The following is a 56,897-nucleotide window of genomic DNA, read 5'->3' on the forward strand; positions in this document are numbered from 1 at the left end:
AGATGGGGCGTTATATCAACCGCCATCGCGCCCGGAACAAAGACATTCCCGGGGTCTTCCGCAGCCTCGGTCGATTGGCGAATCGGGTGTGCGCTCTATAGGGCAGATCGATAACCGGCCGTGCGGTTAATCGGTTTGAAGCAGCAGCTTGCTGAGCCATTGCTGCAACGCGTCGATCTCCTCGCGGCTCACCTCGTGGCCCATGGGGTAGGTCTGCCACTGGACCGGGTAGTTCAGCCGCTGCAGTTCGGCCAGGCTGGCCAAGGCACGCGCGGGCAGCACCACTGGGTCCTCATCACCATGGGCCAGGAAGATCGGCGTGGACGCGTTGGCGGGATGTCGCTCGGCCTCTGTGCTCTCCAGCAGCGGCAGATATCCGGACAGCCCCACCAGCCCGGCCAGCCGGCGTGAGTAGCGCAGCCCGGTGAGCAGCGTCATGGCGCAGCCCTGCGAGAAGCCCATCAGCACCACCCGGTGCGGCGGAATGCCGTGTTCCTGCTCTTCGCGCTCGATCAGCTCCTCGATCAGCGCCTGCGACTGCCGCAAGCCGTCCGCATCTTCCCGCTGACGCAGGTCGCCATGGCGGATGTCATACCAGGCCGGCATGCGCATGCCGCTGTTGATCGTCACCGGGATGACCGGCGCGTTGGGCAATACGAAGCGCAAGCCGCCGCGCGCCAGCACCGGGCTGAGATCCATCGCCTGGCATACCGGCGCCAGATCGTCACCGGACGATCCCAGCCCGTGCAGGACGATCACGCTGAACAGAGGGGTTTCTCGGGTTTGGAGTTCCAGGGTTTCGAGCGGCATGAGAGGCGTCCGGTGGAGAAGAGGGGAATGAATGCGCCCATGCTAGTCCAGTGCGAGGCGGGCGATTCGTTTCGGTCGGTCCCCGTTGCACTGTGTCGCGATGCGCTGCAGTTGATCGCAACGGGGTGGCTGAAATCGTGCCGGTCGGTAGGCTGCGAAGCATCAACGGAAATGAACGGAACGCAGCCCATCCCGGGCTCGCCGACAGACCCGAAGGAGCACACATCATGTCCGCCAGCGAAGAACTCCAACGTCTTGCCGACCTGCATCAGCGCGGTGTGCTGAGCGACGAGGAGTTTGCCCAGGCCAAGTCGCGGGTGTTGGGATCCATCGGCGGCGCCGCGAGCGCCGCCGCCCCTGCGCCGGCCGTGTCGTCCCTGAATGCGTTCCACCGCAGCCGCGACGATCGCTGGCTGGGCGGCGTATGCGGGGGCATTGCCCGCATGAGCGGACTGGCGGCCTGGTTCTGGCGCATCGTGTTTGTGTTGCTGGTGGGCTGTGCGGGGGGCGGATTCCTGCTGTACCTGCTGCTGTGGATCTTTGTGCCGCTTGAAGAGTGAGTCCCGGGCCTGGACTCCGGGAGCGCCCCCACTCAGCGAACGCCCCGGAGCAGATAGGCCGACTCCAGCCAGCGCCGTTCCACCTCGGCGCTGGCCAGGCGCGGTGCCAGATCGTGCCAGGGCACATCCAGCCGCTCCGGGCTAACGATGGAATGCAGCGCGGCGCCCCACACAAACAGATTGCTCAGCGGCCACCAGGGAGCGGCCCACACCAGCCCGGCGGCCACGACGCGGGCGCCCGGCTTGAGGGCCTGCAGCACACGCGTCAGGCCCAGCGGTTGCTGCAAGGCATCGTGGGTGAAGAAAAACAGGGCCGCGTCCGCACTGGCGGGCCGAAGCAGCGTCTCCAGCGGGGCGTCTTCCACGGTGCTGTCCACAAAATCCACCGTGGTGTGCCAGCCCGCAGCGACCGCCCGGCCACGCGCCTGCGCCATCATGGCGGCGCAGGGTTCAATGGCGACGACGCGGCCGGCTTCGCCTACGCCCGCGACCATGCCAGGCAGACTGAGGCCGGTTCCAGCACCCACATCCAGCACCGTCTGGCCCGGTTGCAGGGACAGGGCTCGGATCGCTTCCTGACGCAATGGCGCAACGGCCATCAGTTCGTAGTCATACACCGATGCGCGGCGCGTATACAGCGCTTGCAGTCGCTCCGTCGACAAACTCATGACGTGACCTTGGCGCTTGTGGCGCTTCATGACTGCGGGTGACCGCGCAGCCCCGGTGCCCGAGGGTTTTGTCCGTAAGACCCTAGCTTCGCGGTGCCCACCCCTGCCGTCAAGTGCCTTTGCCGAGCATGCTTCTTCAGAATTTCCCGGGGGCCGCTCATCCCCTGTCACGGATTCGTCACAGCCGGTCGCAAGAATCCCCGCCCATGTATGTCGACCGCATTCTGGGCATGACGCTTGCCCGCTCCCTCCGCCTGCCGCTGGCAGCCTCCGTGCTGGTGCTGACGGGCTTGGTCCATGCCGGATCGGTCGTAGCGGCTGCACCGGCTGCCGAGTCACCCGCTGCAGCCCCTCTGGAACTCAAGTTCTCCCAGTTTTTCCGTCAGCCCATTGGCGACCGTGGCCTGGCCCTGTCCGACACCCTGCTGGCCGCTGAGGGTCGCGAGGTGCGTCTGGTGGGCTACATGGTGGCCCAGGAACAGGCCCGCCCGGGCCGCTTCTGGCTGACTCCCCGGCCGGTGCGCATGAGTGAACATGCCGACGGCGAGGCGGACGACCTGCCGCCTTCCACCGTCACGGTGCAGCTCGCCCCCTCTCAACAGGACCGCCTGGTGGCTCACCAGGATGGACTGCTGGTGCTGACCGGACGCCTGCGCGTGGGCCGTTTCGAGGATGAGTCCGGCCGCGTGTCCTGGGTGCGGCTGGAGTTGCCGCCGGAGGCACTGGCCTCGGCGCCGGGGGGCCTGGCCCGTCCGGCGCAGGAACAGGCGCAGGCCCACGCGCACGCGCACTGAGCGCACCGCCAGTCCGGTTCCTCGGTCCCTCGGTCCCTGCGCTGCCTCACCCTTCGCACCCCGGTCGTTTCGCATCCCCGTCGTTTCGCACAGCGTCCTTTCCTCCCACTCGTCCAGGCCACCCACACCATGAACAAACACCTGCCCACGCTGCTGGCCGCTGCCAGCGCCCTTCTGGGGGCCACTGCGGCCCAGGCCGCCCCCACGGTCACCCGGCTGACCCCTCCGAGCGAGTTGTTTGCCAGTGGTCAGCCAGAGCCGGTGATTGCCCGATTCCTGCCGGGCCAGCGCTTTGACCTGCAAGCCACCATCAAGCCGGACGCTGGCCAGCGCATCACGGCGGCCCGCTTCTTCATTGACGGCAAGCCGGTGACCGCCACGGTGGCACTGCGTGATTGCGCCAGCGGCTGTGTGAAAGGGATCGCTGCGGAGAGCGCCATTGCCACGGTGCGTGCGGTCAGCCTGGACAAGCCCGGTCGCCATGAGCTTCGCATCGAGGCCACCCAGGCGGACGGCCAGGCCGCCACAGCCCGAGGCAATTTCGATGTGATGCCGTTCGCCACGGCCATGGGGCCGAAGGTGAAGAACGTGATCATCCTGCTGGGGGACGGCATGGGCGCCGCCCAGCGCACAGCGGCTCGCATCGTCAAGGGCGGTTATGCCCAGGGCAAGGTCATCACGCCCTTGGCCATGGACAGTTTCCCGGCCACGGCGCTGGTCAAGACGGCCTCGCTGAATTCGGTGGTCACCGATTCCTCCCCGGGCATGACCTCCTACGTGTCGGGCAACAAGAACAACAACAATGAAGAAGGTGTGTTCCCGGACGACACCATCGATGCCTTCGACAATCCGCGCATCGAATACCTGTCCGAATACCTGCATCGCACCGAAGGCAAGGCCCTGGGCATCGTGACCACGGCCGATGTCTTCGACGCCACGCCGGCCGGCAATGCCGTCCACACCAGCAACCGGGGCGCAGGCACCGGTATCGTGGACCAGTTCTTTGACGACCGTGAGCGCACCGGCCTGACGGTGCTGCTGGGCGGTGGCCGCAAGTGGTTCCTGCCGGCCGGCACACCCGGCTCGGAGCGCGCCGAATCCAACGACTACGCCTTCTCCAGCACCGATCCGCACACGGCAGAAATCGTCAAGCGCTGGGGTGTGGCCCCGGGTGCCAAGGACAAGGATCGTGACCTGATCAAGGCCTTCCAGTCGGCAGGCTACCGCTATGCCCCCACCCGCACCGAGCTGGCGGCTGCGGACGGCGCGGACAAGCTGCTGGGCCTGTTCTCCTTCTCCAACATGAATGTGGCGCTGGACAAGATCGACGGACGGCGTGGTGCCAAGAAGGGCATCACCGGCACGGTGGTGGACGACTACGGCTTCCCCGACCAGCCGATGCTCGATGAAATGGCCCGTGCCGCACTGAACACGCTGAAGAAGCAGCCCAAGGGCTTTGTGCTGATGATCGAAGGCGCGTCGATCGACAAGCAGGCGCACAACATGGACACCGAGCGCTGGATGCTGGACACGATCGAGTTCGATCGTGCCGTGCAGGTGGCACAGGACTTCGCCCGTGAGAACGGCGACACGCTGGTGATCGTCACCGCCGACCACGAATGCTCGGGGGCGGCGCTCATTGGCGGCTCGATGCTGAGCGACAAGGCGTTGCAGGAGGCCATCCAGAAAAAGGGCGTGGCCAATCTGCGCGACAAGGTGGTGGGTGTGTATGAAAAGGCCGGCTTCCCGCGTTATCGCCTGGCGGCGGACGGCTATCCGGAAGCCACCGACATCGACTACCGCCTGCTGGTCGGTTACGGTGCCAATGCAGACCGTTATGAAGACTGGCGCACCAACGCCACGCCGCTGCGCGACCCGCAGCAGCCGATGGCCAAGGCCGAGCCGCTGAAGTGGTATCCCCCGGTGCCGAGCGAGCGGGATGACGCCTTTGGGGAGTACCTGGTCACCGGCCAGGTGCCTGGTGAATCCGCCGTGCACACCGCGACCGACATTCCGCTGTCCGCGTTTGGCCCGGGCGCCCTGGCCTTCACCGGTGTGATCGACAACACGGACGTGTTCTTCAAGCTGGCACAGGCCGCCGTGAAGGGCACGACCGCACCCGCAGACACCACCGGCGCCAAGCGCCCCGCACGCGCGGCGCCGGCTGCCCGCTGAGCGGCACAAGCCTGGTAACCCAGGTCCATCCGGAGCGCGGCCTCTGGGCGTTCCGGGTGTCTGGGTGGGCTCAGGGCACGGGACCGCCCAGGGCTCGAATCAACGTAATCCGGTTCTCAATCTCCGACTGGCGGATGCGGATGAGTTCATTGTCCTGAGCAAAGAGGTTGCGCTGCGCATCCAGCTCTTCCAGATAACCCGCATAACCCGCCTCATAACGGTCGTGGGCATATGCCAGGGAGCGCGCCAGCACGTCGCGCCGCTCCATCGCGTAGCGGCGCTGCTCGGCCAACCGATCCAGACCGGCCAGCGCGTTCTCCACCTCGGACAAGGCATTCAGCACACGCGCACGGTAGTTGTAGGCTGCCTGATCCCGCTGGGCGGTGGCCACGTCAAATTGCGCCTGCAGCCGGCCGGCATCGAACAACGGCGCCAGGGCACTCGCCCCGATGGACCACACCCGAATCGGGTCATAGTCCAGCGCGTCGATGTAGAGCTTGCCCGCCGAGGCGCTGAGTGTCACCTGGGGCAGGAATGCACTGCGGCGTGCGGCCAGCGTGGCATCGGTGGCGGCGAGCTGCCGTGCGGCCTGGATGAGGTCCGGGCGACGCTCCAGCAGCGCGGACGGAACGCTGGCGGGCGGCGCTGGCAAGGTCAGCTGATCAAAACCCAGGCCCCGGGGCTGGGCGTGCGCGGTTGCTCCGGCGAGCAGGGCCAGGGCCTGTTCCTGCCGGCGAATGGCGAGCTCCTGCTGGGGAATGGTCTGAGCCACCGAGGCATATTCCGCCTGGGCCTGCGTGAGCTGCAGCTGAGAGATGTAGCCCACCCGTGCCTGGTCCTGCGCCAGTCGCAGCGCCTCCAGGCGTGAGGCCAGTGTGGCGCGGGACAAAGCCAACTGCGCATCCAGCGCCAGCAGCGCAATATAGGACTGCACCGTGGTGGCCGAGACGCTCAGGGCCGCCGCCTGACGTTCCGCCTCGCTGGCTTGCAGCCGCAGTTGCGCCGAGCGCGTCAGGTCGCGGCTGCGGCCCCAGAGGTCGACCTCCCAGCTCGCCGCCACCGTGGGCTGCACCAGATGGCTTTCGGAGATCCCGGTCGACTGCAGCGTGCGGCTGCCTTGAAAGGGCACTTGCAGATTCACGGCCGGGCCTTCGGCGGCGCGGCTGGCATTCAAGGTGGCCCGGGCCTCGTCGAGGCGGGCGCTGGCGAGCAGCAGGTCGCTGTTGTGAACCAGCGCGCGATCCACCAGCTCATCCAGCACCGGGTCCTGGAAGGATTTCCACCAGGGAGCCACCCATGAAGCGGATGGACCTGGTGAAGCTGCGGGCGCGCTCGCGCGAGGTGTTGAGAGAGCGGCGGGGGGTGAAGTTGCCGATGAAGTGGCTTCGGGGGGTGCACTCGGCGCCACCTCGGGCGCATTCCGCCAGGCCTGCGGTACCGCGACCTGTGCAGCACCGGGATGCGGAGGGATCACTGGCGCGCAACCGGTGAGGAATATCCACGGCGTCGCCACGAGGGCCAGCATCGCCGCGCGCGGGTGCGATGCCACGCGCCGCCTCATCGCGACACCTCCGATGCGGGACCCACCGGCGTTGTTGTTCCGCCCGCAGCCTCACTGGCTGCTCCAACCGAAGCTCCACTCGTCGCTCCACTTGCCGCTCCACTCGCAGCTGTATCCACACTCACCACCACCGACATGCCCGGCCGCAGCCGTGAGGCCATCGCCTGGCCCGGATCCAGGGCAATGCGCACCGGCAGCCGCTGCACCACTTTCGTGAAATTGCCCGTCGCGTTGTCCGCCTTGAGCACGCTGAACTCCGAGCCGGTCGCAGGGGCCAGCTGCTGGACATGCCCGGTGAAACGAACGCCCTTCAAGGCATCGGCGCGGAACTGCACCGGCTGCCCCACTTCCATCCTTCCGGTCTGGGTCTCCTTGAAATTCGCCACCACCCACAGCTGCCGAGGGACGAGGAACAACAACTGGGACCCTGCCGTGACGTACTGCCCCAAGCGCACCGACACCTCACTGACCTGCCCGGTCGCTGGCGCCCGCACCACCGTGTTGGACAGATTGATGCGGGCCTGCGCCAGTTGTGCGTCGGCGGCTTCCACTTGCGCCTTGAGACTGGAGCGGCTCACAGACGTTGCCTTGACCCGTTCCTCGCCAATGCGAATGTCCGCGCGGGCCTTCTCCACATTGGCTTGTGCCAGCCGATGGCTGCTGCGCACACGGTCGCGCTCGTTGAGTGACACGGAGCCCCGCTTCGCCAGATCTTCCACCCGCGCCAGCTCTGCGTCCGCCCGTGCGAGCTCGCCCTGGGCGGACGTCAGCGTGGCACGTGAAGCAGACAGGGTGGCCTGGTTCTGCGCCTGGGTCTGTGCAAAGTTTTCCAACTGCGCCGCTGCATTGGCTCGTTGGGCCTGGGCCAGGTCCACGGCGGCGACGTACAGCCGGTCGTCGATGCGCACCAGCGGCTGGCCGGCCCGCACCTCTTCAAAGTCCTTCACCAGCACCTCGACCACGTAGCCGTTCACCTGCGGCGACAGCACGGTCACGGCGCCCCGCACATAGGCGTTGTCGGTGGTTTCCACGCTGCTGTTGAACGGCCCGAGTTCCCAGGCCCGGAGGATGAGTGTGATGCCCACGGCCATCACCACCAGCATCAGCACGATGGCGGTGGTGGAGGCCTTCAGATACTTCGGTGGCGGAGTGGGCCCCGGCGCAGCGGGCGGGGGCGGAGATGCAGGTGCAGGTGCAGCGGCACCGGCAGAGGCTGCGGCATCGGTAGGGGCAGCGGTAGAGGGCGGGTATGCAGTGGGCATGGAGACAGGGGAAGAGAGCGGGGACGACGCCGGCGGAGGCAGTGGCGGCGATGGTGGCGATGGCGCCGGAGACGCAGGGGGCGCGCTGTCCGTGGGCAAGGGCAGCACCGCATTGGCGGTATCGGTCGAGGACGACGCCTGCGCCAATCGCTCGGGTGTTGGCGCGAGTGCTGGCGCGGGTGTTGGTACGGGCGTTGGCGCAGGCGGCCCCTGTTCGTCCGGACGGGGCGGGGAAGGCGGTGGCGTTGGGCTCATGCGGATCAGCTCTGGACAGTCACGGCGGAAGACGGTGGTGCGGTGGAGGATGGAGGCACCTCCACCGGCCCCGGCGGCGGCCGGGTCCCGCGGCCAGCGGCCGTCCGTGCGGCTTCGCGCCGTTGGGCCCAGGCGGTGCGGCCCAGCAAGGCCATCAGCCACAACAGGAAGGCAATGGCGGTCACTGCGCTGAACATGAACACATCGTTGTAGGCGCGGACATTCGACTCCCGCCGTGCCACCTGGGCCAACTGTGCGGCGCCTTGCGCGGCGCGCAGCGTCGGGTCGCCTATCACTCCGGAAAGCGCCGCTCCCTGGGCCGCGATGCGTTGTGACACCAGCGGGTCTGTGCGGTCCAGCGTGGCGACCAGCGAGGCTGAGAATTCATGTTCCCGATGCAGCTGATAGGTGTTCAGCAGCGCCGACCCCATCAACCCGCCCAGGGTCTGGGTGACCGAGAACATCACCGAGAAGGTCACCATGTACGCCGGCCCATTCTTGAGCGCCTGGCCAATGCCAATCAGCATCAACGGCCCCATGAACATCCCGGCCCCCACGGACAGCAGGAACTGGCTCAGATAGAAGTCCTGCGGCCGGTCCAGGCTGGTGCGGTGATGGTCCATCAGCCCAGCCACCGCAAACAGCACGATGGACACCAGGATCTGCGGGAGCAGCGTCTTGGGTGTGAAGGTGATGGAGCAGCCCAGCATGCCGATCACCATGCCGGCCAGCACCACGGCAAACAGCGGTTGCAACTGGTCCGGCCCCATGCCCTGTGCGCGCAGGAAGTTCACGGCGCCCACCGATTGTTCCGTCGTCAGAAAACGCAGGATGAGTGCGCCCAGCACAAAACGCAGCGTGGCGTCGTTGGCGAACCATCGGGTCTGGATCAATGGATTCAATCGGTGATGCTCGATCAGCACCGCCACCGTCACCAGCACCAGAGCCGCCACCAGCAACCAGGCCAGCCACGGCGTGTCCAGCCACCAGTGCAAATAACCTTGCACCAGCACCGCCACCACCATGGCCACGGCCGGGGCCATCAGGCCGAAGGTGAGGAAGTCGAGTTTCTCGAAGACCCGGGTTTGCATACCCGGTGGCAACTTGAGCATCACCACCGCTGCGAAGCTGCACAGCGCCAGCCCGGTTTCAAAGAGATAGAGGTTGTGCCACGAGCCGGCCCCCTGGTTCAGCAAGGCCGGCGACACCACCCAGGCCAACGGCGCTGCCAATTGCCCGATGCCGACGCCGATCACCAGCATCTTGCCGGTGTGGGTGCGTGGCATGCTTTGCAGCATGTAGAGCAGGCACAAGGTGCTGCAGGCAGCTCCGGCCAGGCCGCTGGCGGCGCGCACCATCAAAGTGGTGGCAAACCCTCCCACCGCCAGATGCAGCAGGGCCAGCATGGCGTAGATGCCCAGCCCCACCTCGGCGAACCAGCGCATGCCGAACTGCTGCCGACATTTGAAGACCAGCAGGTTGGCCGTCACGTTCACCATCACATACGCGGCGGACAGCCATGCGCCCTCGCTTGGGGTCAGCCCCAACTGTCCCTGCAGCAGCGGCAGGTTGGCGGTGACCAGGCCGCTGCCCAGTGCACCGGTGATGCCCACCAACACGGCCACCAGCGCATAGGCGGCCCGACGCCACGGCGGATGCCAGGGCATGGAAGGCGAGCCCGGCATGCTGGGTTTTTCATGCTCCTGCCAATCCGGAATCGGCTTGAGCAGCGGTGGCGCAGCCGGCAAGGGCTGCGGCTGCTGCTGCTGCTGCTGCTGCTGCTGCTGCTGCTGAGCGGAAGCCGAGAAGGGGGGCGCAGGTGACGGGGGCACGGATCCTCCCTGTGTGGAGTGCCAGGACTTGCGCCGGCACCAGGGCAAGCGATGGGCCCATTATTCGTAAGCCGGACACGCCTGCAAGCCCCAGGAAGGGTGAGGGATGGCCCGGCTGGCCTATGGGCTGTGTCCGCCAGCGGGTGGCAGCCATTGCGCCGCTGCACGGACCAGGCAGACCGCAGATGCCCCGGCGCGCCAGGCGGCCTGCACCTGCGCCTCCTCCAGAAGCCCGCCGATGCCCACCACCGGCCGGCCCGCCATGCGGGCCCACCAGGCCAACTGGGCCAGGCCCTGGGGTTGCCACGGCATGTCCTTGGTCGTTGTGGGCCACAGCGGACCACAGGCGATGTAGCTGGGGCGCAACGCCCGGGCACGGCACAGTTCCCACAGACTGTGGCTGGACAGGCCCAGCCTCAGTTGGTGATGGCGCAGAGCGGTCAGCAGTTGCAGACGTTCGCTCGATGTGAGCGCTGCCCAATCCTCCTGGCCCAGGTGCAAGGCGGTGGCGCCTTCCTCCAGCGCCAGGCGCCAGTGGTCGTTGATCCACAGCGTGGCCGAGGTGCCATGGACCGCGCTGATGGCCTGACGGATGCTTTGGCGAAGCTGAGCCTCATTGGTACTGCCGTCTCTGTCTCTGTCTCTGTCTCTGTCGTTGGCATTGGCATTGGCATTGGCATTGGCATCTCCATCCGCGTCTGCATCTACGTCTACGTCTACGTCTGCATCTGCATCTGCATCTGCATCGGAGAGACCGCCTGGCCCCTTGCGGCCACCGGCCACGCGCACCTGTTTGATGCGCAGCTGCACATGAGCAAATGCACCGGATTGGGCATAGACCGCGGTCTGGCCGGGATCGTCGGTGATGGCATACAGCCCGCGAGCGAAGCTGACGGCTGCAGCGTCCTCGGTTGCTTCCTCTGCAGCGTTTGGCCGCAACGCCCGGGCCCACTGTGCCAGCAGTGCTTCGGTCAGCACCGCTTCATCCGCCTGGGACATGACGGGCATCGCCGCCGCGTCCGACACAAATGACGCGCAAGGCCGCAGCGGGCCTGCACCTGCCCCGGCGGCATGGCCATGGCGCAGGGCGGTCCAGGTGAGCATCTTGGCCAGCACCACGGCATCCGGCAGCGGGAACCCCCGCGCCAGCGCAGCCGCAGCAGCCGTCGCGAAGGTACAGCCGGAGCCGTGGTGATGCAGCGGATGCCCTGGCACAGGCGCCAGACGCGGCAGTGCCATCCAGCCCGTGGCCAACGGCGAATCCAGCCAATCAAGGGCCAGCGCCGTTCCGGCGGACAGATCGTCGCCGCCGGTGATGCAGACCGCCTGAGCGCCCAAGCGGCGCAGCCGGCAGGCCAGCTCCGGCACGGTGCATTGCCCGGGATGAACGCCCAACAGTCGCTCTGCCTCCCGTCGGTTTGGTGTCACCAGCGTGGCTTGTGGCAGTACTTGATGGCGATAGGCCGCCAGCAAGGCGTCATCGCAAAAGGCGGCACCACCCGCCGTGGCGCCCAGCACCGGGTCCACCACCAGCAGCGCATCGCCCCGCTGCGCCAGCAGCACGTCCACCGCAGTGGCGCTGGCGAGCAAGCCGGTCTTGATCACCCGGGCGGGCAGGTCAGCGCGCAGGGCCTGCAACTGGCCGCGCAAGGTGGCGGCCTCCACGGGATACACCCCCTGCACCCCCAACGAGTTCTGCGCCGTGACGGCGGCCACCACCGTGCACAGATGCACACCCATCGCAGCGGCTGCGCGCGTGTCTGCGGCGAGCCCGGCGCCGCCGCCGCTATCGGTGCCGGCCACACTCCAGATCACCGGTGGCTCGGCCGCCTCCGTCCAGGCGGGCAACACCTCCTGCCAAGGGTCCACGGCGGGCGACCACGGGGAGGGCAGACAGGGATGAGGCACCCGGATCATCAGGCCTCCCCCAGCAGGAAGGCGTGGCCACTCACCGGTGTGCTGGCCACGGCCATGGATTGCGGCGCCATCAGACCCGCACACCAGGCGTTCCGGCCGGCCTGAACAGCGTCGCGGAACGCGCCGGCCATGGCGACCGGCTCCCGCGCCTGTGCCACCGCGCTGTTGAGCAGCACCGCGTCATATCCCAGCTCCATGGCCTGGGCGGCCTGGGACGGGGCGCCGATGCCGGCATCCACCACCAGCACGGTGTCGGGCAGGCGCTCGCGCAAGGTGCGCAGCCCTGCCAGATGCAGCAGGCCCTGGCCGGAACCGATGGGCGCCCCCCAGGGCATCAACAACGGGCAGCCGGCATCCAGCAACCGACGGCCCATCACCAGGTCTTCGGTGCAGTAGGGAAACACGACAAATCCGTCCCGCACCAGCTCGCGGGCAGCCACCAGCAGTTCAATGGGGTCGGGCTGCAGCGTGTGGTCATCACCGACCACTTCCAGCTTGATCCATGGTGTCTCGTACAGCTCGCGGGCCATGTGCGCCAGGGCCACGGCTTCCCGTGCACTGCGGCAGCCAGCGGTGTTGGGCAGCAACCGTGCGCCGCGTGCGCGGGCATCGGCCAGGGCGTGCGCCAAGGCGCCGTTGTCGCCTTGCAGTGTGCGCTTGAGGCCGACGGTGATCACCTCGCTCCCGGAAGCCTGGATCGCATCGCGCAGCACCTGCGGGCTGGGGTAGCCGGCCGTGCCCAGAAAAAAGCGGCTGTTCAGCGTGGTGTCACCGATCACCAGCGGGTCGGGTCGGGATGGATACATGTCAGCCTCCCACGATGGGTTGAAAGAGCAGCACCTGGTCACCGTCGCAGAGCGGTGTGTCGGCGCGCGCGGCGCGGGGCACAAAGCGGCCGTTGAGTGCGGTGGCCACGCTGGTCGGCGGCATGGCCTCCCGCGCGAGGACATCAAACAGGGTGCTGCCTGCGGGCAACTGCAAGGGCCGGTCGTCCAGGCGGATGGTGATGGTGGAAGAGGTCATGGGGAGGGTTCGGGAAAGAGAGGGGACGATGACGGTGAGCTGCCCAACGACTCAGTGGACTTGATGAGAGTGGCCAGGCCTGTGATCCCCCCAAGCCCAGCAAGCCCAGCAAATGGCGCGGCATTCGCCAAGTGCGCCGTATTCGCCACTTGCGCCCCGTGCGCCACCTGCGCCACCTGCGCCCCGTGCGCCACCTGCGCCACCTGCGCCACCTGCGCCAATCCGGCCTCATCGAGCAATTGCTCCACCAGCGCGGGCGCCAGCAGCCACCCATGGCGATACAGCCCATTGAGTCGCAGCAGACCCGGCTCGCATTCGGCGCGTGGCAGGTTGTCCGGCAAGGCCGGTCGCAGATGACGGTCCAGCCGCACGATGCGGGCTTCCGCCAGCGCCGGCAGCACGCTGTGTGCGGCAGCCATCAGCTCCACGGCGGATCGCAAGGACACGGGGCTGCGATCTTCACTCTCGATTTCGCTGGCGCCCACCGCCACCTCGTCCGGCGTGCGAGGCACGAGGTAGACCCGATGGCGCGGATGCAGCAGGCGCACGGGCCGCGCCAACCCATGCGACGGTAGCGACAGGGTGACGATTTCGCCCCGCACACCGCGCACCGGCAGCGCAGGGGCGGCGCCCAGCCCGCGGGTGTCGATGGCCCAGTCGGCATGCAGACAGGCTCCGTTTTCCAGCTCGACCACGCCAGGCCGTACGGCGGCAGCGGGGCTGTTCCAGCACCACACCACGGGCTGCGACAGGGGAGCCGTCGTCACGTTCACCGTCGCCTCATACAGCGCCTCCATCGCCGCCACCGGAGCAATCAGGCCCTCGTCCGCCAGCAACCAGCCCTGCAGGCCCGGCGCCAGTGCCGGTTCGAGCGCCTGCAACCGCGCCTCCTCCAGCCGTTGCGCCCCTGGAACCACCGCCAGCACGCGTTGCGCAGTGCCCAGGTCACCCCGATGTGCCAGCAGCAGGCTGCCTTCGCGCCGGAAGGGTACTGCAGCCGGCGCCAGCGCCGCGACGATCCCCTGCCACAGCTGCAGCGAGCGCCATCCCCAGGCGGCTACCTGCGGGCCGCCCTGTTCCTGCTCCGCCAGCGGGCTGAGCATGCCGGCCGCACTGAAGGCCGCCGGCCCGGTGGCGTCAAAGCGGGTGAACGGCCCGGCGGCCGCGTCCACCACCGTCACCGCATGACCGGCACGCGCCAGCGCCCAGGCGAAGAGGCGGCCGGCCAGGCCGGCCCCTGCGATCGCGATCCTGGCCATGGCTCAGGCCGGCTGGATGGGGATGTACAGCTCGCTGCCAGCGGCGCGGAATTCCGCGCTCTTGGCCTTCATGCCGTCTCTGGCCGCAGCCGCTGCATCGGTTGCATCGGATGCATTGGCAGCATCGGCGCCAGCGGGCCCCCGGTCAAGGTGGCCTGCCAGTTCCCCCTGCCCCGGTTCGTCGGCCGCCAGACGCGCGCTGTAATCCCGGACGTCCTGGGTGATCTTCATCGAGCAGAACTTCGGCCCGCACATCGAGCAGAAATGCGCCACCTTGGCACTGTCCTTCGGTAGCGTCTCGTCGTGGAATTCCCGCGCGGTTTCCGGGTCGAGTCCGAGGTTGAACTGGTCTTCCCAACGGAACTCGAACCGCGCTTTCGACAAGGCGTCATCGCGGGCGCGTGCCGCCGGGTGGCCCTTGGCAATGTCCGCCGCATGGGCCGCGATGCGATAGGCCATGAGGCCCTGCTTGACGTCGTCCCGGTCGGGCAGGCCCAGGTGTTCCTTGGGGGTCACGTAGCAGAGCATGGCGCAGCCGAACCAGCCGATCATGGCCGCACCGATGCCGCTGGTGATGTGGTCGTAGCCCGGGGCGATGTCGGTGGTCAGCGGGCCCAGGGTGTAGAACGGCGCTTCATCGCAGTGCTTGAGCTGCTCGGTCATGTTGGCCTGGATCATGTGCATCGGCACATGGCCGGGGCCTTCGATCATGGTCTGCACATCGTGCTTCCAGGCGATCTTGGTCAGCTCGCCCAAGGTGCGCAGCTCGGCAAACTGGGCTTCGTCATTGGCATCGGCGAGCGAGCCCGGACGCAGGCCGTCGCCCAGCGAGAAGCTGACGTCGTAGGCCTTCATGATCTCGCAGATGTCTTCGAAGTGCGTGTAGAGGAAGTTCTCGCGGTGATGCGCAATGCACCACTTGGCCAGGATGGAGCCGCCCCGGGAGACGATGCCGGTGCGGCGTTTCACCGTCATGGGCACAAACGGAAGCCGCACGCCGGCATGGATGGTGAAGTAGTCCACCCCTTGCTCCGCCTGCTCGATCAGCGTGTCCCGGAAGAGTTCCCAGGTCAGGTCCTCGGCGACGCCGCCCACCTTCTCCAGCGCCTGGTAGATGGGCACGGTGCCGATGGGAACGGGGCTGTTGCGGAGGATCCAGTCGCGGGTGGTGTGGATGTTGCGGCCGGTGGAGAGGTCCATGACGGTGTCCGCACCCCAGCGGGTGGCCCAGACCAGTTTTTCGACCTCTTCCTCAATGCCCGAGCTCACGGCCGAGTTGCCGATGTTGGCATTGACCTTCACCAGGAAGTTGCGGCCGATGATCATCGGCTCCAGCTCCGGATGGTTGATGTTGGCCGGCAGGATGGCGCGGCCCCGGGCAATTTCGTCGCGCACGAATTCCGGGGTGATGAAGCCCGGGATGCTGGCACCCAGGCCCTGACCGCGCAGGCGGTCTTCGCGCTCGGCGTCGGCGCGGTATTCCTTCATCCAGGCGCGGCGGCCGTTTTCGCGGAGGGCCACGTACTCCATCTCGGCGGTGATGATGCCGCGCCGCGCATAGTGCATCTGGGTGACGTTGCCACCGCTGCGAGCGCGCCGCGGCGTGCGGGTCAGCGCGTCGGTCTGCGCTCGCAACGCGTGCTGCTGCGCGGCTTCGCGCAGGCCGTCATCAAACAGTTGGATGGGCCGGCCGGTGTAGGGCTCGGTGTCTGCCCGAGCCTCGATCCAGGCCGTGCGTGGCGTCGGCAGGCCCTGGCGCACGTCGGTGGCCTGGGCCGGGTCGGTGTAGGGCCCCGAGGTGTCATAGACCGCGATGCGCTCGCCGTTGGTCAACTGAATGTCACGCAGTGGCACCCGCAGTTGCGGATGCAGCACACCCGGCTCATACGTCTTGCTGGACGCCGGCAGCGGCGCACGGCTGGCGGCCAGGCGCTGGTGGACATCCGGCAGGGACGGCTCTGCAGGCGGTTGTGGAGCGGGGTCGGACTGCGGGTGCAGCGCGGCCAGGGACGACGAGGACGGGGGGTGCGACATCAGGCTTCTCCGGTAGGGCACCGGAGGCTGGGCCTGAAGCGGGACGCGGGCGCGATCGAACAGGACCCGGCAGCGCATGGGCGCATGGGCGGGCGCCCGCTCCTGGGAAGGAGGGGGCCCTGCATGGCCACCACAAGGGCGCGAGGGGCAGGCTCTTCTTACGCCGGTACGAACCGGATCAAGTTCAGCGGGTCCATGGCTTCTTCGCCATGTCTCAGCCCGTGCCGCGATATGCGGCCCAGGGCTCCCCGGAGCAGGCTTGCAGTATAGAAGGCTTCCGCGCCGCCGCGTGCCCGTCGCCGGTCGCCCCAAACCGTTGCGAGGTGCACCTTGCTTGCGCGTCTTGAATCCTAGGGATTGCCGTTCGTCGGATGGTGGCGTGATTTTTCCTACGACTGCGGCAAAGAGGGCACAAACCTCGGGCAAATACCGAGGAAGAGTCTCAGGGGTGACTTCTTACACTTTGTCGCTACTGGCTGCGGATGTGCTTACAAATAACAGCGGCATTGCTTCGAGAGGGTGGGAATCATGTTCAGTCGTTCTCGCAGGGTCGTCGGACCCATCTGTCTGTCGGTGTGCTTGATGCTGGCGGGTGGGAGCGTGCATGCGCAGTCGACCGGTGCCAGCGCGCCCGGTGCGGCCGGCGCGGCGGCGGCCGATCCCAAGGCACAGCCCTTGAGCGATGTCGAGCGCGCCAAGCGCGATGCCGACAAGGTCTTCCAGTGGATCAAGTTCCACGCCGAGAAGGGGGAGACCAAGAAGGTCGAGAAGCCCGACAAGCCCGACAAGCCCGAGAAGCACGAGAGCAAGCCGGAGTCCAGGCCTCAGCCGCAACCGCAGCCGCAATTGGCCAAGGCGGCAGCACCGGTGCCGAGCAAGAAGGTGGAGCCCGACAGCGACAGCCGCCCGGTGGCGAGTGCTGCCCCGGCGGATGCGGCGTCCGCGCGCAACACCGCCCTCACCACCACCGCCGCGCCATCGGTGCCGACCCCACCCGCCTTCACCGGACGGATTCCCGAGGTGGTGGCCATGGCTGCCCCGGCCACCGCGCCCACGGTTGGCACGCCCGCCGCACCGGCCCAGCAGCCGGAGCCGGAACCCGCGCCGCTGCCGGAGGAAGACACACCCTTGCGCCTGATCAGCAAGGTGGATCCGGAATACCCCCGTGCGCTGTTGTCGCAGCAGCGCAATGGCGCGGTGTTGGTGAAGTTTGTCGTTCAGACGGATGGCTCGGTCGATGCGGTGGAGGCGATCAAGTCGCCGGACCGCAAGCTCAGCGCAGCCGCCGTGACGGCGGTGAAGCAATGGCGTTTCGCGCCAGTGAACAAGCCTCGGGCGGTCAGCGTCGAAATCGGCTTCCAGATGGAGTGACCGACGCGTGCGCCTGGATGCATCCCGCCATCAGCGCTTGAACATCTCGGACTGATCCAGCGGCGACAGCGTCGCCGCCATTGCATCCAGAAACAGCCGGGTGCGTAGCGGCATCAGGCGCCGCTGCGGAAACACGGCCCAGCAGGTGCTGGGCTCTGCACACCATTGCGGCAGCACGCGCACCAGTTCACCGCGGTCCACAAAGGTCTGTGCGTACTGATTGCCCACCCAGGTGATCCCCAGGCCGTCGCGGGCCATCTGCAGGAGCATGTCGGGTGCATTGGCCAGGGTGCGCTGGTCCGGCACACCGACCCAGCTGCGCTGCTCAACGGGCGTCCCGTCGTGCAAGCCGAACAGCCGCCAGGGCAGCGGGTCACCGCCGCGGCTGAGGATCATCAGCCCATGCATGCTGATCAGCCCTTCCGGCATTTGCGGCTCGCCATGACGCTGCAGATACGCGGGGGCGGCATACAGGCCGCTGCCAAACATCGCCAGGCGGCGGGCCGCGAGCTGGCTGTCTGCAGGCAACTCGCCCATGCGCACCGCGATGTCGAAGCCTTCGGCGATCAGGTCCACCCGCCGCGGTGAAAGATCCAGCTCCAGTTGCACCTCCGGATAGTCCCGCACGAACCGGCTGAGCATGGGCTTGAGCATCTGGTGCGCAAAGTCCGCAGGCATCGACACGCGCAGACGCCCGGTGGGCCGCTGCTGGCGGTGCAGCGCAAGCGCCAGGGCGCCGTCCACCTCGCCGGCCAGGGCGCGGGCATGGTCCAGCACCCCCTGGCCGAAGTCCGTCAGCGTCAGCCGACGCGTGCTTCGCTGCAGCAACTTCTCGCCCAGGCGCTCCTCCAGGGCCGCGATCCGGCGGGAGACCGTGGACTTGGGCAGATGCAGCCGCTCCGCCGCCCGGCTGAAGCTGCCAGCCTCCATCACGCGTGCAAACACCAGCAGGTCGTCAGCATCCAGACTCATGGCGTCGGTGGGCCGCTGGGGCCGATTGTTCGTGTAGTGGAACAATCTTATCCAAACCGAAGGCTTCTGGTGCTCCGGGGTTCTCAATACAGTGAAGCCATTCCCTCACACCCTGATGCAACCGGAGAGATCACCATGAACATTCTGCAAATCAATTCCAGCGCCCGCCGCCTGCATGACGGCCAAGGTTCCGTGTCCACCCTGCTGGCCAACGAAGTGGTGGCCGGCCTGCTGGCCCGCGACCCTGGTGCCAAGGCCACCGTGCACGACCTGGCGGCCAATCCGCTGCCCCCGATGGACGAAGCCACGCTCGGCGCCCTGTTCACCCCGGGCGAGCAACGCAGCACCGACCAACAGGCCCGTGTCGCGCTGAACGACAGCCTGATCGGCGAACTGCAGGCCGCTGATGTGGTGGTGCTGGCCGCCCCGATGATCAACTTCGGCGTGAGCTCGCAGCTGAAGAACTGGATCGACGCCGTGGCCCGCGCTGGTGTCACCTTCCGCTACGGCGCCAATGGCCCCGAAGGCCTGGTGACCGGCAAGAAGGTGATCGTGGTCACCACCCGTGGCGGTGTGCACCGCGGCCAGCCGACCGACAATGTGGTGCCCTACCTGAAGGTCACGCTGGGCTTCCTGGGCATGACCGATGTGGACTTCATCTACGCCGAAGGCCTGAACATGGGGCCGGAAGCCACGGCCCAAGGCCTGGCAGCCGCCCGTACCGACATTGCCGCCGTACTGGGCTGAACCCTGACCCCTCCACGCTGAACGAAAGGAACTCTCATGTCTGCCGTTGTTTCCCCGGTCTCCACCATTGCGACACCTCGTCAGGTCGAGCGCCTGGTGCAGGGGATGGCCACCAGCGATGGGGCGGGCGTCAAGCTCACCCGTGTGCTGACCCATGACCTGCAGCGGCGGCTGGATCCTTTCCTGATGCTGGACGCGTTTGGCACGGACAACGCCGACGACTACATCGCCGGCTTCCCCGACCATCCACACCGCGGCTTCGAAACCGTGACCTACATGCTGGAAGGCCAGATGCGGCATCGCGATTCGGCCGGCAATGAAGGCCTGCTGGGCAGTGGCGGCGTGCAATGGATGACGGCTGGCCGCGGTGTGATCCACTCGGAACTGCCGGAGCAGCAGGAAGGCCGCATGGAAGGCTTCCAGCTGTGGCTCAACCTGCCCGGCCGCGACAAGATGCGCGACCCCTGGTATCGCGACATTCCCAGTGCCGAGATTCCGGAGGTGTCCTTGCCCGGTGGCACGGTGCGGGTGATTGCCGGCAGCAGCCACGGCGTGGACGGTGCGATGCAACGTGACACGACCGAACCGCTGTATCTGGACATCCACCTGCAACCCGGCACGCCGATCGAGCAGGCGATTCCGGCGGGCCACAACGCCTTCCTGTATGTCTATCGCGGCGATGTGCGCTTCGAGACTGGCTGCAAGGTGCCGGCCGGCCGCATGGCCATCCTGGCCAACACGGCGGGCGCCGACGGCGTGCGGTTTGATGCGGGTGAGGAAGGGGCCCGTCTCATCCTCATCGCGGGCAAGCCGCTGAACGAGCCGATTGCCCAGTACGGCCCGTTTGTGATGAACACCGAAGGGGAACTGCTCCAGGCCGTGCGGGATTTCCAGGCGGGTCGCTTCGCCTGAACTCCTTCGGGCGCCGTCCGACTGAAGGACTTTTGGTGCTTCAGGAGGGCGGCTCATGGCGTTTCCCATCTCACGGGGTGTACCGTGCGGGCCCGGGCAGGAGGCTCAGATCCACGGCGGGTCCGTCGGGGGCCCTGCGGTGTCCGGCGCCCGTAGCGGCGTGAGTCAGGAGCTTGTGTCGCAGGCCTTGTTGCCCAGCGCCTGCCTGGAGGGCAGAACGAGCTTCGCCACCGTCCAGCACACCCCTTTGGCGGAGACGGCCCGCCAGGAGCTCCACGTCGCGCTACGGGTGCTGGGTGAAGACCTGCGGGACGTTGATGAGAACGGTGACCTGGCGCAGGCGCTGGCTGATTTGCCGGCGCAGCTGCAGCGTATGCCGGATCAGCAGACCCAGATGCTGGGGCATGGCAAACGCTGGCTGACCCTGCTGCTGCGCGCGCTGCATGGGCCCAGCCCGCCGGACCTCGTCATCCGTCGGCAGATCTGCCGTCAAGTGGCAAGGGACCTTCATGGCCCCGACGCTGGCGCGGCGAAGGCCTTTGGCGAGGCGTTGACCCATGTGCGCGACAGCGCGCCCGGGGGGGCGCAGGTCAAGGGTCTGCGGGACCAACTGCATGAATACACCCTGGCCGCGTTCCTGTCGTCCCAAAGCGGCCAGCCACGCGCCAACACCCCCGCCGATTCGCAGCGCATCCAGGCCATGCGCTCGGCCTTCGGCTTTGGCCCAGGTGCCGGGCCGCGCCGCGAGCTGTTGCCCCGAGTGAACGTCGAGGAACTGAATGCCGCTGCGGAGTGGCTGGAGCGGCAACAGGCGCCGATGCTTTTTCTCTGTGCCCATCAGCTGCTCAAGCGCTTCAACGCCAGCTACAGCGCGATCTTTGACCAATCGCCGCCCCTGGGGCCGGTCCTGTCGCCGGTGGAGGAGGGGCAAGTGAAGACGGTCCTGACGTCCTTGGAGCAGGCCTTGCGGTTCAACCTGTCCTCCTACCTGCAGTCCGCCCTGCCCACAGGGGCGCGGCTCTGGCATCTCGACGATGCCAGCCACGTCCAGGAAAGAATCCGGGAGGCCTTGCCGGAACTCGCGGCCGCCTATGCTTCCTCGCATCAGACGTCACCGCGCACGCCGCAACCCGGCTCGCCCAGGCGTTCACCCCCTGAAGGGGACGCCATGGCCACGCTGGCGCCGCCGGGAGACAGCTCCTCCTCCCCCACCACCTCCTCCCCCACCTCCTCCGATTCCGACAACAACGCCGTGCCGGAGCTGACGCCCCGGGCACCGCATCAGGACAGCCGCTCCGGCGCCGCTGGGGTCTTGAGCGGAGGAACGGGCGGGGCCAGCAGCCGAGGGCCGTCGTAACCCCGGACGGCGCCGAACACGCCCCCGTCCTCCTGCTGGTTCCATTCCGCCGCATAACCGTCCATCTCTTCCCGGGAGCGGCCGACAAAGTTCCACCAGAGCAACACCGGCTCCGGGAACGGAGGACCACCCAACAGGAGGGCACGGCTGCGACCGCCGCCGCTGAGCAGTTTCAGCGAGCGACTGCCCGGGGCGATGTAGAGCAACTGGCCGGGCGTGCTCAGGCCGGTGTCTTCATCGCTGACCTTCACGGCCAGGTCGCCCTCCAGCACCATCAGCCCGTATTCATGGTCCGGATGCAGCAGCAGCTCGGTGTCGGCGGCCTGGTCGGCGCTGAGGTCCATGCCTAGCAGCGGGGTGTGGCTGGGTACCGGGGACCGATGGCCGCCGAATTCGCCCATCAGCAGCATGGTGTCAAAACCGCCGGAGGCAAAACGGGGCAGGGACGGGAAATGCTCAAACGCGGGGGGCCCGTGGCGGACCGCATCGGGCAACGCAATCCACAACTGCGCGAGTTGCAGCCGCGACGTCAGCGACTCTTCAGAGTGGCTGATGCCGCGTCCCGCCGTCATCAGATTGACCTGGCCCGGTCGCAGTACCTGCTCGGAGCCGAGGCTGTCGCGATGCAGGATCTCCCCCTCGATCAACCAGCTGAAGGTCTGCAGGCCGGTGTGGGGATGGGGACCCACACGCATTGGGAGGTCCGGCGCCAGGTCGGCCGGTCCGGCATGGTCCAGGAAGCACCAGGCGCCCACCATGCGGTGCTTGGACGTGGGCAGGGCGCGGCGGATGGTCAGGCCGCCCACATCGCCCAGATGGGCCTGCAGACGCTCCCAGCGGGCGGGCGCGAAATCGGGGTCGAGGCTCATGGGGAGGCTCCTTGGGCAAGGTCGTCAAGAATAGGACAGTCGGGCCGGTCGTCGCCGTGGCAACAATCGGCCAGTTCGGAGAGGCTGCGCCGCATCGCCTGCATCTCGGCCATGCGGCGGTCCAGGTCGGCGATGTGCGCCTGGGCAATCCGCTTCACCTGCGCGCTGGCCCGTCGGCGGTTTTGCCACAAGGCCAGCAACTCGGCGATCTCGGCGATGGAGAAGCCCAGGTCGCGTGCGCGGCGGATGAACCGCAGCAGATGAACTTCCCGCTCGCCGTAGAGGCGATAGCCGGCTTCCGTCCGGGCGACGGGGGGCAGCAGCCCCAGTTGCTCATAGTGGCGCAGCATCTTGGCAGAGACGCCAGAGCGTTCCGCCGCTTCCTTGATGGTCCAGGTGGCGGGCTTATTCATCGGCGCTGGGGGTGGTGGGTCTTGGGCGGGCGTTCACGGTGCGCGCTCATGAGTGAGGGTCACTGAGGGGCGCCTGCGGATGAGCGTTTGCTGATGTGGCGCCTGCAAGCGGTACAGGTTTCCAGCGCTTGAGCAACAGCGCATTGCCCAGCACCGACACGCTGGACAGGGCCATGGCCGCGCCTGCCACCACCGGGCTCAGCAGGCCCAGCGCGGCCAGCGGGATGCCCAGCAGGTTGTAGACAAAGGCCCAGAACAGGTTTTGCCGGATCTTGCGCACCGTCGCCCGGGAGATGCCAATGGCCTGCGCCACCAGCAGCGGGTCCCCGTGCATCAGGGTGATGCCGGCGGTTTCCATGGCCACGTCGGTGCCGCTGCCCATGGCCATGCCCACATCGGCGGCCGCCAGCGCCGGAGCATCGTTGATTCCGTCGCCCACCATGGCCACATGGGCCCCGCCGGCTCGCAGGTCGGCCACGCGCTGGGCCTTGTCTTCCGGCATCAGCTCGGCCTGCACGTCGTCCAGTCCCAACCAGTGGGCCACCGTTGTGGCTGCCGCCTGGTTGTCTCCAGTGAGCATGACGGTGCGCAGCCCCATGTCTCGCAATTGCTGAACGGCGGCGACAGCGCTTGGCTTGATGCGGTCTCCGAAGGCCAGCAGGGCCAGTGGCAGAGGGGCCTCGCCCGCGCGGCGCTGCGCCAGCCATGACACGGTCATGCCTTCCGCGTGGGCGCCGGCGGCTTGAGGGGCCAGCCAATCGGGCGCCACGCCCTCGGCCACCAGCCAGCGGGCACTCCCCAGCATCAGGTCACGGCCTTCCACCTGGGCCTCAATGCCGCGCCCCGCCACCGCACGGGTGCCTTGCGCCGCCAGAGGCGGCAGCGCACGGGCCTCTGCGGCCGCCCGTACCGCGCGGCCCAGCGGATGTTCACTGCCTTGTTGCAGCGCTGCGGCGAGTTGCAGGGCATGGGCCTCGTCCATGCCGTGGAAGGGCCGTAGGGTCTGCAGATGCGGCCGGCCCTCGGTCAGGGTGCCGGTTTTGTCGAACACCACGGTGGTGACAGCGCGGGCCTGTTCCAGTGCCTCTGCATCCTTGATGAGCAGGCCGTGGCGGGCCGCCACGCCGGTGCCCACCATGATCGCCGCAGGCGTAGCCAGGCCCAGGGCACACGGGCAGGCAATCACAAGAACCGCCACCGCATGGATCAGCGCCTGCGACCAATCGCCCTGAAGAACGCCCCACGCTAGCCAGGTGAGCACCGCCACCACCAGCACCACGGGCACAAACACGGCGCTGACCTGATCCACCAGACGCTGGATCGGCGCCTTGCGGGCCTGCGCCTGTTCCACCAGCCGCACGATGCGGGAGAGGGTGGATTCCGCGCCCAGCGCCGAGACCGAGACCAGCAGCAGCCCTTCGCCGTTGACCGACCCGCCCACCACACGGTCCCCCGGGCCACGTGCCATCGGCAGGCTCTCGCCGCTGATCATGGATTCATCGACCAGGCTCTGGCCTTCGGAAATGCGCCCGTCCGCAGGCAGCCGTTCCCCGGGGCGGACCACCAGCAGATCCCCCAGCCGCAACTGGGCCAGCGGGAGGTCCAGCTCCTGACCGTCACGGCGCACACGGGCCGTGTCCGGGCGCAGGGCCTTGAGGGCCGCCAGAGCGCCCAGCGTCTGCCGCCGGGCCCGCGCCTCCAGCCACTTGCCCAGCAGCACCAGCGTGATGACGGCGGCTGACGATTCGAAATACAGCGGCGCATGGGGGCCTGCCGCCAGCAGCCCGTAGACGCTGAGCCCATAAGCGGCGCTGGTGCCCAGGGCTACCAGCAGGTCCATGTTGCCGCTGCGGTCCTTGAGTGCCGCCCACCCGGCCCGGTAGAAGCGCGCACCCAGCCAGAACTGCACCGGCGTGGCCAACAGCCATTGCCAGAGGCCGTCCAGCATCCAGTGACGGCCCATCAGCAGACCGGCCATCGGCAGCACCAGCGGGGCGGAGAGTAGCGCTGCCACCACCACCGGCCATCCCGTGTGGGCCCAGGGTACCGGTGCGGGCGCGCCGGTCTCGTTCTCATCGAGAGGCAAGCTCCCTTCATAACCGGCCTTGTGGATGGCCGCCACCAGCAGCGCGGGGCTGACACCGCCCAGGGTGGTGACGGCCGCGGTTTCCGTGGCCAGGTTGACCTCGGCGTTCAAAACGCCGGGCACCTTCTGTAGTGCCCGTTCCACCCGTCCTACACAACTGGCGCAGGACATGCCCTTGACCGCCAGCTGCAGGGATTGGGACGGCACCTGGAATCCGGCGCCGGTCACCGCCGCGCGCAGGGCGTCCAAGGGCAGGCCTGGCTCGGTGCGCACGGAGGCCCGCTCCATCGCCAGGTTCACCTCCGCGCCAAGCACGCCTGGGACAGCTTGCAGGCGTTTTTCAACGCGGCGCACGCAGCTGGCGCAGGTCATGCCCTGAATGGGCAGCAGCAGTTCCACAGCGGCCGCAGAGGGATCGGCGGCGCCAGAGGTGGGGGATAGGGAGGCGGAGGGGTTCATGAGCGAAGTCTCAAGCTTGCCATGATGGGAAGGTCAAGGCCATGCCCCTGTCGGGAGAGAGGCTGTGGCGGGCGATCTCCATGCTGGGCTTGACCTTGCCACGGTGGAAAGGTTTAGGCTTGTGGAAGTGTCATCCGGCTTCGGTAGGGTGGCGACATCCCGCGTGTTGACACGTGCGATGGAAGCGTTTGGAAAATTTGGAAGGAGTGACCCATGTATGAATTCAAGCTGCCGGACCTGAGTTGTGGCCACTGCCTGGCCGCCGTGACCGAAGCGCTCAAAGGGGCCGATGCCCAGGCCGATGTGCAGGTCAGCCTGGAACAGAAGACGGTGAAGGTTCAGAGCAGGCTGGAGCGCGGGCAGTTGGCCGAGGTGCTGACCGAAGCCGGTTATCCGCCGGCGGCCTGAGCCGGAAGGCGTTCAGTTCTTCGCCGAAAACGCCTTCATGTCAGCATCTTTACCCAATGTCGATTTGGCGAATCCAATGGACAACGGCTTGCTCAGAAGAATGCGAACTTGGCGAGGGAGTTCGACGCCAATGCGGCTGCGCGCGCCGGTTTGCTTCACTCCGAGACGGTGGAACCCAATGACCCACAACGCTGTGACGTCACGACCTACGTCTACGATGACTACGGCAACAAGACGGGCTCCATCACGGCCAACTGCGTCTCCCGAGGCCAGTGCCTATAGCAAGGGCGCACGATAGTTCTACAGTGCTGCCAGTAAAAGGATTCTGAGATGCGGCTCGGACGTTCTTTGATGCGTGGTGTTTTCTTCGCGGTCTGTCTTGTCGGGTGCTCAGCAGGTGCTGAAACTTCGAGAATGGTGATGAATTGCACTCATGATGTCACTAAGCAGCTTTCGTACTCGTTGAAGCTCGGGACGCTTTTTGAACCTGTCGTCGCCAAGCTGGATGCATCGAAGTTTGAGTACATGATTTTTTCTGGCGATCTGCGCATCTCGCTCGAATCGATCCGTAGCGCAGGTGTTTATGCAGTAGCGCCTATTCATGTGCTCGTCAAATCCAGTACGTCGCCCAAGGGCCAAATTCAGGAAGATGAAATCCTGACCTTGTCCTTTGATCGCGGTGGCAGTCTTACCGAGAAATCGTGCAAGCGGGTGTTTACAGGGCCCTAATTTTGCAGGCTGCGGGGTCAAGCCGTGTGAACAACCAGATCAACGTTCGCTTCCGAATGAACGAACAAGCAGGGATGAAGCTCCAATGACCTCCTCGCAATTGCCAAGGAAGCTGTTCAATTGGGCTGTGATCCTCTTCTTCGCAGTGCTCCTGTTGATCTTTGCAGGCGCGGTGGCGCTCTACTACACGGGATTCAGGGTCAAAGAGGCACCAACATGCGCGAACTTCAGGGCATCCGTGCCTGCTGAGAGGGCCAACAAGGTTCTACCGGATCTTCAAAGTGTCATTGAAGCTGCAGGCTTGAAGCTGAAGCCCGAAGTCCAGCGTGATACCTATGCCAGGTGGGAGTCTGATCGGGCAAAGGTGAGTTACTACGCGAACCGAGAGAGCAAGGACTCCTCGTTATTCGTCTGCTCAAACAACAGCGATCCCAAGCTCTGGCAGGAAGTTGCTGTCAAGATGGAACAAGTGCTGCAACGGGACGCCATCACGGTCAAGGCTTGGCTTCAGCTGAACGACAACGACTTCAAATGCAATCCAAATTGCGTCATCGATGTGCCAATGCCTCTTGATTTTGAAAAGCTGAACCGGACCTTGCTAGTTCCCAAGGGCTCATAGGGACGTGCTCAAAGTGCGAGAAGAAATCTTGCGATGACGATCAATCGAAGGGGCGCGCTGCGGCCCTTCTTCATGCTGTTGCTAGAACTGCCACTCGGGTGGACCGATACGTGCGCGAGGCCGTCCCGGGCGGGGCAAACTGACACGCTCATAACTGCCGTTATCAGGGCGCCGTAACAAGGTCATTAGTCCGCCTAACCACAGTGTGATTAAACGGGCTTAAGGCAGTTCTGGAGACGACCGCGCGCGAGTTCTAATGCCGCCGTTGCGCAATGCAATGCCCTGGGGCAGGCGGGCTGGGCAGCGTTGGCAGGGCATTCGGCATCGGATGTGATCCGCACCGGGGTGATGGCGTATGTGTCGGCCTCGGTGAATAAGCAGATCGGCGACACCTTCAAGTTGGGCAGCATGACCTTCTATAACACCGTGGCGCACGGGGTGTGGGGGTGTGCGGAAGCCAAGCTCAATGGAGGGGCCTGCAGTTCAGGCTTCCGGGGTGGATTGGCCGGGGCGGCGTTGTCCAACTATGCGGATTTGGAGTACAAGAAGGGTAGCGAAGGGGTCAACATCGCGGTAAACACGGCTATTCATGCGGTGACCGGTGGGTTGGCGTCGCTGGCGGGTGGGGGAAAGTTTGCGGAAGGGGCGAAAAGTGCGGCGTATGCGTACCTCTTTAATGCCCTGGGGCACAAGATCATCAAGGAGCTGTACGACCTCAGGAGCGGCCAATACGCAGGCGAACTGCGTGGACATCACAAGTTTGATGAGGCGCTGGCCCGCAAATACGACGACTACATGTCGCCCGATGCCGTCAACGCTGCGGCGACTGATCGAATCGGCCAGGGGTACACAAACACCGGATTGCCTAGTGATCCCCACGCGTGGAACGATGCGCACAAGGCTGCGACTCGTGCCCTCGATACGCAAATGGACGATTGGATTGCTTCTGGGAGGATCTCGAAGGATCAACCGATGACCCAGCGGCAATACTACGAGTTCATGAACGAGGCGAGCAGAGTTCCCGCGGTCAGCAATTTCTGGAAGTCGATACAGGAGTTTGTGGACCTGATGCAAAGCTGCGGGATTCAACCAAAACTGCGCGGCATGCCACGTGCTCGCGGTCTCTCTGAGTAGTCGCCATGAACGCCGACCTGCGTCATCAAGTCTTGGAGTTGAAGTTCGCCAAGCGATATGGCGAAGCAGTGGATCTTGTTCGACGTGCGGCCGAGGATGGCGACGTCGCAGCAAGGGTTATGTTGGCCCGGATGTGGGAGGCCGCTGGGCTATCTCGAGCGGAAGCCGATGAACACGTGGAGTTCGCTCATCGGCATCTTGAGCCGGTAGACATCATTGGGCACTTGGAGCTTTACGGCGCATATGCCGATGGCCTCGGTGACATCGACTATGACCTCAAGGCTCGCAGAAGCTTCGAGCACCTATTGGTTGCGGCCGAGCGGGACGCCGGGCACACGTACTCGCTTGCGGTTGCGCGCGCGTACCGCACGGGAGGACTAGCTGTCCCTGTCGATATCGCAAAGGCTGCTTGGTGGTACAGGAAAGCGGCGGCGCAGGGAAGTCCAGACGCGCCGAGGGAACTGGAATCCCTTGATCGTTGAGCCGAACGGAGGTCTGGTCAGGTTCAGCTTCTTGCGTTGATGACCTCGATGGCTTGTGCCACGCTGACGATCCTGGCGCCCTGATGCTCGGTGACGGACAGAAGCGGCTTGCCCCCGGTGACGAGGGGATCGGCCTTGGCGGCGAGCGCGGTGAGCTACGACGACAGCGGCCGCCTGGCGACCCAGACCTATCCGACGGGGCTGCAGGTGGTCTACCGCTACAGTGATCTGGGCTTTGTGCAGAGCTTGAATCTGGGCACGGCGGTGGTGATCACGCCGCAAGCCGATGCCTCAGGCGTGGTGGCCCCGGGGGCCACTCTGGCCGCAGGCGCGGTGCTCTGGTCGGCCAAGACCTACAACGCTCGCGGTCAGGCTCAACAGTCCGGCTACGGTAACGGTGTGGTCAGTCAGTCCGGGTTTGACGGCTGGACTGGGCGACCCACGACGCTGGCGGCGGGATTGAGCGGTGGCACGGAGGTGCTCAGCCAGAGCTACGGATGGGACAACCTTGGCCGGCTCAGGACTCGCACCGATGCCAACGGCGCGGGCGGCGGGACCGGCGCGGTCACGGATGATCTGATCTACGACGAGTTGGGGCGGCTCAAGAGCTACACCGTCAGTGCGCCGCAGATGCCCAACCTGACGCGCACCGTGGAGTTGCGCTACAACGCCGGTGGCCAGTTGCTCTACAAGAGTGACGTGGGGATCTACAGCTATGGCGTGGTCGGACATGCACACGCGTTGGCAGCCGTGGCCAGCACAACGGCGGGTATCGAAAGCGCCAGTTATGGCTATGACGCCAGCGGCAATCTGGTGAGTGCCACGGCGGGCAAGTATCGCGCGCTCACCTACACCAGCTTCAACCTGCCAGCCGGTCAGGGTGCCAACGGGACAGGGGCCTTGCAGGGGGCGCCGGGGGGCGCGGCGTACGGCTGGTATTACGACGAGAACCATCAGCGGCTCAAGGAAGTACGCAGCGATGCCAGCGGCACCCGCACCACCTGGATGCTGCATCCCGACGCGGCGGGAGGCTTGAGCTTCGAAACCGAGACGATGGTAGGCGCAGGCGCGACGACGACGCGCAACCGCCATTACCTGAGCGCAGGCGGCAGCAGCATCGGCGTGATCATCACAGCCGACGTGCTGCCGACGCTGGTGGCTGGGCAGACCGCACCGGTTGTGCTGAGCACGGTGACGGCGGTGAGGGTGGAGTACTGGCACAAGGACTCGCTGGGCAGCCTGATGGCCACGACGGACCACCGAGGAGTCGTGACGGCGCGCTACAGCTACGACCCGTTTGGCAAGCGCCGCCAGGCCAATGGGACGTATGACGCCGCTGGGGTGCTGGTGGTGGACTGGGTGGCTGCCGCCAACTACGGCACCGACCGTGGTTTTACAGGGCATGAGCATCTGGACGATGTGGGCCTGATCCACATGAACGGGCGGATTTACGACCCGACGCTGGGGGTGTTCCTGCAGGCAGATCCCATGATCCAGTCGGCAGACGATCTGCAGAACTACAACCGCTACGGGTACTGCTTCAACAACCCGATGACGTGTACGGACCCGACGGGCTATAGCTTCCTGTCCAAATGGGTGGGTTCGACGCTGATCGGCGGGGTGCTGGACTTCTTTGCGCCCGGGCTGGGCACCTTGCTGTCTTCGCTGTATCAGGCGCGGCTAATTGCGCGTACGAAGTTGGGGTACCAACTGGGCAGCATCGCCATCGGCGTGATGTCGGCGGTGTATTGCAAAGGGGCCGTTGCGCAATGCAATGCCCTGGGGCAGGCGGGCTGGGCAGCGTTGGCGGGGCATTCGGCATCGGATGTGATCCGCACCGGGGTGATGGCGTATGTGTCGGCCTCGGTGAATAAGCAGATCGGCGACACCTTCAAGGTAGGCAGCATGGCCTTCTATAACACCGTGGCGCACGGGGTGTGGGGGTGTGCGGAAGCCAAGCTCAATGGAGGAGCCTGTAGTTCAGGCTTCCGGGGTGGACTGGCCGGGGCGGCGTTGTCCAACTATGCGAATTTGGAGTACAACAAGGGCAGCGAAGGGGTCAACATCGCGGTGAATACGGCGATTCATGCGGTGACCGGTGGGTTGGCGTCGCTGGCGGGTGGGGGAAAGTTTGCGGAAGGGGCGAAAAGTGCGGCGTATGCGTATCTCTTTAGTCGGGCAGCATCTGGCGACTTTGGCTTCGGCTATCTTGGGGATGACAAGGCAGGTGGGTCGCCTACGAGTGTTTCGAACCGCGTAATCTTTCTGAAGGCCGACGATCTGAACTACGCCACTGCTTTGAGTTCTAATCCGCAAGATGGCGAGTTTCTTATTATTGGACATGGAAATGAAATTGCGCAGACCATGTCGGGCATGACGGGTTCTCAAATGGCGGAGTATCTGAGGGCTAATACAAACTGGCAGCCGGGGCAAACAGTACGGGTTGATGCGTGTTGGTTGGGCAATTCACCTAACGGTTTTGCGCAGCAGTTGGCAAACGGGTTAAATACCACTGTGATTGCATCGCCGGTGCGTACGCTCGACATGGCTGGCACGTCCGTTCCCGTGTATAGCTGGGCATTCTCCTCAACTAGAGCCTTGCCTCTCTGGCCAGCTTCTTGGAAGCGGTTCACACCCACCCCGCCATCGAAGACGGGGAGTGCGCCATGAATCGTGCCGCCCGAGTGCTACTCGTTTTGCTGCTCCTTCCTCTTGTGGGCTACTTGGGATGGCGAGGTCTTCCCACCACTAACTGCTGCGACTTGGTCGACAGGGAATATGCGGAATACGAGTCTCTTGTAGCACGCGCTGCATCTGGGGATATGGTCGCGACAGAGCGGCTATATCGTGACGCGAAGGCCGCTGGGCACTTTGTTGATGCACGGAGGTGGGCGCTGGTGGGTGCTATGGCCGACTCGGAGGTGCTATTTAAGGAGTATGTCGGCATCTACAAGACGTTGAGCTTTGAGTCACGGATGGCGGACGATGCGGTGATTCGAAAGAACTTAACTCGCCCAGGGGCTCGACAGTTGACTGTGGTACTTGGAATCCGCTCCTGATGTTTGGCCGATGGATCATGTGGCATCAGGCAGGCCCCAAGGGCCAAATTCGGGCTCTTTGCGCGTTAATTGATGATGGCTCATTCCATGAGCGACCTGATCGTCAAGATGGCTGCTCGCATTGCATGTTTTGCGGTGCTGGAGCCGAAGATGGACCCAAGAGAGTTGAAACAGTGGCTGAGTTCGGTGGCCCGGCTGACGGCGCGGCAGAAGGCTGAATTGCTCAAGGCCTTGGGGCACTTCTCAAAACCTCTCTCACACCTGACACCGGAATCGGTCACCATACAGGCCATGATCAGGCTCTTTGATCGTTAATTAGTGATGCTCTCCAGCCCAATTGCCAAAGCCAACAGTGGCGCGGACTTACGTGGGTTTTTGCTGGCGCGATCCAACGCACGGAACCACCCGAGGTAGCTCTGCAAGTAGTCCGTGGCCACGCCCTTGAATCGCGCAATCCAGCCCTTGAGGCGGCTGTGATATCCGTTGGCGTTCTGAATGTGCCAGGGCCCGCGCACCCGCTCGCCGGCGCTCATGTTGAGCGCCTCATGCTGAAGCTTCAGATCGATGGCGGCCGCCGCCATCGCCGCCGAGCCATCCGTGCACAGGATGGCGTCTGGGTGAAGGGTCGGCCGGAGTGCTTGCGTCAGGCAGTCCTTCGACACTGCGTCCAGCAAGAAGTCTGCCGTCGCACCCGAGCGGTCTCGGGCTACGAGGATAGGGATCAGGTCTTCGCCGCGCTGCGCGCGCGACACCCGCCCGCCGCGCTTGCGCGCCGGGCGGCCCGGGCGCTGGCCCTTGCTGGAGCGCAGGAAAAAGGTCTCATCGGCTTCCACCACGCCTGTGAGTGCTGCCGCCTTCACCGGCTGGGCCAGGCGCAGGAAGCGATGCCGCCAGCGGAACGCCGTGGAGGGCGCCACGTCCAGTGCGTCAGCACTCTGATGCACGCTCAGGCCCTGACACAGCACGTCTTGCTGCTTGAGCCACTTGGCCTTCAGACGCAGTCGGGCCAGCGGGGTGGCAGTCAGGGCATTGAAGCTGCGTCGGCAGGCGCGGCACTTGTAGCGCTGCAGCCCACTGGCGTTGCCGTTGCGCACGATGTGGGTGGCAGCGCAGTGCGGGCAGGCTGGGTGCACATCCAGGCGCGACTCCACCAGCGCGCGGACCTGGACTTCGTCTACGTCAGCCCCCAAGGCCTTGAGCAATTCAGCCTTCTGCCGCGCCGTCAGCCGGGCCACCGAACTCAGCCACTGCTTCAACTCTCTTGGGTCCATCTTCGGCTCCAGCACCGCAAAACATGCGATGCGAGCAGCCATCTTGACGATCAGGTCGCTCATGGAATGAGCCATCATCAATTAACGCGCAAAGAGCCCATGATCACACCCCGCATCAAGCCCTCGGCCTTCTGGCGCCGCCAGGCTTCATCTGACCTATTCGTTCAGGACCGACGTCAGGAGAAGATGGGCAGCTTCATCGCCAACCTCGCGGCGATGGACGAACTGGTGGACTTCGCAGCAGTTGCAGCTCAGGTGGAGGCAGCCTGCCCACGGCCCGACCGCAGCAAGGGTGGTCGCCCGCCGTACTCCACCGAGATCATGGTGCGGCTGGTGTTCATCCAGTCGCTGTACAACTTGAGCGACGAGGAGTGCGAGTACCAGGTGCTGGACCGCATGAGCTTCCAGCACTTTTGCCGGCTTGCAGGCGAGCTGCACATCCCGGACGCACGCACGCTGTGGCGCTTCAAGCAGCAACTGGCCCAGGGTGGCCTGGGCGGGAGGGCCATCTTCGAGGCCGTGAGCCAGCAACTGCAGGCTCACGGCTACATCCCGCGAGGCGGGCAGATCGTGGACGCCAGCATCGTGCAGGCGCCGGTCACGCACACCAAGAGCGAGGAGCGCGAAGCGCTCAATGAAGGGCAGGCCCCTGAGGGCTGGTCCTCCAAGAAGCTGCGCCACACCGACGTATGCGTCCGCCGAAGTCACCTTGAAGTCCGGTGACCGGAGTTGGATGCTTGTGTCCACGACCAAATTCGTGGACATATGGGCACTTCAGACTTGAGCACAGAGGAACCGAGGACACCGACTGGGCGTAGCTGGCGCCGGCATTCGGAAGAGTTCAAGACGCGAGTCATCGAGCTGGCGCGCCAGCCCGGCGTCTCGACGGCGGCGGTGGCTCTGGCCAACGGCCTCAACGCCAACATGCTGCGCCGCTGGGTTCGAGAGGCCGATGAGTGCGCCCCGAGCAGTGGACACAACGACACTGTGGCGGTGGTGCCGGCGTTTGTGCAGCTACCCATGCCGCAGGAGACGCCGCCCACCTTGCCACTAGCGTCGACGCAAGCGCCGAGCACCGTTGCGGTGGAGATCCGCCGTGGCGACACCACTGTTCAGGCCGAGCTGCAGATGGACGCGCGCAGCGCTGCCTGGCTGCGCGAGGTCCTGGGTTGATCCGCGTCGATGCCGTCTGGTTGGCGGTGCAGCCCTTGGACATGCGGCTGGGCACCGAGGCCGCACTGGCCCGCGTGGTCGGCATCTTCGGTGCCGCGCATCCTCACCACGCCTACCTGTTTGCCAACCGTCGCGCCAACCGCATGAAGGTCCTCGTGCACGACGGTATCGGCGTGTGGCTCGCGGCCAGGCGGCTCAACGCCGGCAGGTTCGTGTGGCCACTGGACGGTGCGAGCACGCTGAGCCTGACGCGCGTGCAGCTCGACGCGCTGGTGCTGGGCCTGCCCTGGCAACGCCTGGGCGAGGCCGGCATCATCCGCACGATATGAGCGTAGCTGCCCGAGGTCGGGCAATTGCGGGATATGCCGATGCGCTGAGTCGCTGCCTTCGGCACCATGACTCTCCATGATCAGCGCGCAGCAACTGGAAGCCTTGGACCCGCAGACGCGGCAGGCCGTGCAGTCGCTGCTCGCCCAGGTCCAGCAGCGTGACCACGAGCTCGCCTTCAAGCAGGCGCTCATCGACAAGCTCACGCACGAGATGGCGATCCTCAAGCGGATGAAGTTCGCCGCCACGAGCGAGCGCTTCGCCAGCACCCTCTCGCCCGAGCAGAGAAGCCTGCTGGAGGAGACGCTGGACACCGACATCCATGAGCTCGACGTCGAGCTGCAGCGTCATCGTAAGAAGGCCGACAAGAAGGACGAGGACGAGAAGAAGGCGCCCAAGCGCGCCCAGCTTCCCGCCCACCTGCCGCGCCGCGACGTGCCGCACGAGCCGGCGGATACGGCCTGTGGTTGCGGCCAGGCCATGCAGCGCATCGGCGAGGACGTGGCCGAGAAGCTGGACTACCAGCCCGGCGTGTTCACCGTTGAGCGCCACGTGCGTGGCAAGTGGGTCTGCAAGTGCTGCGAGCGCATCGTGCAGGCACCGGTGCCGGCCCACGTGATCGACAAGGGCATCCCGACCACCGGCCTGCTGGCCCACGTGCTGGTGGCCAAGTTCATGGACCACTTGCCCCTGTACCGGCAGGAAGCTGTGTTCGCGCGGGCCGGCCACGTGATCGCCCGCTCGACGCTGGCGGAGTGGGTGGGCGCCTGTGGCGCGCAGCTGCAGCCGCTGGTGCAGGCCCTGGCCGACGAACTGCGGCGCCACCTGGTGCTGCATGCGGACGAGACGCCGGTGGCCATGCTCAAGCCGGGCAACGGCAAGACTCACAAGGCCTACATCTGGTCGTACTGCACGCCGAGCACTAACCCCGTCAAGGCGGTGGTGTTCGAGTTCAGCGAGACCCGCAGCGGCGAGAACGTGCGCGACTTTCTGCAGCTTGAGACGCCCAACGCCTGGAAGGGCACGCTGGTCACCGATGGGTTCAGCGGCTACTCGGCCTGCGTCGACAAGGGCGTGACGTCGGCACAGTGCATGGCGCACAGCCGGCGCAAGTTCCATGAGCTGTGGGCCAACCATGGCAGCAAGGTCGGCGAGCAAGCGCTGCGCTTCTACCAAGCCCTGTTCCGCATCGAGCGCCAGGCCGAGAGCCTCACCAGCGAGGAGCGGCAGAGGATCCGGCAGCGCAAGTCACGACGGATCCTCGCCGTGTTCCACCGATGGTTGCTCGCACAGCGGCAGCTGGTGCCGCCCGGCTCCGCGACCATCAAGGCCATCGACTACAGCCTGAAGCGCTGGAAGGAACTCACGCACTTCGTGGGCGACGGCGACGTGCCGATCTCCAACAATTGGGTCGAGAACCAGATCCGCCCGATCGCGATCGGCAGATCGAATTGGCTCTTCGCCGGCAGCCTGCGAGCGGGCAAGCGCGCGGCGGCCATCATGAGCCTGCTGCACTCGGCCCGCATCAACGGGCACGACCCGTACGCCTATTTCAAGGACGTGCTGGATCGCTTGCCGACGCACCCGGCAAGCCGGATCGACGAGCTGCTGCCGCACCGCTGGTCACCGAGCTGAAGCCTCTTCGCCGCTGGACGCTGATTCCCACCCACGGTTTCAGGGGCGGGGCATGCGCGCCATATTCCGAACCGCAGCCGTCAAGGTGTGTTCGGCGGACGCATACACACCGACCGCGCCGCCCGCTGGACGAAGAAGCACGGCAAGAGCCACTACGGCGACAAGGTGCATGCCAACAGCGACGCGCGCTACAAGCTCATCCGCAAGATCAAGGTCACGCCGGCCAATGTGGACGACGGCCAGACCTTGAAGGACGTGCTGGACCCCAGCAACACCGGCAAACGCGTGCTGGCCGACCGGGGCTATGACAGCCAGGCCAACCGGGACCTGCTGCGAGAGCAGCAACTGCGAGACGGCATCGGCAGAAGAGCCCGGCCTGGGCAGCAGAAGCGTCAGCGGCTGGATGCACGCAACACGGCCATCAACCGCATCCGGGCCAGAGGCGAGCACGTGTTCGCGGGCCTGCAGCAGTTGGGTGGCAAGGTGGTGCGGGCCACGACGCTGGCTCGCAATGAACTGGCGAACACGCTCCAGTGCGTGGCCTACAACGTCAAGCGGCTGGTGTGGCTGGCCGCCCATGAGCCGGCGCATTGAGTGCCGCCAAGGGCGAGGTGCGCCCGCTGAGCCCGCAAAGCGGGAGATGAGGGGCCTGGCGGCCAGCTTCGATGGCTGAAACGGGCTTGTGCGGCCTCAATCCGAGGCTGCGGACATGCTCGCGCCTTCAGGTGCGGCGAGAACGGGGTTATGAGAAGTGCCCGTATGTGTCGGCGTCGGTGAATAAGCAGATCGGCGACACCTTCAAGGTAGGCAGCATGACCTTCTATAACACCGTGGCGCACGGGGTGTGGGGGTGTGCGGAAGCCAAGCTCAATGGAGGGGCCTGCAGTTCAGGCTTCCGGGGTGGATTGGCCGGGGCGGCGTTGTCCAACTATGCGGATTTGGAGTACAAGAAGGGTAGCGAAGGGGTCAACATCGCGGTAAACACGGCTATTCATGCGGTGACCGGTGGGTTGGCGTCGCTGGCGGGTGGGGGAAAGTTTGCGGAAGGGGCGAAAAGTGCGGCGTATGCGTACCTCTTTAATGCCCTGGGGCACAAGATCATCAAGGAGCTGTACGACCTCAGGAGCGGCCAATACGCAGGCGAACTGCTTGGACATCACAAGTTTGATGAGGCGCTGGCCCGCAAATACGACGACTACATGTCGCCCGATGCCGTCAACGCTGCGGCGACTGATCGAATCGGCCAGGGGTACACAAACACCGGATTGCCTAGTGATCCCCACGCGTGGAACGATGCGCACAAGGCTGCGATTCGTGCCCTCGATACGCAAATGGACGATTGGATTGCTTCTGGGAGGATCTCGAAGGATCAACCGATGACCCAGCGGCAATACTACGAGTTCATGAACGAGGCGAGCAGAGTTCCCGCGGTCAGCAATTTCTGGAAGTCGATACAGGAGTTTGTGGACCTGATGCAAAGCCGCGGGATTCAACCAAAACTGCGCGGCATGCCACGTGCTCGCGGTCTCTCTGAGTAGTCGCCATGAACGCCGACCTGCGTCATCAAGTCTTGGAGTTGAAGTTCGCCAAGCGATATGGCGAAGCAGTGGATCTTGTTCGACGTGCGGCCGAGGATGGCGACGTCGCAGCAAGGGTTATGTTGGCCCGGATGTGGGAGGCCGCTGGGCTATCCCGAGCGGAAGCCGATGAACACGTGGAGTTCGCTCATCGGCATCTTGAGCCGGTAGACATCATTGGGCACTTGGAGCTTTACGGCGCATATGCCGATGGCCTCGGTGGCATCGACTATGACCTCAAGGCTCGCAGAAGCTTCGAGCACCTATTGGTTGCGGCCGAGCGGGACGCCGGGCACACGTACTCGCTTGCGGTTGCGCGCGCGTACCGCACGGGAGGACTAGCTGTCCCTGTCGATATCGCAAAGGCTGCTTGGTGGTACAGGAAAGCGGCGGCGCAGGGAAGTCCAGACGCGCCGAGGGAACTGGAATCCCTTGATCGTTGAGCCGAACGGAGGTCTGGTCAGGTTCAGCTTCTTGCGTTGATGACCTCGATGGCTTGTGCCACGCTGACGATCCTGGCGCCCTGATGCTCGGTGACGGACAGAAGCGGCTTGCCCCCGGTGACGAGGGGATCGGCCTTGGCGGCGAGCGCGGTGAGCTACGACGACAGCGGCCGCCTGGCGACCCAGACCTATCCGACGGGGCTGCAGGTGGTCTACCGCTACAGTGATCTGGGCTTTGTGCAGAGCTTGAATCTGGGCACGGCGGTGGTGATCACGCCGCAAGCCGATGCCTCAGGCGTGGTGGCCCCGGGGGCCACTCTGGCCGCAGGCGCGGTGCTCTGGTCGGCCAAGACCTACAACGCTCGCGGTCAGGCTCAACAGTCCGGCTACGGTAACGGTGTGGTCAGTCAGTCCGGGTTTGACGGCTGGACTGGGCGACCCACGACGCTGGCGGCGGGATTGAGCGGTGGCACGGAGGTGCTCAGCCAGAGCTACGGATGGGACAACCTTGGCCGGCTCAGGACTCGCACCGATGCCAACGGCGCGGGCGGCGGGACCGGCGCGGTCACGGATGATCTGATCTACGACGAGTTGGGGCGGCTCAAGAGCTACACCGTCAGTGCGCCGCAGATGCCCAACCTGACGCGCACCGTGGAGTTGCGCTACAACGCCGGTGGCCAGTTGCTCTACAAGAGTGACGTGGGGATCTACAGCTATGGCGTGGCCGGACATGCACACGCGCTGGCAGCCATGGCCAGCACAACGGCGGGCATCGAGAGCGCCAGTTATGGCTATGACGCCAGCGGCAATCTGGTGAGTGCCACGGCGGGCAAGTACCGCGCGCTCACCTACACCAGCTTCAACCTGCCAGCCGGTCAGGGTGCCAACGGGACAGGGGCCTTGCAGGGGGCGCCGGGGGGCGCGGCTTACGGCTGGTATTACGACGAGAACCATCAGCGGCTCAAGGAAGTACGCAGCGATGCCAGCGGCACCCGCACGACCTGGATGCTGCATCCCGACGCGGCGGGAGGCTTGAGCTTCGAAACCGAGACGATGGTAGGCGCAGGCGCGACGACGACGCGCAACCGCCATTACCTGAGCGCTGGCGGCAGCAGCATCGGCGTGATCATCACAGCCGACGTGCTGCCGACGCTGGTGGCTGGGCAGACCGCACCGGTTGTGCTGAGCACGGTGACGGCGGTGAGGGTGGAGTACTGGCACAAGGACTCGCTGGGCAGCCTGATGGCCACGACGGACCACCGAGGAGTCGTGACGGCGCGCTACAGCTACGACCCGTTTGGCAAGCGCCGCCAGGCCAATGGGACGTATGACGCCGCTGGGGTGCTGGTGGTGGACTGGGTGGCTGCCGCCAACTACGGCACCGACCGTGGTTTTACAGGGCACGAGCATCTGGACGATGTGGGCCTGATCCACATGAACGGGCGGATCTACGACCCGACGGTGGGGGTGTTCCTGCAGGCAGATCCCATGATCCAGTCGGCGGACGATCTGCAGAACTACAACCGCTACGGGTACTGCTTCAACAACCCGATGACGTGTACGGACCCGACGGGCTATAGCTTCCTGTCCAAATGGGTGGGTTCGACGCTGATCGGCGGGGTGCTGGACTTCTTTGCGCCCGGGCTGGGCACCTTGCTGTCTTCGCTGTATCAGGTGCGGATGATTGCGCGTACGAAATTGGGGTACCAACTGGGCAGCATTGCCATCGGCGTGATGTCGGCGGTGTATTGCAAAGGGGCCGTTGCGCAATGCAATGCCCTGGGGCAGGCGGGCTGGGCAGCGTTGGCAGGGCATTCGGCATCGGATGTGATCCGCACCGGGGTGATGGCGTATGTGTCGGCCTCGGTGAATAAGCAGATCGGCGACACCTTCAAGTTGGGCAGCATGACCTTCTATAACACCGTGGCGCACGGGGTGTGGGGGTGTGCGGAAGCCAAGCTCAATGGAGGGGCCTGTAGTTCAGGCTTCCGGGGTGGATTGGCCGGGGCGGCGTTGTCCAACTATGCGGATTTGGAGTACAACAAGGGCAGCGAAGGGGTCAACATCGCGGTGAATACGGCGATTCATGCGGTGACCGGTGGGTTGGCGTCGCTGGCGGGAGGCGGAAGCTTCGCCGAAGGCGTCAGGTCTGCTGCGTACGCCTACCTCTTCAATCATCTGCTCCACATCTATGGTCTGCGCCGCGAAGGATCATCCAACATCTTCGGTCACTCTGCTACGGCGATCTCCGGTTCCGGTGTTTTTAGCTTTGGGAATGACACGCCGCTGGGGGCCTCGGTCACCGAATATGTGAGGGGTCAGTCAGAGGTGCGTGATCAGATCATTGTTTACATCCCTACGACTGCCGAGCAAGATCAATCCGCCCGCGAATACGTGTCCCAGTTCAGTGACTCGAAGCTGCCCCCCGGCAAGTTCGAGAGCATCGTGATGGACAATTGTGCGGTTCATTCCGTCAACGTGATGAATTCGGCCGGCGTGCTCGGGACGGATCAGTACAACCTCATCGCGCAGGCCGGCGTCCCGATTTTGCCGAGTACCGCATCAATGGCCGCAGGATCTATTCCCAATGCTGTCGTCATACGATTGCCGCAAGGGGCCGCGATGTCGCCGGCCCTGCAAAAGCTCTTGAGTGGGTTCGATAAAAAATGAGTATCCGTCCTGTTGTCATCGTCGGGTTGCTGCTGTCGTGCTTCTTCGGGAGCGGCTGCACGTCCCAGCGAGAAATCGATTTGATGTACGCCTCCAAGCGGGGAGACCTGACTTCGATGCATACGTTGATCGAAGCGGGGGCGCGGCTCAACGTGCATGGATTGGATGATTCGACCCCGTTGATCAGTGCGATCAGTGGGGATCAATACGAGGCCGTCCAGCTACTGCTCGAGGCTGGTGCCGACCCGAATTTCCCCAGTGGCGTCCTGACGCCGCTGTACTTCGCGCTGAGTGACGGGCGTACGGCGATCGCTTCTATTCTGATTCGGAAGAGCGCGCGGTTTGAGGTGCCAGAAAGTAATGTGCAGCTCTTTCGGGAGAAGGTGTGTGCTCGCGAAAAGGATGCCACTTTCATGGCTGTGTTGCGCGAGGCGGGATACACGTGCTCAGCTTAAGAGGGGCACTCTCAAAATCCGAAGTACAACACCTGCCAACCGGTAAGGTGTGAAGATGACGACGAGATACACGGAACTATAGGCTGAAGATCGGGTGACCATGGCGGCGCTGCGCCAACAAGGACGGAGTCAACGGCAGATTGCTGCGGTTTTGGATCGCAGTCCGGCGCCCGTGAGCACGGAACTCAGGCGCAATTCCCGTGACGTGGGCTTTTCGTCGAACGCGGCGCAGCGCTTGAGCACTGAGCGGCGTGTTGCATCTCGGCCCATCGCGGGGAGGCAGTGCAAGGACTTCGAGGATCTGCAAACTCGCCCTGTGCGCAAGCGCAAGGTGCCACCCATCGACACGCCCCATCGTGGTCACGCGGGCTCCTGCGGCTCGCGGGCTCGATCCGACTGACACCGAAACACCGGGCCTGGTGCGTGTTGCTTCGTCGAACGGGTAGCGAGAGGTACCACCACGCCGGTGGTTCGCATGTCTAGCATGCGGTTGGCGACGGCCGGCCGTCACCAACCGCCGCCCGTGAAACCGACCAGCCAAGTGAATCCGCGTTGACTCAACCCGGATTCACCCCTCCATTCAAGCCTTCTTCAGCGCCTCGCTGTTAAACGGCAACTGCCGCAGCCGCTTGCCAGTGGCGGCGAAGATGGCATTGGCCACGGCCGGCGCAATCGGCGGCGTTCCCGGCTCCCCGATGCCACCCGGCGCTTCGTTGCTGTTGACGATATGCACCTCCACCTTGGGCATCTCATTCATGCGCAGCACCGGATAGTCGTGGAAGTTGCTCTGTTCCACCTTGCCATCCTTGAAGCTGATGCGGCCATACAGCGCCGCCGTCAGCCCATACACCACTGCACCTTCGATCTGCCGGGCGATGGTCTGCGGGTTCACCGTCTGGCCGCAGTCCACCGCCGCCGTCACCTTGTGCACACGGATGGCGCCATCGTCGCCCACCGACACCTCCGCGACTTCCGCCACAAAGGTGCCGAAACTCTCGGCCACCGCCACGCCCCGGAAATGCCCCTTTGGTGCGGGCGTCTTCCAGCCGGCCTTGGACGCCGCCAGTTCCAGCACGCCCTTGGCCCGAGGTTGTTTGTCCAGCAGGGCCAGGCGGTATTGCAGCGGGTCAGCCTTGGCCGCGTGCGCCAGCTCATCGATGAAGCTTTCGATGAAGAAGGCATTTTGCGAATGGCCCACCGAGCGCCAGAACCACACCTGCGGCCCCGGCTCGGCGCGGCCATAGAGAATGCGCTGGTTCGGGATGCTGTAGGGATGGTCCGCCAGACCCTCAACCGCCATGCTGTCCACGCCGCTGTCCGGAATCTTCATGAAGCCGGAGGCCGCCATGATGGACGGGCTGGCCACTTCGGCCTTCAGCTGCGAAGGGCGGCCACGGTCATCCAATGCCGCCGCAAAACGCACGCGGGAGGTGGGGCGATAGAAGCCAGCCGCCATGTCGTCTTCACGCGCGTAGATCAGCTTGACCGGGCTGCCACTGATCTTGGACAGCAAGGTGGCGTCGATGGTGAAGTCGGGCGCAAAGCGGCGGCCAAAGCCTCCGCCCAGCAGCAGCGTGTTCACCTTGACCTTGGCCGGGGTCACCTGCGCCACATGCCCCAGAATGCCCTGGGCCGGCCCCTGGCTTTGTGTGCCCGCCCAGATGGTGACCGAGTCGCCCTGCACCCAGGCCAGGCAGTTCAGCGGCTCCATGCAGGCATGCGCCAGGTAGGGCACGTCGTATTGCGCTTCGATGCGCGCCGCAGCGGCGTCGGGCATCTGACCTTCCTCGCGCGCCACGGCCTTGGCGTCTTTCAGGGCCTGATCCAGCGTGGCCGAGATCTTGTCCTGCGACAAGTCGGCATGTGGGCCCAGGTCCCATTCCACCGCCAGCGCATCCCGCCCCTGGCGGGCCGCCCAGTAGCCGTCCGCCAGCACCGCCACGCCAGAGGGCAGGGTGATGACCTTGCGCACGCCCGGAATGGCCTTGGCCTTGGTCTCGTCAAAGGCTTTGGGTTTGGCCCCGGCGATCGGCGCACGGGCCATCACCGCAATCAGCATGCCGTCCACCTGGGCATCGATGCCGAACTTGGCGGTGCCGTTGATCTTGGCCGCGCTGTCCAGGCGACGTGTGGGTTTGCCCATGATGCGGAAGTCCTTGCGGTCCTTCAGCGTGGGTTTTTCCGGGACGGGCAGCGTGGCGGCCACGCTCACCAGCGAGCCGTAGCTGGCTTTCTTGCCGCCGGGGCCAATGACCTGGCCGCGCTCGGTGCGCAGCGCGCTGGCCGGCACCTTCCATTGCTGAGCCGCTGCCGCCACCAGCATCTGGCGAGCGGCGGCGCCGGCCTGGCGCACGGGAGTCCAGTGGGCACGCACGGTGGTGCTGCCGCCGGTGGCCTGCATGCCAAACATCGGATTGTTGTAGGCCTGGTCCACAGGCGCCTGTTCCACGCTCACCTGCGACCAGTCGGCATCCAGCTCCTCGGCCACCATCATGGGAATGGCGGTGAGCACGCCCTGGCCCATTTCGGCGGAGCCGCACACCACGGTGACACGGTTGTCCGGCGTGATGCGCAGCCAGGCATTGGGCGCGAAGGTATTGGTGGCGGAGGCGTTGGCTGTAGGGGCGGCCTGGGCCAGACGGCCGCCGGCCAGCGGCAGGGTGAACGACAGACTCAGGGCCGCGCCGCTCTTGAGCAGCGAGCGGCGGCTGGCGCCGGTCGGGTTCAGGATCTCGGTGCTCATGCCTTGCCTCCATGACCCAGTTGGGCGGACGCATCATGAATGGCCGCGCGGATCTGGTTGTAGGTGCCGCAGCGGCAGAGGTTGCCGCTCATGGCGTTGTCGATGTCGGTGTCGGTGGGCTTGCGGTTGCCGGCCAACAGCGCGGTGGCGCTCATGATCTGGCCGCTCTGGCAGTAGCCGCACTGCGGCACGTCAATCTTGAGCCAGGCGTATTGCACGGCTTTGCCGGCCGGCGTGGCGCCAACGCCTTCGATGGTGGTGATTTTCTTGCCGGCCGCTGCTTCCAGCGGGGTCTGGCAGGAGCGGACCGGTTGGCCGTCCAGATGCACGGTGCAGGCGCCGCACAAGGCCATGCCGCAACCGAATTTCGTGCCGGTGAGTTGCAGTTGTTCACGCAGGGCCCACAGCAGGGGCATTTGCGGGTCGGCTTCCAGCGCGACCGGCGTACCATTGACCGTCAGCTTGATCGTCATGTCTCTCCTCCGGGGGGCATGCCTCGGCCGATCCGGTCCCGGATGGGCGACGGCGCCGGGGCGAAGGAGGGCAAGCGTATCCCGAAACGCCGGGGCGTGCTTGCCTGATCCTCCGAGCGGCTTGCGTGATTGCGCGGGGCTGGGGCGGCCCATTTGGGACCTTGCCGGGAGGATCAAAGTTGCGGGCGTTGGGGACTGCGGCCCTAAGTCCTGCTGCCCCGAAAACCGGGGCCTTGGACACCGTGGCGGTCAGTGCCGGGGCGATGAAGCCGCCGCCGTGCCAGAGGCCGGTACGGAGCCTGGTGTCGAGACCACGCCGATCGGAATGGCACCGCGGCCGGAAGGTTTGTAGGTGTCGTCCGCCGGAGGTGGGGCGGGGGCCCGCTTGGCGGTGTTGGCGCGAGCGGCGGAGAACATGGTGGCCGCGCCCTCACGAAGCTTGGTGGCGAAGAACAAACCGGCCACGGCCAAGCCGATGGCCACGATGCCGGCGATGATTTTGACGGGGGAAAACTGCTGCATGAGGTGCCTTGGAGAAGCGGCAAGGGTAACAAACTCCGCAGGCCAGGCCGGTGCGGCGGGAGTCGGGCAACGCCCGGGCGGAAGCGTCCAGTGCAACGCCCAGCGTCAGTCTCGGTGTAGCGCCCCATTGAAGGCCCGATGCTAGGCCCGGCAGCAATGATCAGGTTTTTGATGCGTGGCCTGCGCGTGTTCGCGTGGTCAGCCTTCTCCGCCATGGGCCGCGGCCAGCGCCTCGCTCACTTGCGTCTTGAGCCGGCGCAAGGCCAGCAGTTCATGGTCCGGCGCCTGCAGGGCCGGCCACAGCAGGGCCACCAGATCGCGCGCCGCACGGTCCACCTGGATTTCCCGCCCGGCGATGATCACTTCCCAGAGCATGTGCTCCATCGGCCCGAAGACCAGGGACCGCAGCAGGCGCAGCGGAATGTCCTGGCGCACCTCGCCCGAGGCCTGCCCGCGCGACAGCAGATCCATCAGCGGGGCGGTATAGCGCCGCTGCAACTCCACAAATGCCGCACCGAAGGACTGTCCGTCATCCTGGCTCAGGGTGAGCGTGGCTTCGCGCTTGCGGCCTTCCGACAGCACCAGTTCACAAAGGCCGGTGCCCTGGATCAGGAACAGTCGCAGGTGGGTGTGCACCACGAATTCCAGCTGGTCCCGGATGGGCCGCTCTCGCGGCAGACCGGTTTCAATGGCCTCGATGATCTCGTCATACCAGTCCCCGATCACCCGCATGCAGAGCTCGCGTTTACCCCGGAAATAGGTGAAAACGGTGGCCTCGGAAATCCCCAGCCGTTGGGCAATCTCGGTGGTGGTGGTCCGTTCGTACCCACGCTCGGCAAACACCGCCCGGCTCTCGCGCAGGATGTCCCGCACCCGTTGGCCGGCCTTGGCGCCGACAGGCGAGCGCCGCTGCGAGGGCAGGCTCTGGGTGGCGGTCGTGGTGGTCGTGGCGGCGGCGACCGGATCCTGGGAGGTCTGGGAAGTGCGGGAGGTCCGGGAGGTGCGGGAAGGGGCATTGGCACGCATGGTGCGCGATTGTGCTGAGTAATTGAGCTTGACTCAAGTATTGTTGTTGAGGCCGCGCTTCTCGCTTATGCTTCGTGCCTCATCTGGCTGCTGACACCCTGGTGGCTTGGTGCGGTGCTCGCCCACCCGGCGGGCGCTGACGAATTGAGCCACACTCACAAAGCCTTGCCGCCGCACCCGCAGGAGGCGGGCGCCCAGGAGACTTCATGCCCGTGCTGTCCACCCAGCTGAATGCCCGCTCGGCCGACTTCAAGGCCAATGCCGCTGCCATGCGCGCCCTGATCAATGATCTGAACGCCAAGCTGGCCGCCATTGCGCAGGGCGGCGGTGAGGCGGCGCGGGCCAAGCATGTGGCACGCGGCAAGCTGCTGCCGCGTGACCGGGTGGAACAGCTGCTGGACCCGGGCACGCCTTTCCTCGAAATCGCTCCGCTGGCGGGCCTGGACCTGTATGACAACGCCGCGCCGGGGGGCGGGGTGATTGCCGGCATCGGCCGTGTGTCCGGTGTGGAATGCGTGATCGTCTGCAACGACGCCACGGTCAAGGGCGGCACCTACTACCCGATCACCGTCAAGAAGCACCTGCGGGCCCAGGAGATTGCCGACCAGAACCGGCTGCCCTGCGTCTATCTGGTGGATTCGGGCGGCGCCAACCTGCCCAACCAGGACGAAGTGTTTCCCGACCGGGATCACTTCGGCCGCATCTTCTTCAACCAGGCCAATCTGTCCGCCAAGGGCATTCCGCAGATCGCCGTGGTGATGGGCTCCTGCACGGCCGGCGGTGCCTATGTGCCGGCCATGAGCGACGAGACCGTCATCGTGCGCAACCAAGGCACCATCTTCCTGGGCGGCCCGCCGCTGGTCAAAGCCGCCACCGGCGAGGTGGTGAGTGCGGAAGACCTGGGCGGGGGCGATGTCCACACCCGTCTGTCCGGTGTGGCGGACCATCTCGCCGAGGACGATACCCATGCCCTGGCGATCGCCCGGCAGTCGATTGCACGCCTGAACTGGCGCAAGCAGGGCGAGCTGCTGATGCAGCCCGCGCGGGCGCCGCTGCATGATGCCACCGAGTTGCACGGCGTCATCCCCACCGACACCCGCAAGCCCTTTGATGTGCGCGAGGTCATCAGCCGTGTGGTGGATGGCAGCGAATTCGATGAATTCAAGGCCCGTTATGGCAACACGCTGGTCTGCGGCTTCGCCCACATCGAGGGCATGCCGGTGGGCATCGTGGCCAACAACGGCATCCTGTTCGCCGAAAGCGCCAACAAGGGCGCCCACTTCATCGAACTGTGCTGCCAGCGCAAGATTCCGCTGGTGTTCCTGCAGAACATCACCGGCTTCATGGTGGGTCGCAAATATGAAAACGAAGGCATCGCCCGTGCGGGCGCCAAGATGGTGACGGCGGTGGCCTGCGCCCAGGTGCCCAAGTTCACCGTCATCATCGGCGGCAGCTTCGGTGCCGGCAATTACGGCATGTGCGGCCGGGCTTATTCCCCGCGCTTCCTGTGGATGTGGCCCAACGCCCGGATTTCGGTGATGGGCGGCGAGCAGGCTGCTTCGGTGCTGGCCACACTGCGCCGGGATGGCATTGAAGCCAAGGGGGGGCAATGGAGCGCGGACGAAGAAGAGGCCTTTAAATCACCCATCCGCGCGCAGTATGAGTCGCAGGGCCACCCTTACTACGCCAGCGCCCGCCTCTGGGACGACGGTGTGATCGACCCGGCTGACACGCGCCGCGTGCTGGCGCTGGGGCTGTCCGCCGCCTTGAATGCGCCGGTGGCGGAGACCCGTTTCGGCGTGTTCCGCATGTGAAGATCAGGGCTCCGTCACTCGCCCAACTGCTTGCTCATGACCTCAGCCATCCACATCCGTCCCCTCACCGCCTCCGACTCGCTGGAAGCGCTCACCGCGTTGCTGCACCAGGCCTATGCGTCGCTGGCCGCGCAGGGGTGGAACTTCACCGCCGTGGACCAGCCGGTGTCGCTCACCGCCAAGCGTGTGGCGTCGGGGCAATGTTTTCTGGCAGAGGAGATGGATTCCCAAGGCCAGCGGCGTCTGGTGGGCACGGTGATGGTGCGTGGTCCCTACCGGCCAGGCGTCGACGCCTGGAGCCTGGACACGCCCTGTTTTACCGACCCGGCCAACGCCATCCTGTCGCAACTGGCCGTGCATCCGGACTGCCGGGGGCAAGGGCTGGGAGAGCGCCTGATGGATATCGCCGAAGCCTGGGCGCGCGAGCGGGGTTATCAGGCCGTGGCGCTGGACACGGCGATGCCGGCCCTCGCGCTGCGCCAGCGGTATGAACGCCGCGGCTATGTAACGGTGGGGGAAGTGCAGTGGGAAGGCAAGACCTATCGCAGCGTGCTGATGCGCAAACCGCTGTCCTCTGCCCCGTCCCCGTCCCCGTCCCCGCTGGAGACGGATGCCGCATGAGGCCGCTGGTTGCCACCCACCAGCGGTTGAGGAGGGCGGGCGGGCTCGTCCTCGGCATGACCTTGGGGTTGGCCGCTCTTGGCACGTGGGCCGGACCCCGGCCACAGCACCCGGTGGATGAGCGGCAGGCCGGGCGGCCCCTATCGGCATCGACGTCCGCCTCGGTGCCCGCTTCGGTACCCGTCCGCACCGCCGGTCCCTGGGCGCCCGATCTGCGGGAGCGGATCGACCCTGTGCCGGTGCGTGTCGTGGATGCGCAGGGGCGGATGGTGGCGGGTGAACTGCCGGTGACGGTGTTCAGGCCCGCCGGACCGGGGCCATTTCCGCTGGCCGTCATCAGTCATGGCCGCGACTGGCGCCAGCGCGCCCACTATCAGCGCCAGCGGTATGAGTCGGCGGCGCGCTTTTTTGTCCGCAAGGGGTATGCCGTCGCGGTGCCGTTGCGCCTGGGTTATGGGGAACTGGCTGCAGCCGGTGACCCGGAATCCACCCTCAGTTGCGATCATCCGCGCTATGCGGAGGCCCTGGGCGCCGCGGGCCAGCAGATCGCCAGTGTGGTGCGATTCATGGTGAAACAGCCGGACATCGAAGCTTCCCGCACGGTGCTGGTGGGGCAGTCGGTGGGCGGCATGGCATCGCTGGCGGCGCTGGCTGCATTGCAGTCGCCGGTGCATCCCCCATCGTCGCAGCCACTGCAGACGTCCCAGGCCGAATTCGACGTGCCCATGCCGTCGATCCTGGCCGTCATCAACATCTCCGGCGGCCATGGGGGCCGCCCGGACGGTGCCGGATCCCCCTGCCGTCCCGATCTGCTCAAGCAGGAGCTGGCGCGGCTGGGCCGTCTGCAGCATCAGCAGCCCGAGGCAGCAGTTCCCACCCTGTGGCTGTACGCCGACAACGATCGATTCTTCGGCGCGCACTGGCCGACCCAATGGGCGCAGGCCTATCAGGAAGCCGGTGGGCGGATGAGCTGGCGTTCGCTGCCGCCGGTCGGCCAGGACGGGCACCGGCTCTTCACCGAGGCCAACGACGTCTGGCAGCCGGTGGTGGATGCCTTCCTGCGGCCGCTGGGGGTCGAGATTCCCGGCGCACTGCCGTATCCGCCAGAGGACGACCGGGGTTGGGTCGATGTGGGCGACCTGTCCGCGCTGCCCACCTCCACGCCGGAACTGCAGCGCCTGTACCGCGCCTTTCTGGCAGCGCCGCTGCCTCGCGCCTTTGCCATGAATGGCCAGACCCGCTCCGCCTTTGCCACCGGTGACGACGCCTCGTCGCGCGCCTTGGCGAGGTGCGAAGAGGGCGCGCAGGCGGAAACCCCTTGCCACCTGTACGCGGTCAATCGCACTGTTGTCTGGAGCCCGCCAAGACCATGACCCCGCCCCCCTTGATTCCCTTGCCCTCGTTGCCCTCATCCCTCACGACGCTGCGACTCACCCGCGACGGCGCCGTGGCCCGCGTCACCCTGGCCCGTCCGGAGGTGCGCAATGCCTTCAACGACATCGTCATTCAGGAACTGACCCAGACCTTCGAGGCCCTGGCCCAGGACCCTTCGCTGCGTGCCGTGGTGCTGGCGGCTGAAGGCAAGGCCTTCTGTGCCGGCGCGGACCTCAACTGGATGAAGGCCATGGCCGGGTACAGCTGGGAAGACAACCATGCGGATGCCGCACGCCTGGCCCACATGCTCTGGACCCTGTATCGCTGCCCGGTGCCGGTGATCGCGCAGGTGCAGGGCGATGCCTATGCGGGCGGCGTGGGCCTGGTGTCGGTGTGCGATATCGTGGTGGCGGTGGACACTGCCGGCTTCTGCCTGTCCGAGGCCAAGCTGGGCCTGTTGCCGGCCACCATCGCCCCGTATGTGGTGCGGGCGATGGGAGAACAGTCTTCGCGGCGATACTTCGTCACCGCTGAACGGTTCTCCGCGGCCGAGGCTCACCGCCTGGGCCTCGTGCATGAGTTGGTCACCGCCGACACACTGGAAGAGACCGTGCAGGGCCTGTGCACCGCGCTGGTGGCCAATGGCCCGATGGCCGTGCGGGCCTGCAAGCGGCTGGTTCAGGACGTGGCGCATGCGCCGCTCACCGAGGCACAACGCGACGACACCGCCCGTCGTATCGCCGACATCCGCGCCAGCGCGGAAGGACGCGACGGCGTGCAGAGTTTCCTCACCAAGTCCCGACCTGGCTGGCTGGCCTGATTCCGACCCGAGTTTTCGATTTCCGTTTCCATGTCCGAAGCAGTACAACAAGACTGGCAACGCCGCAGCCTCCGCGCGGTGTGGCATCCCTGCACCCAGATGGCGCGTGCCGAGCGCGTGCCGCCGCTGCCCATTGCACGCGGGCAGGGCCCGTGGCTGTTTGATCATCAGGGGCGTCGATATTTCGATGCCAACAGTTCGTGGTGGGTGAACCTCTTCGGCCATGCCGATCCGGCGCTGAACGACGCCATCAAGCATCAGCTCGACACCCTGCCGCACGTGATGCTGGCCGGCTGCACCCATGAGCCGGCCGTGCGGCTGGCCGAGCGGCTCTCTGCCCGCACCGGCGGGGCGCTGGGCCATCTGTTCTTCGGCAGCGATGGGGCGAGTGCGGTGGAGATCGCACTCAAGCAGAGCTTTCACAGCTGGCGCAACCGCGGGCGTGGGTCCAAGCGCGAATTCGTCTGCCTTCGCAATGGCTATCACGGGGAAACCATCGGTGCGCTGGCCGTGACCGATGTGGCCATCTTCCGCGATGCCTACGACCCCTTGCTGATGCGTGCCCACATCGTCAACTCGCCGGACCAGCGGCTGGGCAATGAGCAGGCCGCGCTGGACGACATGCGGGCACTGCTGAGCGAGCGGTCGCAGCAGATTGCGGCTGTCATCGTGGAGCCGCTGGTGCAGGGCGCTGCCGGCATGGTGATGCATGCACCGTCGTATCTGCGCCGCCTGCGCCAGCTTTGCCGCGAGTTCGACGTGCATCTGATCGCTGATGAGATCGCTGTCGGCTGCGGCCGTACGGGGACCTTCTTTGCGTGGGAGCAGGTCAGCCCGCTGCCCGGTACGGCGGCTTCGGATGAGACCCCCGCGACCCCCGCGACCCCCGCGACCCCGGCCACGGGCGCTGACTGGCCCGACTTCCTGCTGCTGTCCAAGGGCATCACTGGCGGCACCTTGCCGCTGTCGCTGGTGCTGACGACCGATGAGGTCTATCAGGCCTTCTGGTCGGAAGACGTCACGCGCGGCTTCCTGCATTCCCACAGCTACACGGGCAACCCGCTGGCCTGTGCCGCCGCCAATGCGGTGCTGGATCGTTTTGATGCCGGCCAACTGGCGGTCAACCAGCAGCAGGCGGCGCATCTCACCGCCGCCTTTGCACCCTTGGCGGCGCATCCGCAGGTGGCGCATCTGCGTCAGCGCGGCACCATCCTGGCGTTCGATGTGAAGCCCGCCATTGAACGCTTCTCCGAGCGCTTCCACCTGGCTGCGCGTGAGCATGAACTGCTGATCCGCCCCATCGGCCAGACGGTCTATCTGATGCCTCCCTACCTCGTGGATGAGGCCAGCGCCCAGTTCCTGGCCTGCGCCGTGCAGGACTCGCTGCAGGAGGTGCTGCATGCTGCTTGACCACCTGCAGTCCAAACTCGACGCGTTGAAGGCGCAGAGCCTGACGCGTTTCACCCGTGTGGCCGAAACCGGCACCGCGCCGCGACAGATCGTCCGTGGGGCGGACGGGCAGGCGCGGGAGCTGCTGATGTTCTGCAGCAATGACTACCTTGGCCTGGCGGCCCATCCGGCGATTGCGCGGGCACTGGCGGAAGGCGCGGACATCTATGGCGGCGGTTCGGGCGCGTCGCCGCTGGTGAGTGGGCATTCCCGTGCGCATCACGATGTGGAAGCGCAATTGGCCGACTGGTTCTCGCCCTGGATCCCACAGGCACGGGCCATCGGCTTTTGCACCGGCTACATGGCCAATCTGGCGGTGGTGGCAACACTGGGCGATGCCCAGGCGGAAATTTTCAGCGAGACGCTCAACCATGCCTCGCTGATCGACGGCACCCGGCTGGCCAAGGCCAAGGTCACGCGCTACGCCCATGTGGATCTGCAGGACCTGCGCACGCAGCTCGCCGCCAGTTCCGCCCGCATCAAGCTGATCGTCACCGATGCGGTGTTCAGCATGGATGGCGACATCGCGCCGCTGCCCGGGTTGCTGGCGCTGGCCGAAGAATTCGATGCCTGGCTGATCGTGGACGATGCCCACGGCCTGGGCGTGCTGGGTGAGGGCGGCGCGGGCTCGCTGGAGCACTTTGGTCTGCGTAGCGAGCGGCTGATCGTCATGGGCACACTGGGCAAGTCCGCCGGCCTGGCCGGGGCGTTTGTGGTGGCTCATTCCACGATCATCGACTACCTGCTGCAGGCGGCCCGCAACTACATCTTCTCGACGGCTTCGCCCCCGGCGGTGGAGCATGCGCTGCTGACCAGCCTGGCGCTGATGCGCAGTGCGGAAGGGCGCGCCCGTCGCGAACACCTGATCGGCCTGCAGGCCCGCCTGCGCCGAGGCATCGAGGCGCTGCTGGACCGGCATCCCCAACTGCCCTGGCGCCTGGCCGCCTCCAGCACCCCCATCCAGCCGCTGATCATCGGCGGCAATGCCGAGGTCATGGCCCTGGCCGCCGCGCTGGAGCAGCAAGGCCTGCGCGTGCCCGGCATCCGGCCGCCCACCGTGCCCAAGGGCGAAGCGCGCTTGCGCATCACCTTGTGTGCCACCCATACCGATGACGATGTCGACCGCCTGGTCGCTGCCCTGGAGGCCTGCGCATGAGCGCTCCCCAATCCCCCGCAGTCCCCAGGTTCCCTGGGTTCTTCATCACCGGCACCGACACCGAGATCGGCAAGACCTGCATCACGGCCGGCCTGACGCAGGCCTTCCAGCAGCTTGGACGCCGTGTGGCGCCGATCAAATCGCTGGCGGCCGGGCAGAGCCAGGATGCGCAGGGCGCCTGGGTCAACGAAGATGTGGCCCAGCTGCATGCCGCGCAGACCCTGGGCCTGAGCACCGATGAGGTGGGCCCGCTGCAGTTTCGTGAACCCTGCGCGCCCCACATTGCGGCCCGCCTGGAAGGCCGCAGCATCGACCGCGAAGCCCTGCTGGCGGCCATTGCCACGACGGCCGCCAAGGCTGACCTGTCCTTGGTGGAAGGCGTGGGTGGTTTCCGCGTGCCCCTCACGGACACCTGGGACACCGCCGACCTGGCCGTCGATCTGGGCCTGCCGGTGGTGCTGGTGGTGGGCCTTCGCCTGGGCTGCATCAGCCATGCCTTGCTGACGGCCGAAGCCATCCTGGCGCGTGGCCTGCGGCTGGCCGGCTGGGTGGCGAACACCGCCGACCCGCATCAACCCCATGTGGCGGACAATCTGTCCGCATTAAGCGCGCGCCTGAACCCGATCACGGGCGGGCCGTGCTGGGGCCATGTGCCCCGATTGACCCATCCCTCTCCTGCGGCCGTGGCCGCGTACCTGCAGCAGCCCCTGCTGCTGAACGCCTTGAAAGCATGACGATGAAGCAGACCGTCAACCAGATCCAGACGCTGACGCCCACCACCAACGAGCAGCGCCGTAACGCCAAGCCCTGGACGGTGAATGAGATCGCAGCCCTGTTCGAGCTGCCGTTCAACGACCTGCTCTTCCGCGCGCAGCAAGTCCACCGTGAGAACTTCGATGCGAATGCGGTGCAGCTGTCCACGCTGCTGTCGATCAAGACTGGCGGCTGCGAAGAGGACTGCAAGTACTGCCCGCAGTCGGCCCACTTCGACACCGGCCTGAAGGCCGAAAAGCTGATCCCGCTGGAAGAAGTGCTGGAAGCCGCTCGTGCCGCCAAGGCCAGCGGAGCCACCCGCTTCTGCATGGGCGCGGCCTGGCGCTCGCCCAAGGAACGACATCTGGAAGCCATCGGCGAGATGATCACCGAGGTGAAGGCCATGGGCCTGGAAACCTGCCTGACCGCCGGCATGCTGGCCGATGGGCAGGCTGAACAGCTGCGTGATGCGGGCCTGGACTACTACAACCACAACCTGGACACGTCGCCCGAGTTCTACGGCCAGATCATCACCACCCGCACCTATCAAGACCGGCTGGACACGCTGGACCGTGTGCGCGGCGTGGGCCTGAAGGTCTGCTCCGGCGGCATTGTCGGCATGGGTGAAACCCGTCGTCAGCGTGCCGGCCTGATCGCCCAACTGGCCAATCTGGAGCCCTATCCGGAATCGGTGCCCATCAACAACCTGGTGCAGGTGGAAGGCACGCCGCTGGCTGGCACCGAGGCCCTGGACCCGTTTGAATTCATCCGCACGATCGCGGTGGCGCGCATCACCATGCCGCGCGCGATGGTCCGTCTGTCGGCCGGCCGCGAAGAGATGCCCGAAACCATGCAAGCGCTTTGTTTCCTGGCCGGTGCCAACAGCATGTTCTACGGCGACAAGCTGCTGACCACCAGCAACCCTCAGGCCGAGAAGGACCGCAAGCTGATCGACCGCCTGGGCATGCATTGCGCCATTGAGGCCGAGCTGAGCGCGGACGCGCCGGTGAGCGCAGAAGCGACCACCAGCACTGCGGGCGCCTGCGGCCACTGCCACTGACCGGTCCGGCCCTGTAGGGATGACGGGCCCGCAGTCGGCCCGCCCCCAAGGGCGCAGGGCCCGCCCCCGAGGGCGCAGACCCCAGCCGCGTCGGGCGGCTTGATTCCCGACCACCACCACCGGAGCGTGCCGGCAGCCGCAGCCACAAGCGGCGGCGTGACCGGCAGCCGGGGCTTGAGGAGACAACCTTGTTCAAGAAGATCCTGATTGCCAACCGCGGCGAGATCGCCTGCCGCGTGGCCGCCACGGCACGACGCCTGGGCGTCAAAACCGTGGCGGTGTATAGCGATGCCGACGAGCAGGCGCGCCATGTGCGGGCCTGTGACGAGGCTGTGCACGTCGGTGGTTCCGCGCCGCGCGACAGCTACCTGCAATGGCAGCGCATCCTGGACGCTGCGCGCCAGACGGGCGCGGAGGCGGTGCATCCGGGCTATGGCTTTCTGAGTGAAAACGAAGAATTTGCCCAGGCCTGCGCCGATGCCGGGCTGGTGTTCATCGGCCCGCCGCCGTCCGCCATCCGTGCCATGGGGCTCAAGGCCGAATCCAAGCGGCTGATGGAACAGGCGGGGGTGCCCTTGGTGCCGGGGTATCACGGTGCCGATCAGGACCCGGCGCTGCTGCGCCGCGAGGCCGCGCGCATCGGATATCCGGTGCTCATCAAGGCCAGCGCCGGGGGCGGTGGCAAGGGCATGCGGGCGGTGCAGCGCGAAGAAGACTTTGATGCGGCCCTGGCCTCCTGCAAGCGCGAGGCGATCAGCAGCTTTGGTGACGACGCCGTGCTGATCGAGCGGTATGTCCAGCGCCCGCGCCACATCGAGATTCAGGTGTTTGGGGACGGCCACGGCCAGTGCGTCTATCTGTTTGAGCGGGATTGCTCGGTGCAGCGCCGTCACCAGAAGGTGCTGGAAGAAGCACCGGCGCCTGGCATGACGGCCGAGCGGCGTGCCGACATGGGAGCGGCCGCTGTTGCCGCTGCCCGTGCGGTGGGGTATCAAGGGGCAGGCACGGTGGAGTTCATCGCCGAGCAGGATGGCCGCTTCTACTTCATGGAGATGAACACCCGGCTGCAGGTGGAGCATCCCGTCACCGAGGCCATCACCGGGCTGGACCTGGTGGAGTGGCAGTTGCGCGTGGCCGCTGGGGAGCCGCTGCCGCTGCGGCAGGAAGATCTGCGCATCCACGGCCATGCCATTGAGGCCCGCATCTGCGCGGAACACCCGGATGGTGGGTTCCTGCCCGCGACCGGCCGTCTGGCCGTGGCCCGCTGGCCGGCGCATGACGCCTTTCGGCCAGCGGCGGTGCGCATCGATTCCGGGGTCGGTGAGGGGGACGAGATCAGCCCCTACTACGACTCGATGATCGCCAAGCTGATTGTGCATGGCGACACGCGCGAGCAGGCCTTGGCGCGCCTGGATGCCGCGCTGCGGGACACGCATATCGTCGGGCTGCACACCAACCTTGCATTCCTTCGGCGCTGTGCCGCCACCGCGTCCTTCACCAGCGGGGACGTCGACACCGCCCTGATTGAACGCGAACGCGCGGTGCTGTTTGACCAGCCCGGGCTGGCGGTGGCGCAGTCGGCGGCGGCCGTGGTGGCCCACACATTGGCGGAAGAGGCCCTCACCGAAGGGGCAGATCCCTGGAGCCGTCGGGATGGCTGGCGTCTTTTCGGTGCGGCTCAGCGTCGGTTCGAGCTGGAGATGCAGGGCGTGCATCACACCGTGCTGCTGGCCCGCCATCACGAGGGGGGACTGTCGCTGACGGTCCA

At 66.0% G+C, this 56,897-nt stretch carries 52 protein-coding genes and 1 riboswitch (1 of these 53 only partly in view); of the genes, 33 read left to right on the forward strand and 19 right to left on the reverse strand.

Annotated features, from left to right (window positions below):
* Positions 1-126: 126 nt before the first annotated feature.
* On the reverse strand, positions 127-810 hold the full coding sequence (locus tag OU995_RS08180) for an alpha/beta hydrolase (protein WP_267835025.1): 684 nt from the start codon (positions 808-810) through the stop codon (positions 127-129).
* A 227-nt stretch (positions 811-1,037) separates the two neighbouring features.
* On the opposite strand from OU995_RS08180, the gene OU995_RS08185 reads away from it, so the two are divergent.
* On the forward strand, positions 1,038-1,370 hold the full coding sequence (locus OU995_RS08185) for a PspC domain-containing protein (protein WP_267835026.1): 333 nt from the start codon (positions 1,038-1,040) through the stop codon (positions 1,368-1,370).
* Between the two features lie 32 nt (positions 1,371-1,402).
* On the opposite strand, the gene OU995_RS08190 is transcribed toward OU995_RS08185, so the two are convergent.
* On the reverse strand, positions 1,403-2,038 hold the full coding sequence (locus OU995_RS08190; RefSeq protein ID WP_267835027.1) for a class I SAM-dependent methyltransferase: 636 nt from the start codon (positions 2,036-2,038) through the stop codon (positions 1,403-1,405).
* A 206-nt stretch (positions 2,039-2,244) separates the two neighbouring features.
* On the opposite strand from OU995_RS08190, the gene OU995_RS08195 reads away from it, so the two are divergent.
* Together OU995_RS08195 and OU995_RS08200 are read left to right on the forward strand one after the other, a co-directional pair.
* Positions 2,245-2,832 carry a hypothetical protein gene (locus OU995_RS08195; RefSeq protein ID WP_267835028.1) on the forward strand — a complete coding sequence of 196 codons (588 nt, stop codon included), beginning with the start codon at positions 2,245-2,247 and terminating at the stop codon, positions 2,830-2,832.
* A 129-nt stretch (positions 2,833-2,961) separates the two neighbouring features.
* A complete protein-coding gene (locus OU995_RS08200; protein ID WP_267835030.1) occupies positions 2,962-5,007 on the forward strand; it encodes an alkaline phosphatase in 2,046 nt (681 codons plus the stop codon).
* A gap of 70 nt (positions 5,008-5,077) precedes the next feature.
* On the opposite strand, the gene OU995_RS08205 is transcribed toward OU995_RS08200, so the two are convergent.
* From OU995_RS08205 to thiC, 8 genes are all read right to left on the reverse strand, one after another.
* The gene (locus OU995_RS08205) at positions 5,078-6,532 is read right to left on the reverse strand and encodes an efflux transporter outer membrane subunit (protein ID WP_267836208.1); all 1,455 of its coding nucleotides are present in this window, start codon (positions 6,530-6,532) and stop codon (positions 5,078-5,080) included.
* 32 nt (positions 6,533-6,564) lie between these two features.
* Positions 6,565-7,830, reverse strand: a complete 1,266-nt coding sequence (locus OU995_RS08210) for an HlyD family secretion protein (protein WP_267835031.1) — start codon at positions 7,828-7,830, stop codon at positions 6,565-6,567.
* A 260-nt stretch (positions 7,831-8,090) separates the two neighbouring features.
* Positions 8,091-9,917 carry an MFS transporter gene (locus OU995_RS08215; protein WP_267835032.1) on the reverse strand — a complete coding sequence of 609 codons (1,827 nt, stop codon included), beginning with the start codon at positions 9,915-9,917 and terminating at the stop codon, positions 8,091-8,093.
* A gap of 120 nt (positions 9,918-10,037) precedes the next feature.
* The gene (locus OU995_RS08220; protein WP_267835033.1) at positions 10,038-11,834 is read right to left on the reverse strand and encodes a bifunctional hydroxymethylpyrimidine kinase/phosphomethylpyrimidine kinase; all 1,797 of its coding nucleotides are present in this window, start codon (positions 11,832-11,834) and stop codon (positions 10,038-10,040) included.
* On the reverse strand, positions 11,834-12,640 hold the full coding sequence (locus tag OU995_RS08225; protein ID WP_267835034.1) for a thiazole synthase: 807 nt from the start codon (positions 12,638-12,640) through the stop codon (positions 11,834-11,836). The genes OU995_RS08220 and OU995_RS08225 overlap by 1 nt, the downstream gene beginning before the upstream one ends.
* Before the next feature lies 1 nt (position 12,641).
* Positions 12,642-12,857, reverse strand: coding sequence for a sulfur carrier protein ThiS (gene thiS / locus OU995_RS08230; RefSeq protein WP_267835036.1), 216 nt, complete (start codon positions 12,855-12,857; stop codon positions 12,642-12,644).
* Positions 12,854-14,116, reverse strand: a complete 1,263-nt coding sequence (locus OU995_RS08235) for an FAD-dependent oxidoreductase (protein ID WP_267835037.1) — start codon at positions 14,114-14,116, stop codon at positions 12,854-12,856. Before OU995_RS08235 ends, thiS begins: the two co-directional genes overlap by 4 nt.
* 3 nt (positions 14,117-14,119) lie before the next feature.
* Positions 14,120-16,150 (reverse strand): phosphomethylpyrimidine synthase ThiC, encoded by a 2,031-nt coding sequence (gene thiC / locus OU995_RS08240; protein ID WP_267835038.1) that lies wholly within the window; start codon positions 16,148-16,150, stop codon positions 14,120-14,122.
* A 138-nt stretch (positions 16,151-16,288) separates the two neighbouring features.
* A riboswitch (TPP riboswitch) is annotated at positions 16,289-16,411 on the reverse strand.
* 267 nt (positions 16,412-16,678) lie between these two features.
* Between thiC and OU995_RS08245 the strand changes: the two genes are divergently transcribed.
* The gene (locus tag OU995_RS08245; RefSeq protein WP_267835039.1) at positions 16,679-17,521 is read left to right on the forward strand and encodes an energy transducer TonB; all 843 of its coding nucleotides are present in this window, start codon (positions 16,679-16,681) and stop codon (positions 17,519-17,521) included.
* A gap of 30 nt (positions 17,522-17,551) precedes the next feature.
* Here the strand turns inward: OU995_RS08245 and OU995_RS08250 are convergent, their stop codons facing one another.
* Positions 17,552-18,493: a LysR family transcriptional regulator gene (locus OU995_RS08250; protein WP_267835041.1), complete on the reverse strand. Its 942-nt coding sequence runs from the start codon at positions 18,491-18,493 to the stop codon at positions 17,552-17,554.
* Between the two features lie 135 nt (positions 18,494-18,628).
* On the opposite strand from OU995_RS08250, the gene OU995_RS08255 reads away from it, so the two are divergent.
* From OU995_RS08255 to OU995_RS08265, 3 genes are read left to right on the forward strand one after another with little or no spacing between them, the layout of a single operon-like run.
* A complete protein-coding gene (locus tag OU995_RS08255; RefSeq protein WP_267835043.1) occupies positions 18,629-19,240 on the forward strand; it encodes an FMN-dependent NADH-azoreductase in 612 nt (203 codons plus the stop codon).
* Positions 19,241-19,276: 36 nt separating this feature from the next.
* Positions 19,277-20,152, forward strand: a complete 876-nt coding sequence (locus tag OU995_RS08260; RefSeq protein ID WP_267835044.1) for a pirin family protein — start codon at positions 19,277-19,279, stop codon at positions 20,150-20,152.
* A 55-nt stretch (positions 20,153-20,207) separates the two neighbouring features.
* On the forward strand, positions 20,208-21,509 hold the full coding sequence (locus OU995_RS08265; protein WP_267835046.1) for a hypothetical protein: 1,302 nt from the start codon (positions 20,208-20,210) through the stop codon (positions 21,507-21,509).
* Here the strand turns inward: OU995_RS08265 and OU995_RS08270 are convergent.
* The 3 genes from OU995_RS08270 to OU995_RS08280 are packed head-to-tail and all read right to left on the reverse strand — an operon-like array spanning position 21,434 to position 25,336.
* Positions 21,434-22,378, reverse strand: coding sequence for a pirin family protein (locus OU995_RS08270; protein ID WP_267835047.1), 945 nt, complete (start codon positions 22,376-22,378; stop codon positions 21,434-21,436). The two genes, OU995_RS08265 and OU995_RS08270, sit on opposite strands and share 76 nt — an antisense overlap.
* Entirely contained in the window at positions 22,375-22,791 is a 417-nt protein-coding gene (gene cueR, locus OU995_RS08275; protein ID WP_267835048.1) for a Cu(I)-responsive transcriptional regulator, read from the reverse strand. The genes OU995_RS08270 and cueR overlap by 4 nt, the downstream gene beginning before the upstream one ends.
* 46 nt (positions 22,792-22,837) lie before the next feature.
* Positions 22,838-25,336 (reverse strand): heavy metal translocating P-type ATPase, encoded by a 2,499-nt coding sequence (locus tag OU995_RS08280; RefSeq protein ID WP_324288727.1) that lies wholly within the window; start codon positions 25,334-25,336, stop codon positions 22,838-22,840.
* 213 nt (positions 25,337-25,549) lie between these two features.
* On the opposite strand from OU995_RS08280, the gene OU995_RS08285 reads away from it, so the two are divergent.
* The 7 genes from OU995_RS08285 (at position 25,550) to OU995_RS08315 (ending at position 32,082) form a co-directional block, all read left to right on the forward strand.
* Entirely contained in the window at positions 25,550-25,744 is a 195-nt protein-coding gene (locus tag OU995_RS08285) for a heavy-metal-associated domain-containing protein (RefSeq protein WP_267835049.1), read from the forward strand.
* Between the two features lie 330 nt (positions 25,745-26,074).
* Positions 26,075-26,473 (forward strand): hypothetical protein, encoded by a 399-nt coding sequence (locus tag OU995_RS08290; protein WP_267835051.1) that lies wholly within the window; start codon positions 26,075-26,077, stop codon positions 26,471-26,473.
* Between the two features lie 85 nt (positions 26,474-26,558).
* Positions 26,559-27,092 (forward strand): hypothetical protein, encoded by a 534-nt coding sequence (locus OU995_RS08295; RefSeq protein ID WP_267835053.1) that lies wholly within the window; start codon positions 26,559-26,561, stop codon positions 27,090-27,092.
* Between the two features lie 369 nt (positions 27,093-27,461).
* On the forward strand, positions 27,462-28,226 hold the full coding sequence (locus OU995_RS08300; protein WP_267835054.1) for a hypothetical protein: 765 nt from the start codon (positions 27,462-27,464) through the stop codon (positions 28,224-28,226).
* Positions 28,227-28,231: 5 nt separating this feature from the next.
* Positions 28,232-28,708 (forward strand): hypothetical protein, encoded by a 477-nt coding sequence (locus tag OU995_RS08305; RefSeq protein ID WP_267835056.1) that lies wholly within the window; start codon positions 28,232-28,234, stop codon positions 28,706-28,708.
* A gap of 150 nt (positions 28,709-28,858) precedes the next feature.
* A complete protein-coding gene (locus OU995_RS08310) occupies positions 28,859-31,378 on the forward strand; it encodes an RHS repeat-associated core domain-containing protein (RefSeq protein WP_267835057.1) in 2,520 nt (839 codons plus the stop codon).
* Positions 31,379-31,854: 476 nt separating this feature from the next.
* Positions 31,855-32,082, forward strand: coding sequence for a hypothetical protein (locus tag OU995_RS08315; protein ID WP_267830950.1), 228 nt, complete (start codon positions 31,855-31,857; stop codon positions 32,080-32,082).
* Here OU995_RS08315 and OU995_RS08320 read toward each other — a convergent pair.
* Positions 32,079-33,038 carry an IS1595 family transposase gene (locus OU995_RS08320; protein WP_267836210.1) on the reverse strand — a complete coding sequence of 320 codons (960 nt, stop codon included), beginning with the start codon at positions 33,036-33,038 and terminating at the stop codon, positions 32,079-32,081. The genes OU995_RS08315 and OU995_RS08320 overlap by 4 nt on opposite strands.
* Before the next feature lie 99 nt (positions 33,039-33,137).
* Here OU995_RS08320 and OU995_RS08325 point away from each other — a divergent pair, with 99 nt between their 5' ends.
* From OU995_RS08325 to OU995_RS27545, 10 genes are all read left to right on the forward strand, one after another.
* Positions 33,138-33,761 carry a transposase gene (locus OU995_RS08325; RefSeq protein WP_267835058.1) on the forward strand — a complete coding sequence of 208 codons (624 nt, stop codon included), beginning with the start codon at positions 33,138-33,140 and terminating at the stop codon, positions 33,759-33,761.
* Between the two features lie 57 nt (positions 33,762-33,818).
* Entirely contained in the window at positions 33,819-34,211 is a 393-nt protein-coding gene (locus OU995_RS08330; RefSeq protein ID WP_267833237.1) for a transposase, read from the forward strand.
* Complete coding sequence (tnpB, locus tag OU995_RS08335) at positions 34,208-34,540, forward strand: IS66 family insertion sequence element accessory protein TnpB (RefSeq protein ID WP_267833238.1); 333 nt, start codon at positions 34,208-34,210, stop codon at positions 34,538-34,540. Before OU995_RS08330 ends, tnpB begins: the two co-directional genes overlap by 4 nt.
* Positions 34,541-34,616: 76 nt before the next feature.
* Complete coding sequence (gene tnpC, locus OU995_RS08340) at positions 34,617-36,173, forward strand: IS66 family transposase (RefSeq protein WP_267833239.1); 1,557 nt, start codon at positions 34,617-34,619, stop codon at positions 36,171-36,173.
* Between the two features lie 87 nt (positions 36,174-36,260).
* Positions 36,261-36,767 carry a transposase gene (locus OU995_RS08345; RefSeq protein WP_267835059.1) on the forward strand — a complete coding sequence of 169 codons (507 nt, stop codon included), beginning with the start codon at positions 36,261-36,263 and terminating at the stop codon, positions 36,765-36,767.
* 179 nt (positions 36,768-36,946) lie between these two features.
* On the forward strand, positions 36,947-37,711 hold the full coding sequence (locus OU995_RS08350; protein ID WP_267835060.1) for a hypothetical protein: 765 nt from the start codon (positions 36,947-36,949) through the stop codon (positions 37,709-37,711).
* Positions 37,712-37,716: 5 nt separating this feature from the next.
* Positions 37,717-38,193, forward strand: coding sequence for a hypothetical protein (locus OU995_RS08355; RefSeq protein ID WP_267835061.1), 477 nt, complete (start codon positions 37,717-37,719; stop codon positions 38,191-38,193).
* Between the two features lie 150 nt (positions 38,194-38,343).
* Positions 38,344-40,863, forward strand: a complete 2,520-nt coding sequence (locus OU995_RS08360) for an RHS repeat domain-containing protein (protein WP_267835062.1) — start codon at positions 38,344-38,346, stop codon at positions 40,861-40,863.
* Positions 40,860-41,318: an ankyrin repeat domain-containing protein gene (locus tag OU995_RS08365; RefSeq protein ID WP_267835064.1), complete on the forward strand. Its 459-nt coding sequence runs from the start codon at positions 40,860-40,862 to the stop codon at positions 41,316-41,318. Before OU995_RS08360 ends, OU995_RS08365 begins: the two co-directional genes overlap by 4 nt.
* A gap of 94 nt (positions 41,319-41,412) precedes the next feature.
* Positions 41,413-41,718: a helix-turn-helix domain-containing protein gene (locus OU995_RS27545; RefSeq protein WP_420714834.1), complete on the forward strand. Its 306-nt coding sequence runs from the start codon at positions 41,413-41,415 to the stop codon at positions 41,716-41,718.
* Between the two features lie 180 nt (positions 41,719-41,898).
* Here OU995_RS27545 and OU995_RS08370 read toward each other — a convergent pair whose 3' ends face one another.
* The 4 genes from OU995_RS08370 to OU995_RS08385 form a co-directional block, all read right to left on the reverse strand.
* On the reverse strand, positions 41,899-44,061 hold the full coding sequence (locus OU995_RS08370) for a xanthine dehydrogenase family protein molybdopterin-binding subunit (RefSeq protein ID WP_267835065.1): 2,163 nt from the start codon (positions 44,059-44,061) through the stop codon (positions 41,899-41,901).
* Positions 44,058-44,534, reverse strand: coding sequence for a (2Fe-2S)-binding protein (locus OU995_RS08375; protein WP_267835066.1), 477 nt, complete (start codon positions 44,532-44,534; stop codon positions 44,058-44,060). The genes OU995_RS08370 and OU995_RS08375 overlap by 4 nt, the downstream gene beginning before the upstream one ends.
* Before the next feature lie 249 nt (positions 44,535-44,783).
* Positions 44,784-45,056 (reverse strand): hypothetical protein, encoded by a 273-nt coding sequence (locus OU995_RS08380; protein WP_267835067.1) that lies wholly within the window; start codon positions 45,054-45,056, stop codon positions 44,784-44,786.
* A 198-nt stretch (positions 45,057-45,254) separates the two neighbouring features.
* On the reverse strand, positions 45,255-46,082 hold the full coding sequence (locus OU995_RS08385; protein WP_267835068.1) for a TetR/AcrR family transcriptional regulator: 828 nt from the start codon (positions 46,080-46,082) through the stop codon (positions 45,255-45,257).
* A gap of 206 nt (positions 46,083-46,288) precedes the next feature.
* On the opposite strand from OU995_RS08385, the gene OU995_RS08390 reads away from it, so the two are divergent.
* From OU995_RS08390 to OU995_RS08430, 9 genes are all read left to right on the forward strand, one after another.
* Complete coding sequence (locus tag OU995_RS08390; protein WP_267835069.1) at positions 46,289-47,896, forward strand: carboxyl transferase domain-containing protein; 1,608 nt, start codon at positions 46,289-46,291, stop codon at positions 47,894-47,896.
* Positions 47,897-47,932: 36 nt separating this feature from the next.
* On the forward strand, positions 47,933-48,517 hold the full coding sequence (locus tag OU995_RS08395) for a GNAT family N-acetyltransferase (RefSeq protein WP_267835070.1): 585 nt from the start codon (positions 47,933-47,935) through the stop codon (positions 48,515-48,517).
* Positions 48,514-49,890: a hypothetical protein gene (locus tag OU995_RS08400; RefSeq protein ID WP_267835071.1), complete on the forward strand. Its 1,377-nt coding sequence runs from the start codon at positions 48,514-48,516 to the stop codon at positions 49,888-49,890. The genes OU995_RS08395 and OU995_RS08400 overlap by 4 nt, the downstream gene beginning before the upstream one ends.
* Positions 49,887-50,711, forward strand: a complete 825-nt coding sequence (locus tag OU995_RS08405) for an enoyl-CoA hydratase/isomerase family protein (RefSeq protein ID WP_267835072.1) — start codon at positions 49,887-49,889, stop codon at positions 50,709-50,711. Before OU995_RS08400 ends, OU995_RS08405 begins: the two co-directional genes overlap by 4 nt.
* 30 nt (positions 50,712-50,741) lie before the next feature.
* Positions 50,742-52,121, forward strand: coding sequence for an aspartate aminotransferase family protein (locus tag OU995_RS08410; protein WP_267835073.1), 1,380 nt, complete (start codon positions 50,742-50,744; stop codon positions 52,119-52,121).
* Positions 52,111-53,316 (forward strand): 8-amino-7-oxononanoate synthase, encoded by a 1,206-nt coding sequence (gene bioF / locus OU995_RS08415; protein WP_267835074.1) that lies wholly within the window; start codon positions 52,111-52,113, stop codon positions 53,314-53,316. The genes OU995_RS08410 and bioF overlap by 11 nt, the downstream gene beginning before the upstream one ends.
* Positions 53,313-54,050 carry a dethiobiotin synthase gene (gene bioD, locus OU995_RS08420; protein ID WP_267835075.1) on the forward strand — a complete coding sequence of 246 codons (738 nt, stop codon included), beginning with the start codon at positions 53,313-53,315 and terminating at the stop codon, positions 54,048-54,050. The genes bioF and bioD overlap by 4 nt, the downstream gene beginning before the upstream one ends.
* Positions 54,047-55,129, forward strand: a complete 1,083-nt coding sequence (gene bioB / locus OU995_RS08425; RefSeq protein ID WP_420714836.1) for a biotin synthase BioB — start codon at positions 54,047-54,049, stop codon at positions 55,127-55,129. The genes bioD and bioB overlap by 4 nt, the downstream gene beginning before the upstream one ends.
* Before the next feature lie 188 nt (positions 55,130-55,317).
* Positions 55,318-56,897 carry the 5' portion of an acetyl-CoA carboxylase biotin carboxylase subunit gene (locus OU995_RS08430; protein ID WP_267835077.1) on the forward strand. The gene runs 409 nt beyond the window's last position, so the window shows 1,580 of its 1,989 coding nt (coding positions 1-1,580); it begins with the start codon at positions 55,318-55,320; the stop codon falls past the right edge of the window.

Source organism: Roseateles sp. SL47 (assembly GCF_026625885.1).
In the GTDB taxonomy this organism is placed as follows: Bacteria; Pseudomonadota; Gammaproteobacteria; order Burkholderiales; family Burkholderiaceae_C; genus Roseateles.

Coding starts and splice junctions, on each gene's coding strand:
- OU995_RS08180 (WP_267835025.1), bottom strand. CDS start 810: ATGCCGCTCGAAACCCTGGAACTCCAAACCCGAGAAACCCCTCTGTTC.
- OU995_RS08185 (WP_267835026.1), top strand. CDS start 1,038: ATGTCCGCCAGCGAAGAACTCCAACGTCTTGCCGACCTGCATCAGCGC.
- OU995_RS08190 (WP_267835027.1), bottom strand. CDS start 2,038: ATGAGTTTGTCGACGGAGCGACTGCAAGCGCTGTATACGCGCCGCGCA.
- OU995_RS08195 (WP_267835028.1), top strand. CDS start 2,245: ATGTATGTCGACCGCATTCTGGGCATGACGCTTGCCCGCTCCCTCCGC.
- OU995_RS08200 (WP_267835030.1), top strand. CDS start 2,962: ATGAACAAACACCTGCCCACGCTGCTGGCCGCTGCCAGCGCCCTTCTG.
- OU995_RS08205 (WP_267836208.1), bottom strand. CDS start 6,532: ATGCTGGCCCTCGTGGCGACGCCGTGGATATTCCTCACCGGTTGCGCG.
- OU995_RS08210 (WP_267835031.1), bottom strand. CDS start 7,830: ATGCCCACTGCATACCCGCCCTCTACCGCTGCCCCTACCGATGCCGCA.
- OU995_RS08220 (WP_267835033.1), bottom strand. CDS start 11,834: ATGATCCGGGTGCCTCATCCCTGTCTGCCCTCCCCGTGGTCGCCCGCC.
- OU995_RS08225 (WP_267835034.1), bottom strand. CDS start 12,640: ATGTATCCATCCCGACCCGACCCGCTGGTGATCGGTGACACCACGCTG.
- thiS (WP_267835036.1), bottom strand. CDS start 12,857: ATGACCTCTTCCACCATCACCATCCGCCTGGACGACCGGCCCTTGCAG.
- OU995_RS08235 (WP_267835037.1), bottom strand. CDS start 14,116: ATGGCCAGGATCGCGATCGCAGGGGCCGGCCTGGCCGGCCGCCTCTTC.
- thiC (WP_267835038.1), bottom strand. CDS start 16,150: ATGTCGCACCCCCCGTCCTCGTCGTCCCTGGCCGCGCTGCACCCGCAG.
- OU995_RS08245 (WP_267835039.1), top strand. CDS start 16,679: ATGTTCAGTCGTTCTCGCAGGGTCGTCGGACCCATCTGTCTGTCGGTG.
- OU995_RS08250 (WP_267835041.1), bottom strand. CDS start 18,493: ATGAGTCTGGATGCTGACGACCTGCTGGTGTTTGCACGCGTGATGGAG.
- OU995_RS08255 (WP_267835043.1), top strand. CDS start 18,629: ATGAACATTCTGCAAATCAATTCCAGCGCCCGCCGCCTGCATGACGGC.
- OU995_RS08260 (WP_267835044.1), top strand. CDS start 19,277: ATGTCTGCCGTTGTTTCCCCGGTCTCCACCATTGCGACACCTCGTCAG.
- OU995_RS08265 (WP_267835046.1), top strand. CDS start 20,208: ATGGCGTTTCCCATCTCACGGGGTGTACCGTGCGGGCCCGGGCAGGAG.
- OU995_RS08270 (WP_267835047.1), bottom strand. CDS start 22,378: ATGAGCCTCGACCCCGATTTCGCGCCCGCCCGCTGGGAGCGTCTGCAG.
- cueR (WP_267835048.1), bottom strand. CDS start 22,791: ATGAATAAGCCCGCCACCTGGACCATCAAGGAAGCGGCGGAACGCTCT.
- OU995_RS08280 (WP_324288727.1), bottom strand. CDS start 25,336: ATGAACCCCTCCGCCTCCCTATCCCCCACCTCTGGCGCCGCCGATCCC.
- OU995_RS08285 (WP_267835049.1), top strand. CDS start 25,550: ATGTATGAATTCAAGCTGCCGGACCTGAGTTGTGGCCACTGCCTGGCC.
- OU995_RS08290 (WP_267835051.1), top strand. CDS start 26,075: ATGCGGCTCGGACGTTCTTTGATGCGTGGTGTTTTCTTCGCGGTCTGT.
- OU995_RS08295 (WP_267835053.1), top strand. CDS start 26,559: ATGACCTCCTCGCAATTGCCAAGGAAGCTGTTCAATTGGGCTGTGATC.
- OU995_RS08305 (WP_267835056.1), top strand. CDS start 28,232: ATGAACGCCGACCTGCGTCATCAAGTCTTGGAGTTGAAGTTCGCCAAG.
- OU995_RS08315 (WP_267830950.1), top strand. CDS start 31,855: ATGAGCGACCTGATCGTCAAGATGGCTGCTCGCATTGCATGTTTTGCG.
- OU995_RS08320 (WP_267836210.1), bottom strand. CDS start 33,038: ATGGACCCAAGAGAGTTGAAGCAGTGGCTGAGTTCGGTGGCCCGGCTG.
- OU995_RS08325 (WP_267835058.1), top strand. CDS start 33,138: ATGATCACACCCCGCATCAAGCCCTCGGCCTTCTGGCGCCGCCAGGCT.
- tnpC (WP_267833239.1), top strand. CDS start 34,617: ATGATCAGCGCGCAGCAACTGGAAGCCTTGGACCCGCAGACGCGGCAG.
- OU995_RS08355 (WP_267835061.1), top strand. CDS start 37,717: ATGAACGCCGACCTGCGTCATCAAGTCTTGGAGTTGAAGTTCGCCAAG.
- OU995_RS08365 (WP_267835064.1), top strand. CDS start 40,860: ATGAGTATCCGTCCTGTTGTCATCGTCGGGTTGCTGCTGTCGTGCTTC.
- OU995_RS08370 (WP_267835065.1), bottom strand. CDS start 44,061: ATGAGCACCGAGATCCTGAACCCGACCGGCGCCAGCCGCCGCTCGCTG.
- OU995_RS08375 (WP_267835066.1), bottom strand. CDS start 44,534: ATGACGATCAAGCTGACGGTCAATGGTACGCCGGTCGCGCTGGAAGCC.
- OU995_RS08380 (WP_267835067.1), bottom strand. CDS start 45,056: ATGCAGCAGTTTTCCCCCGTCAAAATCATCGCCGGCATCGTGGCCATC.
- OU995_RS08385 (WP_267835068.1), bottom strand. CDS start 46,082: ATGCGTGCCAATGCCCCTTCCCGCACCTCCCGGACCTCCCGCACTTCC.
- OU995_RS08390 (WP_267835069.1), top strand. CDS start 46,289: ATGCCCGTGCTGTCCACCCAGCTGAATGCCCGCTCGGCCGACTTCAAG.
- OU995_RS08395 (WP_267835070.1), top strand. CDS start 47,933: ATGACCTCAGCCATCCACATCCGTCCCCTCACCGCCTCCGACTCGCTG.
- OU995_RS08400 (WP_267835071.1), top strand. CDS start 48,514: ATGAGGCCGCTGGTTGCCACCCACCAGCGGTTGAGGAGGGCGGGCGGG.
- OU995_RS08405 (WP_267835072.1), top strand. CDS start 49,887: ATGACCCCGCCCCCCTTGATTCCCTTGCCCTCGTTGCCCTCATCCCTC.
- OU995_RS08410 (WP_267835073.1), top strand. CDS start 50,742: ATGTCCGAAGCAGTACAACAAGACTGGCAACGCCGCAGCCTCCGCGCG.
- bioF (WP_267835074.1), top strand. CDS start 52,111: ATGCTGCTTGACCACCTGCAGTCCAAACTCGACGCGTTGAAGGCGCAG.
- bioD (WP_267835075.1), top strand. CDS start 53,313: ATGAGCGCTCCCCAATCCCCCGCAGTCCCCAGGTTCCCTGGGTTCTTC.
- bioB (WP_420714836.1), top strand. CDS start 54,047: ATGACGATGAAGCAGACCGTCAACCAGATCCAGACGCTGACGCCCACC.